We start from the raw sequence: 57,671 nt of genomic DNA, 5'->3' as shown, positions 1-57,671 counted from the left end.
CCATGTTGATCAGTCTGGTGAAAATTTCCACGATCAGGGAACTGCTGACTTTTTAACTGGACTCCTGGAACAGCATGAGCAGATAGCTTGGATGCTGCGTTCATTTATTGAAGGGGAAGCATTAGACCCAGATGGTAGAAAGCCAGCAGCAGATGCTAAGACACCTGTAGGTGTGTAGCTGATAACGTCTGACGTTGAGGATGGCTGACTGTGAAACCAGTTGAGGGAGGATTGATTCCTCCCTCAACTGGTGTCAAAGAATTAATCTGGCTGTATCTACCTATTCACCATATTTATTGCAAAAACAACATTATATAAGGAGTATTTAAGTGCCAGAAGTATATAAAGCAGAACGTACTATCTCTGCTGTATTCAAAGAACAGAAGCAAATTGATGATGTGATTCGACGTTTACTAGATAGGGGTGTGCCTAGAGATCATATTTCGGTCATGGGCAGAAACTTCCAGTCGGAAACGAGAATCGCTGGCTTTATTAGTAAAAAAGATGTGATTCTGGGAGGTTTGAGAACCGGGGCAGTTTTTGGTTCCTTGTTTGGTTCCTTTCTCAGCTTGCTCACGGGTGTAGGCGTACTGTTTATTCCTTTTGTTGGCTCAATTGTAGCAGCAGGGCCTATAGGTGCAGTGTTGCTGGGGGCTGCTAGTGGAGCGATCGCAGGTAGTGCAGGTGCCGGTCTAGTATCGGTTCTCACCACTTTGGGAATGCCAGAAGATAAAGCGACTATCTACCAAACCCGCTTACAAGCTGGCGAATTCTTATTGATGGCAGAAGTTCCGAGCGATCGCGCCGGCGAATTTCAATTGCTGCTCGAAAGTGCTGGTGCTGAAGAAATTAACACGATTGAGAAAACCTTTGCTCGTCCTTGTCCTGGACAGTGCAACAGTCCAGAGGACTTGTCTCCTGAAGTTCGCGCTCATCTTTCTAATGAAGCTCAGAGTACATTCATTGAGCGTTATAACACTGTCTTCAATGAGAAAAATGACGAGTTCACAGCTGAACAAGCCGCCTGGGAGTCTGTTCATCAGCAGTATGATGAAGACGAAAACGGCGTTTGGTCAAAAGCTAAAGTTAAAGCTTAAACTACTGCGCCTCAGCAACCATATAGCCCTACGGTGTACGCACAAGTTATAGAGTCCTATCCGACATCCCTCTCCTTACTAAGGAGAGGGACAGGTTTTGCGTAGCAAAACCAGGGTGAGGTTTCTTTGGGCTATGGCAATTTATAGCTAGCAACACGCAGATTTAACTGACCTTGGCGCGGGTTCCGACTGAATATAAATGCGCCTTCTTCACTTTCGCCACTAGATAAAAAGTCGATCTGTTGCTCTCCTGTTTCTGTAACTTTGCCATTAATCAGTAACTCCGCCATAACCTGAACTGACTCAGCTGTATCTCCTCCACTATTCACAACTTCAAAAGGAACATAAAATTGTCCCTTAATCTCTCGAATTGTTTGTTTTTTGGTGACAGAAAGCATGGGAGGTTGATTTTTTTCGTTCAGCCAAGTGTAGCCTACCAGACTTACAATGATTGCTAGGATGAATGAGGCGACGCTGAATGTTACCCACTCAGCCATTGAGCGCTTAGATTGTTCTGTTTTAGTCATATTGCTAACCTGCCAGCTGCACCGCCAATAGTTGCAGGTAAGCCCAGCATCAATGTGTGATCTAACCACATTGTCCAGGGGTCGCTAAAAGTTAATTTTTGAAAGAACCACAGCATAAAAGCGCCTGCTAGCAGTGACACTAGGTAAGACATAATGGTTTCGCTCGATGGTCGTTGGAAAATTCCCTTTTGCTGTTTACGCTTTTGCTGGTCAGAAAAGCCTGCCTGAAATACAATCCCATAAGAAATTAGCAAAGATGTAACGATCATTGCCAACTCCCAAGGTGGGGAGGCTGCGGCTGCTAACATCGTAATTTCATCTGTTGGAGCAATGTTAAATGCAATTACAATTGCACCAATCAGAGTTGCGCCCAAATCGGCGAAGCTAGCCTGTAACTCATCCCCTTTGTTATTGGTTGTGTTCTTTGCCTCGGTTGCTTCTCCTTCTGCATAGCTGTTTCTAGTATCTCCCAACAACTGGTTGGCTAATGCTACACCGATCGCGAAGGGTACACTTTCAAAGATGATTTTACCTAAAGATTCCTTTAGGGAAGTTTCTGGTGTCAATTCTCGCAATAGTAGCAGCACAAAGGTAGAGCAAGCTAGTCCGATCGCGATCGCTTCTACGGTATCCATTGCGGCTTGATCAGCTAGCCAGGTATATCTGCGTTCCCGAAAGCCTTCTATCTGATTCAGAAAGTAAACCACAATAAACATCAATGCGATCGCCATGATCATCAGTTGTGGTTTTGCCAGTGATCCAATCCACCAAACCTCCATTGTGTATAGCAAAGGTATGCCAAATAAAAAACCTCCACAAGCACCCCGAATGATATCATTAATCTCACTCCTCCAGACATTTTTTTGACGTTTTGTTGGCACTCCTTTACTTTCCTTTAATTAAAAATTTGCTTTGACTTAGTAGTTCATTTATTTGCGAAAAAGTTATTTTCTTAATATATCTAAATCTTATTTATCATATATTCATATTTTACTTTTACATTGTATGATTCTGTGGTATCCCGCATCTATCTTAGGTTAATATAATTTACAAAATTATTCTATCGGTTGATGGAAGTAAAAAAGAATATACTATTGTTAGTTTATGTAATAGCTGAATCAACTACAACCTGGAAATAAAAACCATGACAGCCGAAAAAAGAGTAGAAGCTACTGCAAAAAATATTGAAGGAAAAATCCAAGAGGTTGTGGGTGAAATAACCGGTAATCCACAAGATAAAGCTGAAGGACAAGCAAAGCAAGCTGAAGCTCAAGTTAGTCACACTGTAGAAAATATTAAAGACGAACTCAAGAAAGCTTTAGACTAATTTAGCTTTTGCAGTACAAATAGCAATTTTAGCCATGATTCGTTACTGATAGTCTAACATTAAATACTCCACTAACTTTGAGGAAGTGGAGTTTTGGTATTGGCGTAAAATCTGAAAGGATTAATTACTAAAAACTTGCTTATAACCATGATTTTTATAGCAATTAAATTCAACTAATAACTGCTACGCCCAGCTAATAAGTTCCATAAAAAGATGGCAATTATTGCACCGATGACGGCAACAATTACACCAGGGATACTGAGGGTTGCAGCAGTTAATTGAAATCTTCCTGTCTCTAAAAGAGTAACTACAATTCCCCCGATTACAGCACCGACGATACCTAAAACCATAGTTGAAACAATTCCACCACCCTGACGACCGGGATAAATAGCTTTCGCTATAGCTCCAGCAATTAAACCCAGAACTATCCAAGCAATAATGTTGAGCATAATTTCATACCTCAGAAAAGTTAATAACTAGGTTAGAAATTACAATAGTGTTTTACTTCTACCCAAAGATATAAGTATTAAAGCTCAATAAAAATTAACAACTTTTATAAATCTCTGAGATGCAGACTGGTAAACGCTTTTACTGTTTGTTGGGCTGCTACGAGTGCCTAGCAATCCTTTGCGGTGTATAGATTACGAATTATGTCATATTTTACTAGTGCGATCGCATCAATCGTGTAACGAACAGTAACTATTCTTGGCGATAAACCTCTCTACAATGTTTCGCTTTCATCACGGTTACTAATAAAGCCTCATCTTGTATTTGTTAGATTTGCTATTTGTTAGTATATTTACTTGCTCAACTATTTATAATTTTCTGAATTTAATAAAATTATTTCACATATTCTTTTGAAGAACATCAAATTCCATGACTTTTACCAATTACCCAATTACGCCGGAAAAACCGGGCTAAAGCTGATTCTTCTAAGGATAGATATATTGGACGTCCGTGAGGACAAGTGCGGGGGTTGCGAGTGCCTTGCCAATCATCTAAAAGTGTCTGCATTTCTTGTTGATTCATCGGTGTACCATTACGAATGGCACTGCGACAGGCGACAGCTACTTGGGCTGTTTGTAAATCGCCTCCCCAACTAAGTTCTAAAATTGCTTCTGCACAATCGTCTCGCTGCTGCAAAGGTGCGGGGATGTTACGGACTGCCCAAAGTTGTTCGCCAAAGGGTTCTATTTCTAAACCGATGCGTTGCAGTTGTAATACTTGCGCTGGCGACAATTGATAAAGAATTATTGGCGGTTCCACGGAAACTAGTTGCCAATTATCACATAATTGCTCATACAAAACTCGCTCATGGGCAATGTGCTGTTCCACTAACCACATACCACCTGAATGTTCCGCCACAATATAGGTATTGCTAACTTGAGCGACAGCCTTTAAGGAATTAGGAGAGACGCGATTAATCGCGTCTGTACAAGGCTTGGCATTTTGAGGATTGAAATTGTAGCCGCCTTTGGCTTCTGCGGCTTTGAGTAATTTACTAACTCGTGTTGTGTGAACAGCTTCTTTGAGATTGGTAGAAGAGATGCTGAGTGCTTGGTTAATTGCTTGGGTAATTTGCTCTTGCCAATAAATGATTTCGTTGAGATAAATTTCTGTTTTTGCTGGATTGCGATTCCAGTTAATTTGATCGGGAGAAATGGCAAGATGTAAGAAACAAATTGGATAGCGATCGCGTGGTAATGTTCTATGAAATGCTGATAATATCGTTTGCTCTAGTTCCGGCATCTTAACCATCCGTCCGTTAATAGCTACACGTACCCAATCTGGACGATGACGATGACAGCGATCGGGTAATCCTACCACTAAATTTAGTGAGGAGTTTGGAGAGACGCGATTAATCGCGTCTGTACAAGAATTTGGAGGGTTGGGTATTTCGAGTTTCACTTCTTGCAAGTCACCTTGTCGCACTTGCGGTAAAATCTGCGGTAGCAGATGCCCAGTTGTGGGAGCAGGAGAGATGGTGAACCATTGACGGTCATTTTGCCAAATCTGCCAGGTGACATGGGGATGACATAGGGCAATTTGTTGAATTGTGGCTTGCACGGCTTTCATTTGCTGTGCTGCTGTGGGCAATCCTTGACGACGAGATGAGCAATTACCGAAAAGATGCGAAACTGTAACTACTGTACCAGGTGCGATCGCAGTTACTTCAACTTGCACAACTTCCCCACCGTCGCCATAGCTAATCCGCCATCCTAATTTTCCACCCACAGGACGACTCAAAATTTCCAAATCTGCCAGAGTCGTCAAACTGTGCAACGCCTCACCACGAAACCCTAAACTGTTTATTTTCCATAAATCGGCACTAGAGCGAATTTTACTGGTGCTGTGGGCTGTGGCTGCTTGTTGCAAATCATCTAGGTTCATTCCACAACCATTATCTGCCACACGAATTCGCCATTGCTGTGGCCATAGAGAAACCACAATTCGGGTTGCACCTGCGTCTAGGGAATTTTCTACCAATTCCCGCACCACAGAAGCTAAAGAGTCGATGACCTCTCCAGCTGTAATCAGATATACAACTTCTGTTGGTAGAGCTTGAATAGTAGATGCCATAAATTTCAGTGAAAAAGGAACCACAGATAAACACCGATGAATTATCTGCGTGCATCTGTGGTTTAATTACTCAAACATTGATTTTTTCAAGATATCTATTGTGCATTAGAACTTTCTCTACGCCATCAAAAAAAATCACTGATTGCAACATTAATTAACATTAAATCATCTTACTTTCTACTTCTCTCTAGGTGGTCGTTAATTAGTATCCCTTATTGCCAAAACTTTCGGTGGTTCAGGTTTCAGCAAACCGTTCAACAGGGATGCGGGAGGTTGACTGTAAGGCCAAGCAAAAGCATGACGGAAAGCGGCGTCTTGACAAGCTTGTAGTTGTTCAAAACTAATTATGTTGTAAGTCAGGAGATTTTCATACTCAAACGGTAGACGCACATTATGCAATCCAGCATTATCAGTACAAATAGCGATATCTACCCCAGCATCAAAACAACGATCAAAAACTAATTTGAGTTGACGTATATCTTGCAAAGTACCAGTTTTTAGGTAAGTTGTCGGACAAACCTCTAAACATTGTCCGCGTTTAGCCACATCATTAAGTAACTCTGGATACAGTAGGGGAATTTGAATGCCGTGACCAATCCGCATCAAATAGGGTAACAGTTCTGGATAACAACCAGCAGTGGTTTCATATAGATGTCCCGTGGTGTTAATGCCCAGCGATCGCGCATAATCATATAGGCTGATCCATTCTTCCATGCGATCGGCATAATAGCTATCACCCCCCGCTACATCTACTGCACAGACATACTGCTTATTTTGCGCCGCCAAATCAACAATCGCCTTGTTCACCTCATAGGGTAGGCGCGTGTGCATACAGAGAATTTGGCTACTAACAATCGGATATTCTGGCTGGTGGCTAGCAAGTCCGACTACTTGCACAATTTCTGCCATCTTGTCAATTCTCTGTGATTGATTCAGATGCTCAGGTGTCCGTAAATAGGGGGTGTAGCGCAGTTCCAGATAAGCCAAATTTTCAAATATGTAAGCACCCCGTACCAAGCGATAGATAAAGTAAGGCAAAGTCTCCACAGTTTGCACACTTTCTACCAAGGTGTGTAATTCTAGATACTCATCTAGGGTGTTGCGTGGGCGGGTATAAAAATCTTCAAATTCTGAATAGTCAGCAAATCGGGAAATTAACTCTGAAGAATGTCGCTCAAAATATCGCCATAAAACTCGCGGTACGACCGAGCCGCCCAGGTGTCTATGTAATTCAGCATATAAAGCCATAGTGGTATTTTTAACTAAAAATTTCAATAATTGTAACAAAAACATCAGAATAAAAAATCTGTAGTCGAAAAATTTAAGTCCAGAGGAGTTGGAGCAGAGGTTTCCCCCATCTGGATTTTTCAACAGAGGCTCTGACCTAGAAGCTGCACGAAGGTCGAGATTTTAGCCTTATTTTCTGAAAATCCAGCATTTAATAGTGTTTTGAGCATACATAAATAAACTTGACATCATCAAGATGAAATTGATAATATTAATAACCTTAATTTTTGTGTTACACTGAAAAAATATTGCTATTGTTGAGCAAGTAAAATATAGCAATATATTTTTCCTTTAACTAAGCAAATTCCTGGCAAGGTTGGTATTAATTGAAAATTCAAGCGTTGGATGTCAAGGCTGGCGATCGCATTATTGCTTACTGCAACAACAAAATGCAAACCTGCAAGGTAAAACGCATTTTAGATCCTGGTCAAGCTAATATCACACTATCAGTCTTCACCTCTGAGAATTATCGCGGCTGCTCAGTTTCATCTATAGTCCGTTTTCGGAGCAACGCGTTGGTTGATTTGGTAAGTTAAAAATCAAGGAAACATTCAATCTCAAAAATCTCTCTAACTCTTGTCCAGCCTCAAACTGGATCTAATTTTTATTAAAGATGCGATGTCTGCGGTGGGCTACGCCTACGCACATCCAAATCCGTTAATTGTGGCTGGATGATTTTTCAAGAAAAGCGCCCTTACACTACACCAGTGCAGGCGACAGCAATTTTTGAACAAACTGATACTATGCTCATGACCACCAATAAATGCAAGAGCTATGCACAAAGTAACTAGAATTGTGCTTAGTTTCTAGAGAATATATAAAATTCTGAGAGGAAAAATTGGACTGCGATCGTGCAAAGCCTCCACCGTAGGATGTCCGTACCCCTAAGGGGAAGCAAGCTACGCGTAGCGTCTCCTTTAGGAGAAGGGCTATAGGGAGAAGATCGCGCTGCTTCACCGCTTTGCATCTACGCATTACTAAGATCAACCTGTAATTGATGGCTTTTGTTAGTTCTTTTTCACATCACGAGCCATGTTGAGGTAATAGTCGTCAATTTTGGCATTAGAACGACGGCGGTTAGTGGCAGGAATTTTAGCAGTGTTATCCTGAGCCTTTTCTATTGGCTGTTTGGCTGAAGCTTGTTTTATAGCTTGCGCCTGATCAGATTCCAAGAAATAACCAGAGCTAGTAAATCCGAAAAGCTTGGCAAAAAAACCAAAAAAATTTCCGACAAGATTAGAAATAGTTTGGAATAAAACACCAAACAAGCCTTCCAAACGAAGGAACAAGTTCCGAATAATTTGAGGTAGACGAAGCATGACAGCACCTTCAATGATTACCTATTATCATTGTGACTCAATTTGGATTCGGGGATTGGTGCTATGGCAAAAATCTACCAGTGGGTAGGCGTAGCTCAAACAAAGCCCAATCGCTGCAATGATACTGTTCAATACTAGTTTTCCTGAACCAGCAAAACCGACTTCACCCGACGCTTGATAGAATTTCCCTCCAAATCAACCTTCCCGTAAAAGGTTTTGCCCTTGTAATACAGCGAAGACGAACTCCCTCCATCCAGATTCATCGCTTGATCGACACCAAGAGTTTTCATCAAATCAGCTAATGCTGGCAAGGACACCCCAGAGTTAGCGGGAGCCGAGGATTTTTGAGCCACCATAACTAAAACAAGGCTGCCATCACGGGTGATACCGACAGCAGTTCTGGCGTTGGGTTGGTTGCTGCCAAGTGCATCTCGTTTATTGGTATTATCCACAAAGCCCTCTTGTACTGACGTGAGTTCTGGTAACAGCCGTGGGCCTGCACCTACAGCATCGACTAACTTACAACCTGCTGGTGGTGGCTGGCTGTGTAGAGCAATATCATAGCGAACGGTTTGCCCACATAAGTAGCGGCGGAATTCTGTGCGATTGAATATTTGACTCAGGTAAGGTTTTAAGTTGGGATTGTTCACCAGGCGATCGTTTTGCTTGGGGTCAGCTACCAACTTCCCTTGTACGACAATATATGATGTAGATTTTTGGTTAACTGGGTCAAAAAAGCCTGCATTCAAGATAGCTACGGCTCGATCCTTCTGGGCAAATTCCTCTATGGTGGCTACCTTCTCTGATAATGTAGGAGTTACCAAAAATTTGCTATTAGCTGGAATTAACAGGATATGAGCTATGCTTTGGGGCAAAGTGCGATCGAAGTAGCGGATAGTTTTTGGTGGTGAAGATGCAACAGTCGGTATTGACGGTGTTGAGGAACGCAAATTAAACCACAACACCATTGCCAAACTAATTAATATCAAACTCAGTAGTTTAATTTTTCTCACATTTAAACTCACTAGCAGTTAGCTCCAATAAAGTTGATTTAATAGTACTTTGACAACATCTGTAAAATATTAGCAGAAAAATACCTTCACAGTTTTGCGCGTTGGTTATACCAATTCGCATCGCTAATTTTTGGCTGATGGGAAAAATGCTCTCAAAAACCCTACTCAATGGAATCCACTTGTTACAATTAAGAGATAAACATTGCAAAATACCTTATCCCTGATAGGGATTGAAACTCTTGAAACTTACTAAAATCTCTATTAGGGATTGAAATTAAGACCATGTTAGAAACCACAAACCTGAAAAATATCTCCAAAAATTTCGCTCTAGCCAGAAATTGTACTTCTTTCAAAGAAAATGAGGCAATGAGAGCTATTGCATATAGCATGGATTTACTACTACCTGGTTTGTATATATGGCTACTTGGCTTTAGTTTTCGCATTGGTGGGAGCGTACCAGATGATATTCCCTATAAATATCCCGGTAAAATTCACCCTACGGGTTCGGCAGTCCCTCTTTGTTGGAACAACAAGACCGGGCTACCTCACAGTTACACTGGAATTGCTTTAGTATTACCAAGATATAGAATTTTTACGACTTACCAGGGTATTTATGACCCTAAACAGACATCAAATACAGAGGCTAACAGCTTTTAATTCTACGGTTATCGACTCAAATACTTTTGAAACTTTATTTTTAAAATTTAAATGACTATTCAAGAAATTTATTGTGATGAGTCTGGATTCACAGGCAATAATCTTTTAGATAAAGATAATCCTTATTTTGCATATACTACTGTTGCTATTAGTCATGAAGAAGCTAAAGATTTTGTAGCAAAAATAATTAAAGATAATAAGATTCAAAATGAATTAAAATTTAGCAGTCTTATTAAACATAGTAAAGGTAAACAAATAATCACACAAATTCTCTCTACATTTCATGAAAATACTAAAATTAGTATATATCATAAAAAATATAGTTTAGCCTGTAAGTTTTTTGAATATGTTTTTGAGCCTACCATATCAAGTAACAATAAGTTATTTTATGAGCTTAATTTCCACAAATTTATTAGCAATATTTTATACTTTGAATTTGAGCATTACAATAAATATGCAGAGGAAATTTTTGAAGACTTTTATAAATTTATACTCAATAAAACTGATGATGATTTATTTTATAGTTTTAGTTCTATAGAGGTAGATGGAATTTCACCATCTCTTAAAGCAATTAGAGATTTTTGTCTTTTTAATAGAGATATAGTTAAAAAAGAATTAGAATCTTTAAAAGGTTCTGGAATAGAAAAATGGGTTTTAGATGCTAGTAACAGTGCGCTTCATCTTCTTTTAGCTCAATGGGGACTTAAATATAAACAGTTAAAAGTTTTTTGCGATAGGTCTAAACCTTTACAAGAACAATCTATTTTTTTTAATCCGATGATTAATAATGAAAACCAAGTATTATTGGAGCTTAATAATCAAGCAACTCCCATAACTTATAATCTAGCAGATAACATTGAATTTGTTGATTCTCGGCAATATCACGGAATACAATTAGCAGATATATTTTCAGGAGCTTCTACATTTATACTAAAAGAGAATCAAAAAGGTGCAAATTACCCAAAAGAATGGAGCAACTATTTATCTAAATCTGTAATAGCCACTATATCTGTATTCCCTGAAGTAGACTCTTTAGACCCAAAACAACTATCATTTAAAAGAAATGTTCTAATACTAGAAGAATTAGTTCGTCGAAGTGCTAAAAAAATCCCTTTATTAGAAAATATGTCATAATTTATAATATTAGTAGACCATTATTTACGCTTGAATTTGTTTGAACCAAAAAATATTTAGATTTATGTCTACCAGTAACTCATTAGTTTCTACAAAATTTCAGTAAATTAAAAACTTTTTTCAAAAGGGCGAACGTTAGGATTTTTTGTAGTCTGTGATACTTTCACCAGCAAAATCAATTAGCCATCTCCTGTAACTGATTCCAGTTCTGGAGACAGCGAATGTGTGTCTCTGGATGTTAAGGCAGGCAAGTAGACTGTAAATTGAGTACCTCTACCTACCTGACTGTAAACATTGACAAAACCACCGTGATTCTTAATGATGCCCAACGCCGTGGAAAGTCCTAAACCTGTACCTTTGCCTACGTCTTTAGTTGTGAAAAATGGTTCAAAAATCCGTTGCTGGATTTCCGACGACATCCCCATACCAGTATCCGTCACCACGATCGCAATATAAGAACCCACTTTCGCATTAATATTTATCTGGGCAGAATGTTCACCAATCACCAGATTTTCCGCCACAATCCTTAAAATCCCGCCATTGGGCATCGCGTCGCGGGCGTTGACTACTAAATTTATCAGCACCTGATGTAGTTGAGTTGTGTCTCCACGGACATACCACAGATTTTTGGGGATATCTATTTGGCAGATGATGGATTTGGGGAATGTTTGAGTGATAATTTGCTCAATTTCTGCCATCAATGGCTGAATTTGCACAATTGTCCGTTTACCTTCAATACCCCGTGCAAAAGACAAAACTTGCTTAAGCAAATTAGCGCCGCGTTTGACATTATTTTCTAAAGTTTGCAGTATTTGCTGACTCTGCTGGTCGGGCAATTTCTTTTGCAACAGTTGAACTGACATTAAAATTGGGGATAGTATATTGTTGAGATCATGGACGATACCGCCAGCTAGAGTACCAATACTTTCCAAACGTTGCGATCGCAGAAGTTGAGCTTCCAATTGTTTTTGCTGGGTTATATCTCGCATCAGTGCCAAATGCATGAACGTCCCATCAGATTCGTTACGCAGTGGTACGGCATGAGTTTCCATGTAGCGGCGGGTGCCCTTAAATCCCACAATTTCAAACTCTAAAGTCCCCTTGTTACCTTGGCAGACACTTTTATGCAAGTCGGCAAAGGCTGCTCTATACTCTGCTACAATTACGGCATCAACAGGTTTACCAATCAAAATATCAGCACTTTCTACTTCCATCATTGCCAGCCCATAGGCATTAATTTCTAAAAGGGTGCCATCCCTGGCAATTAACTTGATACATTCTGGTTCTGCATCTATCATGGCTTCTAAACGATTTTCGCTTTGGCATAAGGCCAGTTCCGTCTGCTGAAGTTGCCTGATATAACGCCACAACAAGTCATACAGCAGTGTCACCAGCACCAAATCTACAATAGCCGCGATAAAAAATATAACTATTGCCTTTTGGGAACTCGCTTGTGACTGCTGCACTCCCTGCTGTAATAAATTTTGTTCCGCCTTTAAAGAGTCGTGAATTAACTGTTGGATATCTTTGCCGATTTGCTTGTCTTTATCAGATAAGATTTGCTGCCGAACTGCTTCTAATCCCTGGTTTTGTCTGAGGTGAATTTCTTGTTGCAGGATGTTGAGCCTATTGGTAATTTTCGGCTCCAACAAAGAAATCCACTGCTGCTTTTGATGGTTATCAGCAGTTAAATTGCTGAGAATCTGAATATTGCTATTGGTTTGTTGATAGTCTGCAAGATAGGTTTGTAAATCATCTGCATCTGCTGTAATTAAATAATTACGTTGTGCAGTTTCAGTATCTTTGAATGTAGATTGGATATTTTCAAGTTGGGTAATAATTTCATAGGAGTATGTCACCTCTTGCTGGTTGTGAATCAGCTTAACAGTGTTGCCATAGGAGACTACAGCATTAGTAAATACAACTGCCAATGCTAGGACGAATATTGCTTTTAGCTTTTGGACTCGATACCATTTTTTGATCATGCGATCGCCCTTTCTGCCGCAGATGACCTCCATTAGTTAAGATTAAAGAATACAAACAAATATTGAGAATATTTTAAGGATTTTGATAACACGGGTAGCAAAATAGAATCTGTTATAGTTGTAAATATCTATATTTTTGGGGATGATAATTTATACATATTAGTTACAAATAAATCCGCTAATTTTTAATATAAATTCATTGAAAGCGGCGGGAAACTCCATCCCCAGGTGTCTGTAGAGGGATAGCCGCCCCGCCGCTTGGGGCATAGGGCATAGGGCATGGGCCAAACAGGTAACTTCTTCCCCATTCCCCATTCCCCATGCCCAAAAACTCCATCCCCCTTGTGGGTGGAGTTTTTTATTTTTAGCAATAACGTCGCCAATGGGCAGAGCCTTGTAACGAGATGTGACTCATATTTGGTTATGTCTGTCAATGCGTAAGTCCTAACCTATTAAAAAACGTTAAGCTACTCTTGAGATAGCCAAACTGCTGACTGAATATTAAATTTAGATTTTTTAAGAAAACTCAATGAAAGCTAGACAGATTGATACAGAAGTGGCGAGGTTAGAAGCCCTCCGCCGGTATCAAATTCTTGATACCGAACCCGAAGAAGCCTACGACAATCTTGCTCAATTAGCGGCATTTATTTGTGAGACTCCCATCTCATTGGTAAATTTCATTGATGAAAATCGTCAGTGGTTTAAGGCAAAAGTAGGTTTAGATATATCAGAAATGCCCCGGAGTGTTGGGTTATCTTACCTTTGCCAAGAACGGCGTAACGTTGTAGTGGTTCCTGATACCCTAGCTGATGAAGAGTTGGCAAATAATCTAGTAGTAACTGGCTATCCATATATACGCTTTTATGCAGGTGTACCCTTAATTAGCCCAAAGGGAGATATGCTGGGAACTCTGTGCGTAATTGACCAAGTTCCACGGCAATTGAGCCAAAAACAAGTGGAGGCGCTTATAGCCCTGAGTCGCTTGGTAATCGACCAACTAGAACTCAGGCGTCATGTAACTGAGGTATCTCAAATTACCGAGAAACTAAATTTTCCAGACATTACTGAACGGCAAAAAACAGCAGAAGCACTACGGGAAAGTGAAGAACGTTGGCAATTAGCATTACATGGTAATAATGATAGTATTTGGGATTGGAACCTCAAGACTAATGAAGTGTTCTTCTCAACTCGATGGAAGGAAATGCTCGGCTATAAAGACCACGAAGTTTCCAACGGTTGGGATGAATGGATACAACGAATCCATCCCGATGAGCGAGATTCTGTACTTCAAGCCTTCCAAGACCACTTTGCCAAGAAAACACCGTTTTACGTCTGTGAATATCGAGTCCAATGCCAAGACGGCAGCTATAAATGGATTCTAGATCGAGGACAGGCACTTTGGGACGCATTGGGTGATATAGTGCGGATGGTGGGTTCTTATACAGATATCACAGATCGCAAGCAGGTAGAAGAGGAATTAAAGCGACAGAATCTGCGATCGCAATTATTTGCCGAAATCACTTTAAAAATTCGAGAATCTTTACAAATAGACGAAATACTTCAAACCACGGTTATAGAGGTACAAAAATTACTACAAGCTGACCGAGTTTTGATTTTTCAACTGTGGCCTGATGGTTCGGGAACAGTAGTGCAAGAGGCGGTGTTGCCTGGTTGGCCGGTAATTCTCGGAAAAAATCTGCTCGACATCTGCTTTAAAGAAGAATACCTAGAAAGATATCGCCGAGGAAGAGTCAGTGCCATTAAAGACATTGAATCTGCTGATATTCACCCCTGCCATCGAGAATTCCTTGCTGAATTTGCTATCAGGGCTAACCTCGTAGTACCGATTCTTGTCAGGGAGAGCATTTGGGGCTTGTTACTGGCTCATCAGTGTGTCGCACCTCGACAGTGGAATAACTTTGAGACGGAGTTGTTACAGCAACTAGGTAATCAAATTGGGATTGCTTTATCTCAAGCCCAACTATTAGAAAAAGAAACCCAGCAAAGTCAGGAACTGGCTCGTTCCAATACAGAATTGGAACAGTTTGCCTATATCGCTTCCCATGACTTGCAAGAGCCGTTGCGGATGGTAACTAGTTATTTACAACTACTAGAGCGAAGATACAAAAATCAACTAGATGCCAATGCCGATCAGTTTATCACCTACGCAGTAGATGGGGCCAGCCGGATGCAGACCCTGATCAACGATTTGTTGAACTATTCCCGCGTCAGCAGCCGTGGACAGCCCTTTATACCAGTTGATTGTAGTGTTGTTTTAGAACAGGCGATCGCTAATCTTCAAATTGCGATCGCCGATAGTAGGGCAGTTGTCACTCATGATACTCTACCGTCAGTGATGGCTGATGCTACCCAACTGACACAAGTATTTCAAAACCTGATTGCCAACGCCATCAAATTTTGTCGTCATCAGCAGCCACGAGTTCATATTGGAGTGGGGAGTAGGGAGTGGGGAGTGGGGAGTGGGGAGTGGGGAGTAGGGGAGCAGAGGAGCAGGATAGCAAGGGAAGAAAAGACTACCACATCTCCCTCATCTCCCTCATCTCCCTCATCCCCCACATCCCCCTCATCCCCAACTCAAAACGAATATTTGTTCTGGGTGCGCGATAATGGTATTGGTTTGGAATCCCAGTATGCTGAACGTATATTTATAATTTTTCAGCGTTTACACGGTAGAGACAAGTATCCAGGTACTGGGATTGGTCTGGCAATTTGTAAGAAAATTATAGAACGCCACGGCGGCCGGATCTGGGTTGAGTCGAAACCGGGTCAAGGCTCGACTTTCTACTTCACAATTCCAGATAGAGCTCTTAAGCAATGGTGAGAACCATAACAGCAATTATGCCTATTGAGGTTTTGTTAGTAGAGGATAATCCTGGCGATGCTCAACTCACACGCATCGCCCTGGAAGATAGCAAAATCTCGATTCACTTGAACGTGGTCGAAGATGGTGTAGAGGCAATGGCATTCTTGCGAAAACAAGAAAAGTATGCTAAAGTAGCCCATCCACATATTGTACTACTCGATTTAAACCTGCCTAGAAAAGATGGGCGGGAGGTATTAGCAGAAATTAAAGGAGATAAAAACCTCAAACGAATTCCTGTAGTAATTTTGACGACTTCCCAAGCTGAAGAAGACATCCTCAAAGCTTATAACCTTTATGCCAACTGTTATATAACTAAGCCAGTAGATTTCGATCAATTCGTTAAAATTGTCCAATCAATAGAAAATTTTTGGTTTGCGATCGTAAAACTGCCGCCGGAGTAGGGAAAATGGCAGGTAAAAATATTAAAGTCTTGTTAGTAGAAGATAACTCTAGTGATGTCTTTTTATTACAGGAGTTTTTAAAGGAAGTTACGACAGTTGTAGTTAATTTGATGCCCGTTGAGCGGCTTTCGGAAGCACTCAACTACCTAGCAAACGAAATTTTTGACGTGATTTTGTTAGACCTCTCGCTACCAGATAGCCAGGGACTTGAAACCTTTGTCATCGCTCACCATCAGGCAAAAGCAACTCCGATAATTGTGCTGACGGGTTTAGACGATGAAACCCTGGCAATTAGGGCAATGCAGCAAGGAGCGCAGGATTATTTGGTGAAAGGGCAAGTAACTGGCGACTTGCTGGTGCGCTCAATGCGTTATGCCATCGAGCGTCAACGGGCAGACGACGCACTGCGTCATAGTGAGGAGCGATTTCGGGTTGCCCTGAAAAACTCTCCCATCTTTGTCTACAACCAGGATCGGGAGTTACGGTACACTTGGGTTTACAATCCCTCCGATGGATTGATGGTTGAGGAAATGTTGGGCAAAAAAGACTTGGATATCATTCCAGTTGAAGATGCTCAACGTCTCACCACAATTAAACGTGGGGTGCTAACCACGGGCATAGGAACACGAGAAGAAGTATCAATTAGAATCAAAGATACAACTCGATATTACGATTTAACTGTCGAGCCATTGCGGAATGAGTCGCAAGAAGTTGTCGGCGTGACTTGTGCCAGTATCGATATTAGCGAACAGCAAGCGGCGCTACGCGAACAGCAAGCTGCGCTACGCGAACGCAAATTAGCACAAGAAAAAATCCGCGAACAAGCAGCATTACTTGATGTCACCACAGATGCCATTTGCGTGCGAGATTTAAACAATCAAATTATCTTCTGGAACAAAGGCGCAGAAACACTTTACGGCTGGCAAGCTACAGAGGCTTGCGGCAAAAATGCTAGTGAGCTTTTGTTTGACGAACCTTCACCAGAAATCGAAGCAGCTCTATTGCAAGTTATTAGTAAAGGTAAGTGGCAGGGGGAGTTAACTAAACTTACCAAAACTGACAAAGAAATCCTTGTTGCTAGTCGCTGGAGTCTGGTATGCGATGAACAAGGCAAACCCAAATCAATTCTCACCGTTGACACAGATATTACCGACAAAAAACATTTAGAAGCCCAATTGTTTCGCGCTCAACGCTTGGAAAGTATTGGCACTCTAGCTAGTGGCATTGCTCACGACCTTAACAATATCCTCACACCGATTCTGGCAGGAGCGCAACTGTTACCACTGAAATTTCCTGATGCGGATAAACGCACCCACCATCTACTAGAGATTTTGGAAATCAACGCTAAACGCGGCGCTGATTTAGTCAAACAAGTGCTGTCCTTTGCGCGGGGTGTGGAAGGGAAGCGCATCACTTTGCAACTCAAGCATTTGATTGTGGAAGTTGCCAAGATTTTGAAAGAGACATTTCCTAAATCTATAGAAATCAGCACTGATGTACCGCAGGATTTGTGGATGGTTTCTGGAGATAGCACTCAACTGCATCAAGTGCTGATGAACCTCTGCGTTAACGCCCGCGATGCTATGGCCAATGGCGGTAGTTTGAGTATCTCTGCCGAAAATCTGTTGATTGACGAAAATGATGCTCGGATGAACCTGGAAGCCAAAGAAGGGTCTTATACAGTGATTACTATCTCCGATACCGGAGTTGGGATTCCTAGAGAAATCTTAGATAGAATTTTCGAGCCATTCTTTACCACAAAAGATGTCGGACAAGGCACAGGGTTAGGACTTTCCACCGTCCTGGGGATCATTAAAAGTCATGGAGGTTTTGTAAACGTGTATAGCGAACCGGGAAGTGGCACTAGTTTTAAAGTTTACTTGCCAGCAGTGGGGGGAATGGAAACATTCAGCCCAGAAGATTTGCCACCACAAACAGGAAAAGGAGAATTGATTTTGGTTGTGGATGATGAAACTGCCATTCAAGAGATTACGAGAACATCATTAGAAACTCACAACTACAAAACCCTAATTGCGAGTGATGGCATTGAGGCGATCGCGCTATACGCTAAAAATATGGACAAAATTAGTGTTGTACTAATGGATATTATGCTGCCCTCGCTGGATGGTTTAACTGCCATCCGTACCCTGCGAAAAATCAACCCCCAAGTCAGAATTATTGCCAGCAGTGGACTTATGTCTGACAATAAGCTCAGTGCAGTAGCTGCTATTGGTGTGAATACGTTTTTGTCGAAGCCCTATACTGTCAATGAATTATTGCTTTCTTTACAGAAAATCCTCTCGTGAGTCAATTCAGAAGGCTCAGTTGGAACCCACCTTAAAAACGTCGGACTTAGGCTGTGGACTAGGTTTGTATTGGTAATATTGTTTGAAACATCAATATACAGCAGATTTCAAGGAAGGTGAAGTACACAACGATTCGTGCCAAAGCCAGGTATAAACCCTGTTTTACTTCTGAATTCTGGATTCAGAATTCGGAATTCTGCTGTAATATAACGTAAGTTCGACGGGTTGAAAAAGGTACAAAAAAAGGCTGAGACTTGAATTAAAGGAAAAATACGCATGGTGTCTCAGCGATGGAATCTATTGTATCTCGGCTGGATGTAACGCAAATTTTTTGTGATGTCGATGATTTCTGCTCCTCATGGGAGAGGATGTGGCAACAAGTACCGCAGCTACCATCAATGACTGGAGAGCGTCGCAGCACTTCCCGGATGCATCTATCGGAAGTTATGACGATAGCGTTAGCGAAGCTTACCGAAGGAATCGCCTTTCATGGTTCGGGCTATCGTACATTTAAGGAGTTTTATACGCTGCATGTACTGCAAAGTTGGCGATTAGTTGATCTGATGTTGGAAGCCCCAACCAGAGCGTTGCAGGTTGGGGTACTTCATGTGTTAGTGATGCCAAAGTGGTGAGCCAGGCGCTAATAGCGGGTTCCCCGAAAAGAGAGAAGAGTGGTTTATTTGAGTAATCTTAGACCACTGAGGGTAACTAAGACTGTAGAACCTTCATGCCCAATAACGCCAATGGGTAGGTTAATATTTCCTAGAAAGTTGCCCACCAAAAGCAATATAATAAAAGCCAAGGCTACGACTATATTCTGTTTAATTATGGCTTGCGATCGCCTACCCAAATGTATCGCCACGGCAATTTTTTCTAACCTGTCTGCCATCAGTACTATATCTGCGGTTTCCAATGCCACATCACTCCCAGATATTCCCATCGCTATACCTACAGATGCTTGCGCTAAGGCTGGTGCATCATTGATCCCATCGCCTACCATTGCCACAGTTTGATATTCTTGCTGTAGACGGCGGATCACATCCAGCTTATCTTCTGGTAAAAGTTGAGCATATACCCGATCAATTCCGACTGCTTTGGCGACACTATGAGCAGTTTCCTGATTATCCCCGGTTAACATGACAATTTGCTCAATTCCCAGTTTCTTTAACCGAGTAATGGTTGCGGCTGCTTGCGATCTTACTTCATCTGCGATCGCAATTACACCCATCACCTCAAATCCGGCTCCCCTCTCGAAGAGCGGGGAGGGGTTGGGGGTGGGGTTCTTCGCTACCCAAACCACAGTTTTACCTTCTTGCTCTAAAGATTGAGCCATTTCTCGCAATACTTCAGGTAAATTTGTGACATACTGTTGCACAAAAACGGCATTCCCCACGATTACCTGTTGTTCTTGGGCGATTCCGACAATTCCCTGTCCTGGTATAGCTTGCACTTGGATTGCACCAACCCAATCCAAATCACCCTTCGGGTTCAACAGTTTCGACTCGACGGGAACCGCCAAGACTCGAACTGTTTCACCAGCCGCCTGGACAATTGCCTTGCCGATGGGATGTTCTGAAGAAGATTCTACACTAGCTGCGGCTTTTAATACATCTGCATGAGTGTATTCACTAGCTGAAATTACCTTGTATACCTGCACCTGTCCTGTTGTTAAAGTACCAGTTTTATCAAATGCGATCGCTCTAACTTTGCCAATCTTCTCCAACTGCGCCCCATTCTTAAACAAAATCCCCTGTCTTGCACCATTGGCGATTCCCGAAAGCAGCGTGGGCATAATTGCCGCCATCAGCGCACAGGGAGAAGCTACCACTAGGAAAGTAAGGGCGCGATAAATCGTCGTTTCCCAATCCCAACCCCAGAGAAATGGCGGTAAAGTTGCCAGTAATATCCCAGCTACTACAATAACTTTGGCATATCTCTTCTCAAAGCGATCGATAAACTCTTGCGAAGGAGGTGCTTCTGTCTGCGCTTGTTCTACTAAGCGAATCACACGCTGAATTAAACTGCTTTGGGCTGGTTTGTGTACCTTAACTTGCAATGCACCATAGCCGTTGAGTGTGCCAGCAAATACTTCTGCACCCACTGTTTTCTCTACAGGTAAAGACTCGCCTGTAATTGCAGCTTGATTCAGGGTGCTGTAACCAGATAAAATTATCCCATCAGTAGGAATTAGTTCTCCGGGTTTGACGACAATCTCATCACCCACTTTTAGCTGAGTGATGGAAACTTCCTCTTCTCTTCCCTGATGTAAAACCCTTGCTGTATCTGGTGTCAGGCTCATCAAACTCCGAATACTCTGCTCAGTTCGCTGCATAGCATAGCCTTCTAATGCGCCACTGATGGCAAAGATGAGAATCAAAATTGCCCCATCAATAATTAAATGATATTCTCTTCGCCATAAGCCAAGACTAGCAGCACCAATGGCCGCCACAATCATCAGCAAATCTACATCGAGTTCTTTTTCTTTGAAGAGGGTAGTCAATCCCTCCCGCGCACTTTCGTAACCACCAATCACGTAAGCAGCAGGTAGCAGCAAGAACGCCAATCCCAAAGCGCCAAGATGTAAGGCGAACCATCCGAGAAATAGCAGTAAGCCACACAAAAGGGCGGCTACTGTATCTGCGTGTTCTCTGGTGAATTGGGTGAAACGTTGGGGGTAGAGCATGAGAGGTGAATTAACAGGGACTCTTTCAGGCTAAACCTTGACATTGATGTTAATGTCAAGGTTTAGCCTGAAAAATGCTCTGACACCAATTGCCTCTGGCACGCTCCACGATCGCAAAAAATGCTAAATCTTGTTGATACCAGTGTTAAAGTTCAAGATATAAATAACTAATAAATATCTGCAATAGTCGGAGTTATCTTGCTCTTAGAGACTAAAAACCAGCCAAATTTAATTCTTTATATAACCAAGATTGATGACAATCCTCATCATTTTAATAAGTTATTCAAACTTAGGGATGAAATTGAGCAGTTACCCCAAGCTTGGTTTTCTTCATCTAACAGTCATCGACTTTGGTATTGGTATCCCTAGTAATGTTCGCTCTCTACCTCAGAACTCAGACAAGACTGCTAATGAGGCTCTACAGTGGGCGTTCGAGCCTGGAAATAGCACTAAGCAAGACAGTATCTCCGGTGGCGCAGGCTTAAATTTATTGCAGGACTTCATCGTAAAAAATCATGGAAACCTTACAATCTTTAGTAATGACGGATATGTCAATATAGACGATAATATTATAAACAAGAACAAATGTACTAATTTGAGAGGAACCCTGATTAATATTGCAATTCGGTGTGATGAATCTTGCTACTGCCTAGCAACTGAAGCTCATCAACTTAAGAAGCGGTTATTTTAAAGAGGGAGATAGAGGAATGGCATACAAAATTTTTGATGTTGTGGGGAAATACGCCATTAGCGCTGAGAGTGGACAGAAGGTATATGACCAGATTCATCCAGTTCTGCTTACTGGCAACCCTGTAGAATTGGATTTTACAGGAGTTCAGGTCTTTGCATCTCCCTTTTTCAACTTGGCGATCGGTCATCTCTTGAAGGATATTTCAGTAGATAACCTTAATCGACTGGTTGAGTTCACTGCTATAAGTTCTGAGGGGTGGAATGTTCTTGAGCGTGTGATTGCAAATGCGAAGCATTACTATTCCGATGAGCAATTTCGTAATGCGGTTGATGCAGCGATCGCAGAGCAGGCTGCAACTTTTTAAAGTATGGTGGTCAATCTTAACATCCAAGCTGATATCATTGACATCAAAACTGATAATCCCCAGCAGGGTGATATTTTTCTTGTAGATACCAACGTTTGGTTTTGGCAGACTTATACAAATGCTGGGTTTGGTACTAAAGTTTCCAAATTCAGCAATTATCTCAAATATATCAACCAAGCTCTTTTAAATGGAGCCACACTGACATATTCTGGGCTAATTTTGGCTGAACTTGCTCATATCATTGAGAAAACTGAATATAACATTTATATAAAATCCTATGGGTTTTTGCCACTTAAGGAATACCGCCATAATTATCCAAATGAACGAATGAATGTTGTTGCCGAAGTTCAGTCCGCTTGGAGTCAGGTTAAGGCGCTGGCTATTCCTGTTGATCTGACAGTAGATGACGCAACAACCGATGCAGCACTAAACAGATTCCAAACTCAAGCTGTTGATGGCTATGACTTACTACTTCTCGAAGCTATTAGCAGAGCAGGAGCAGGTAAAATTAAAATTATCACACATGACATGGATTATGCTGTTGTTCCAGAGATTCAGGTATTTACGAGCAACAACAACGTCATCCAAGCAGCTAATATACAGAAAAAATTATCGGCTAGCAGGTAGTTTAACTAAGCTAGGTTAAAAGCGATCGCCTTTCCTAAACGCCCCCTCGACAACAATTAACCTCTTTAATTAATAGCGTAATTCGTGGAAATCAAAAGTAGCGATCTGACAATTAAGCAGTTAACGCACTTGGTAGGCGGCGGTTTAACTCCGCGGATGGTCAGACATTACCATCAATTGGGACTGCTACCGCAACCAGTGCGATCGCGCAGCAATTACCGTCTCTACACCAAAAAAGATGTTCTTCGCTTGCAACGGATTGTCGCACTCAAGCAGCAAGGGTTTCAGCTAAACCATATCCGTCAGATTTTGGAGGTGGAACCAGAAGCCGAAACAACTGTTAACCTCATGGGACAACTTCAGCAGCAATATCGGGCGGTGATGCAACAAATTTCCCAATTGCGACAAACTGCATCAGCATTAGAAGGATTATTGGGGCGCGATCGCCATTGTCAAATTATCCAGGCGGAAGTTTTGGCACAACTCAAGTTACTCGATGTCGAAACTCAAGCCGGATTGGGGGGATTGGAAAATCTCTGGAGTGGCTTGGATGCCGAAATTCATACGCACTCGGAAGCTTTTACAGAATCGCTACAAGGCTTACTACCTGATTTGTCTAACCGTTCAGAAATTGAACAACATTTAATTTCTCAATTGGTTTTGGCTTGTGGCGATGTCAGTTTGGTATCCTTTATCAAATTGAGTCGAGATGCGATCGCCGCTAGTCGAGAAGCCCTATCTTCAAGTTGTCAAATTGTTGTCGATACCCAAACGGTTGCAGCTGCTTTAGATCAAACCCGATTATCTCATTTGGGATGCCACATTGAAACCTTAATTGATAACCCCCATATTACCACTGCTACAGAGGCGGAACTTGCATTTTGGCAACATCGAGAATGGCGAGAAAAATTGCAGCAAGTAAGTCAGGGTTGCGTGCTGGTAGTTGGTTATGCTCCCTCAGTACTTCTCGAAGCATCAATTGCGATCGCTAATCAGAAAATTCAGCCCGCATTAGTAATTGGAATGCCCATTGGCTTTAGCCATGCTCCCGCAGCCAAGCGACAACTGATGCAACAAGGGATACCTTTTATTACAGTTGAAGGGACTTTGGGAGGTGGCGCTTTAGCTGCAACTGCCCTAAATGCCTTGGTGGAGTCACTGATTGATAAGCCAGATTGTCATTGTTATCTCAAAGATGTAGAACCCTTGTAGAGACTTAGTACAGCATTTCATTACAGCAGAAATCATGTATTTGAACCACATCTGTCGTAGGGGCACAGCATTGCTGTGCCCTTACCCGCGTGGTCTATTTACCTGAAAATAGCTGTAATTCGTAGCAAATTAAATTTTGCAATACCCTGCAATGCCAATGTGTCGGCTGACAATGCCAATCTGTTCCCCTGCATTCAGAACGCTACGCTTTTACGCAAAACTGTACTTAGCACTGCTACGTCTCGGAAAATAATATTGTTAAATAATATTGAATTTGCTACACTTTACCAGTTTTAGTAATTCAATAATTCATAATTGTGGCCATAAGCAATTAACTTGGTATAAGTTGCAATATAAATTAGAAAAATTTATAGTAAACAGACTTTGTCAATTTAGAGTATAAATTATCATGCTATACAAGCTAAGGCGAAGTATAAATCAGTATAAGTGCGCTGAAAGAATTAGAAGTAAAGATAACTCAGATGTATAATTAGCGCGTCTCCTCCATAATCTTTAAAAAGAGAGCGATTTAGGATTGGCAGGCTTTCTATTTTTTACTTTAATCAAGGGCATATGTGGCAACAAGAAAAAAAAGATACTTCAATAGTCAGGCTGGTATTATGGGTTGCCTTAGCTACGACCCCGCTCGCAGCAACTCTGGTGGGATCTACACCGATGCTGGCACAATCTAAACCTGAAGCTCCCTCTTTTTCACTGCCGCAAACGGTGCAGAATGGGACGACAGTGCGGATTGACGGTTCAAGTAGCTTGGCTGCAATCAACCAAAGCCTGAAAGAAAGTTTTGAAAAACAGTTTTTCGGTACAAAAGTTGAAATTGCTGCTAACGGCACTGGTACAGCACTGAAAGATTTATTAGATGGCAAAATTGACATAGCAGCAATCGGGCGTGGATTGACACCAGCAGAAAAAGCCCAAGGACTAGAGCAAGTTCGCTTGCGCCGTGAGAAGATTGCGATCGTGGTTGGTGCAGATAATCCTTTCAAGCAAAGCTTAACCAGTAGGCAATTCGCCCGGATTTTCCGGGGAACAATTACAAATTGGTCACAACTGGGAGGGACTCCAGGGAAGATTCGGGTAATCGATCGCCCGAACACGAGCGATACTCGTGAGACTTTCCGTGCTTATCCAGCCTTCAAGGGTGCTAACTTTACTACAGGTTCCAATGCTACCCAACTAACTGAGGATAATACCGCAGAAATCGTCAAACAACTAGGCAAAGACGGCATCAGCTATGTGTTAGCTAATCAGGTGTCAAAGTTAAAAGATGTGCGAGTTCTGCAATTACATCAAACCTTGCCAAGTGATCCTAAATATCCTTTCTCCCAACCTTTAGTTTACGTTTACAAAAAAAATCCCAGCTTAACCACAGTAGATTTTCTCGGCTTTACCCTGGCACCCCCAGGACAGCAAGCTATAGAACAAGCTAGAACTACTGAAGCCGAGGCGATCGCCGCCAGCGTATTACAACCTGCTGTCACGGCTTCCCCGAATGCCCAGACAACACCTGCTGCTACGCCTTCCCCTAGTGCGAGTTCTTCTGTATTTGGCGAACAGCCCTTTGTAGCTGCTCCAGCACAAAAGAGTCCAATTGTAGACAAGAAAACACCATTGTGGTTGCTGCTACCTTTGTTTTTTATTCCTCTAGCTGGAGGCTTACTATGGTGGGTTGTGGTAAAACGCCCATTGCCTACTGATAAAACAGACAACTTACCAGAATCAAATCCTCATCCACCCAGTACAGAAGATGGAGAAACGGCGGCGTTAAATGCCAGCACAGCTCACTCTGGTAACGGAGCAATGCATGAGGAACAGCCAGTACCGCACTTTCAAGAGCAAGAAACCCCCGATCGCACTCCTTTCAACATCTATGCTCAAACACAATCTGACCTGACCGAGAACGCGACTCAGGGGACATCAAATTTCGTACAAGAGGCAACTAATGGCACCTCTAACCTCTATGAAGGCACAACATCAGGCGTAACTACTAATGGATCAGAAAATCACAACTTGGGAGCCGCAGCCTTAACGGGTGGTGCGGCTCTAGCAACGGGCATCGGGGCAACTACCTGGTCTGCTTTTAGCAACAAAGAAACAGAAATAGACGCGATTGATGATACAGTCGATCTAGATAATTATATGGAGACAAACCCTCCTGAGTCCGATCAAGTTGCATGGGAGATAGAAGCCCCAGCAGCTGTAGTAAATAATTCATATCCTCACCTGGCTAATCTTCCAGAAGAGACATCTGATGTGGAACTGCCTTCATCTGATGTGACAGCCCCACTCCCAGAATTACCAGATGTGTCAGAAATAACATCTGATTTTGGATATTGGGACACAGAAGTTAGTGAAGATCAGATAGATGAGGAACTTCAAGCCGAATTGAACTGGCTAGAGAGTATCACCTCAACTGATGATACAGCCTCACTAGATGAATTGTCTTTATCAGAGTCTGGCGAACTGGCAGCCGATGTAGAACCGTCAGAGGCAGAAACAGCCTCACTGCTAGATTTGCCAGAATTCCCAGAAGATGCCTTGAATGTGGTCGCGGACGAGGCCGAACCCACTGTCAATTTGCTAGAGGAGGAATCGCAAGCAGAACCGACTGTTGGGGAAGGTGCTGCTGAAGCTGACTCCACAGATTTTGCTGCTGCTGCGGCTTTAGCAGCAGGCGCAGGGATTGGAGCCTGGGCTACCACTTTGGCATCAGATGCCCAAGGACAACCTAATACTACAGTTGAGAATGTGCCGATTGCAGCCGAAACAGCTATTGGCTCGGTAGATGCAGAAGAAGAGAGCAGTATTGTGCTGACACCGCATAGTGAGACATCGGCTCATGTTTCTTGGGAGATTTCCGAAACTAAGAAAGCTGCGTTGCAACAACAGGGCGGCTCTCAATTAGTAGTGCGACTGTATGATGTGACTGGGATAGATTTGAGTTATCAAAGTCCCCAGATTGTGCAGCAGTATGAATCTGAGGAGACAGCACACGATCGCTTTGTGGAAATTCCGGTCAGCGATCGCGATTACATAGCTGAAATTGGCTATGTCGCTGATGGCGATGCCTACGGCGGTAAACTACGCTGGTTACTTATCGCCCGTTCCGCGATCGTTCGTGTCTTTAGTCCTGTTCATCCAGATCCCATCATTGATGATGTGGCGCTTGCGGATGAAACAGATATTGATTGGGGAGATGCAGAAGAAGAGAGCAGTATTGTGCTGACACCGCATACTGAGACATCGGCTCATGTCTCTTGGGAGATTTCCGAAACCAAGAAAGCATCGCTGCAACAACAGGGCGGCTCTCAATTAGTAGTGCGACTGTATGATGTGACTGGGATAGATTTGAGTTATCAAAGTCCCCAGATTGTGCAGCAGTATGAATCTGAAGAGACAGCACACGATCGCTTTGTAGAAATTCCGGTCAGCGATCGCGATTACATGGCTGAAATTGGCTATGTCGCTTATGGCGAACACTGGTTATTCATCGCCCGTTCTGCGATCGTTCGTGTCTTCAGTCATGTTCATCCAGATCCCACAGTTGAAGAAGAGAGCCGTATTGTGCTAACATCCCGCACTCCCCAGTGGGCTGATGTCTCTTGGGAGATTTCCGAAACTAAGAAGGCAGCACTGCAACAACAGGGCGGCTCTCAATTGGTAGTGCGGCTCTACGATGTGACTGGGATAGATTTAAGTTATCAAAATCCTCAGTTTGTCCAGCAGTATGAATGTGAAGAGACAGCACACGATCGCTTTGTGGCTATTCCCGTCAGCGATCGCGATTACATAGCTGAAATTGGCTATGTCGCTGATGGCGATGCCTACGGCGGTAAACTAGGCTGGTTACTAATCGCCCGTTCTGCGATCGTTCGTGTCTTCAGTCCTGTCCATCCAGATCCCACAACAGATCCCACAGTTGAAAATGTAGCGTTAACAAGCGAAACAGCTATTGGCTTGGTAGATGTAGAAGAAAAGAGCAGTGAAGAAGAGAGCCGTATTGTCCTTAGACAACGCACTCCCCAGTGGGCTTATGTTTCTTGGAAGATTTCCGAAACCAAGAAAGCAGCGCTGCGCCAAGAGGGCGGCTCTCAATTGGTAGTGCGCCTCTACGATGTAACTGGGATAGACCTGAGTTATCAAAGTCCTCAGTTTGTCGAGCAGTATGAATGTGAAGAGACAGCACACGATCGCTTTGTGGAAATTCCCGTCAGCGATCGCGACTACAGAGCTGAAATTGGCTATGTCGCTGATGGCGATGCCTACGGCGGTAAACTACGCTGGTTATTCATCGCTCATTCCGCGATCGTTCATGTCTTCGGTCCTGTCCATCCAGATCCCAGAGTCGAAAATGTAGCGTTAACAAGCGAAACAGCTATTGGCTTAGTAGATGCCCAAGAAAATAGCAGTGAAAAAGAGAGCAGTATTGTGGTGACACCCCGCACTCCCAAGTGGGCTTATGTCTCTTGGTACATTTCCAAGACTCAGAACCAAGCGCTGCAACAACAGGGCGGCTCCCAATTGGTAGTGCGGCTATACGATGTGACTGGGATTGACTTGAGTTATCAAAGTCCCCACCTTGTCCAGCAGTATGAATGTGAAGAGGTAGCACGCGATCGCTTCGTAGCTATTCCCGTCAGCGATCGCGATTACATGGTTGAAATTGGCTATATTGCTGATGGCGATCGTTGGTTACTCATCGCCCGTTCACCTCATGTTCGGGTTTTCAATCATGCTCAGGGAGATTTTTGGTTTGTGGCAGATGCTGAGTTGATTATTCACGGAGCAACCCAACCAAACACAACCGTAAACATTGGTGGTCATACCATCAAAATCAAACCCGATGGTACTTTCCACTTACGTCTGCCCTTTTCAGATGGTTTAATGGACTATTTGATAACGGTAGCTGCTGATGGGGAATCCACTAGAACTATCCATAAGAAGTTCTCCCAGGAAACTTCAGAAAGCTAGTAATTACCTTGATTTATCCCCTCTAACCCTATTCTCCCCTTTTAGGGGAAATGGGGAGAGGGGATTTTATTATATATAGCAGTTTTCAGATGGATGGAATACACTACTCTAATCCTTAATCCCCTAGTCCCTTTCCTTTACCAAAGTGTATTGTACACAACTGACAAGCGTTATATTTAGGTTATGCAATGCGACAGTTGTCTCTTTCTTTCGATTTGTCTAGCTCCAAGCCAATTAATACAACTTGGTTCCAAGATATTTTAGCCATTCTTAGAGTCACGCAAGAACCAGCATGGACTGATAATTTTGGTAAATCTCTCCGCCAATGGCTGATGCAACAAGGGCATACTCCCATTAAAACACTCAGCTTATTTTCTGGTGGTGGTGGATTAGACATTGCATTTCATGATGCTGGCTTTGAAATTATTCAAATGGTAGAGCTTGAAGCCAAGTATGTTCAGACTTTACAAAGGAATTCTTTACCAGAGAAATGGCTAGAAGGCTCTGAAGCTGTCTGCATTGATATTAGAGATTATTTACCTGAATCTCATCTGACAGTAGACTTTATTATTGGAGGTCCTCCTTGTCAAACTTTCTCTGCTGCCGGACGTAGAGCTGCTGGAGTGTCTGGAACAACTGATGCTAGAGGTACACTATTTCAAGAATATGTTCGTATTCTCAATGTACTTAAGCCGAAAGGATTCTTATTTGAAAATGTATATGGAATAACTGGTGCCAATGGAGGAAAAGCTTGGCAAGAAATTCAAAAAGCTTTTAGAGAAGTTGGCTACAATATTTATTTTCGGATTCTTGATGCAGCTGATTATGGAGTACCTCAACATCGAGAACGTTTATTTATTGTTGGATTAAAAGAAGGCGAATATTTATTTCCCTATCCTACTCATGGTCCAGATTCTCTGAATCAAAATCCTTATTATTCAGCAGGAGAAGCTGTAGAAGGCGCTGATATTTCAGAAATGGAAACAGGTATAGGCGGACGTTTTGGACATCTACTCGAACATATTCCACCTGGACTGAACTATAGTTTTTATACAAAAGAGATGGGTTATCCCAACCCAATATTTAGCTGGAGATCAAAATTTTCAGATTTCCTGTACAAAGCAGATCCAACAAATCCAGTACGAACAATTAAAGCACAGGGAGGACAATACACCGGGCCTTTCAGTTGGGAAAATCGAAAATTCTCGATTGCAGAGTTAAAGAGATTACAAACTATTCCTGATGACTATGAACTTATTGGTAATAGGCAGGTTTCTATTGAACAAATTGGAAATTCAGTGCCTCCTCAACTTGGGCGGATATTGGCTCTTAGTATTTTAGAACAAGTAATTAAATTTAAATTACCTTTCCCTATAAGTTACTTACCTGAAAATACAAAACTAGGTTTTCGCCAGCGCAAGAGAAAGTTAACGGAAATTTATTCTCAAAAGGCTAAATCTGCAATTACAGATTTACGTCAAGCAGGAAAAATTTTATCTATACCTCGTTTTCAATATGAAGAGAAGGGAAAAATGATCAGATTTTTATCTGCTGATTTTTCTTGGACAACAAAACAAACTTCTGAAGGTGTAAAAATTTATATATCCTACGATTTGAATGATTCATGCTGGCTGTTCACAGCAGATATCAATGATAATTGCGAAGAAGAATATCAATTCGTGATAGATGTTAATCCGTCTTGCGGTCATGATGAATGGGTTCTGGGAACGTGTTCAGTTAAGCTTTGTGCTAAGGCTCTTGATACACAGTTATATACATCTCTTTGGAAAGCTTTTGAAGAAAAGTTAACTGAAGCTACAGGAAAAGCGGATTTAGTTCAGTTGTCTGGATATTATCAATACAATGCCCGAATTAGTGGAATAATAACTTTTCATCCTCAGTTGAAAGTTAAACCACTTTGGCGTGTAGTCCAATGTGTAACGAGGTGTATTGGTACTGCTACTCAACTTTCAGCTACAGAGCTTGCAGACCGATGGGGTGTGAAAGCAGAAGATGTCTTCTCCTCTCTTCAGTCTTTGCGAGCTATGGGCTACGAAGTTAGAAATCACAACACAAACCCACAAATTCCCAAAGGTGAGTATTTGATTCCTTACGCCTTTCCTACACTAAACCCTAAAAGCGTACAACTTCGCAAAAGTCTATAAACAAATCATGAATGAGCTACACCTGAGAGTCTATACAAACAGAAGTGAGTTGGTTTTACCTGATGGAACAATTCAATACTTTCAAGAAGGAGGAATGAGTCAAGCTGCAAAGATACGGTACAAGAAAATAGCAGTAGAACTATCTACAGGTTACTTGGAAAGACAGATATTATTTTGCAGAGATTATTCATCGAATCTTGATTTCTTAGCCTTGAACCAAGCACATAAATATCTTTTAGATAGACTTGTACAGTCAGTGACTAGCGAAGTTGGTAGAGCATTAGTAGGTTTGTCAATTCTACAGTTGTGCGTTAAGGCAATTGAGCCAGAGCAGAGTATTAGGTTACACAAAGGGAGTACGGCTACAAGAGACTTTTCTTGGTGTGATGGTATCTCTATGCGTTCTCTCGATAAGCAATACATTACACCTGTGTTACGAAAATATGAACTACTAAGATTGAATGCGGATGGTTTCATGATGACACGCAGTTTAGCAGAAAATTACCCGTATTCATTTGTATATAAAGCCAACATGAGAGGCGCACGTTCTGAGTGGGTAAGTCTTGTTGAGGCAATTGAGAAAGACGAAGTAGTTTCTGAAGTAGGACTGCGCTATCTTCTTTCGCAACTACTCAATCAAGCAGATAACTTTAGAAGATTAGCTTTACAAACTATTGAAAATCTGACATTATTTCTCGGAGCAACAGTTGTTGATAAAGGCATTTCATTAAGTCTCATACTGCGTCACATTAATCAATCTGATTATGCGGCTCGTTTAATGGAGATAGCTATGCATAGCTTAATGCAGGCTATGCAAGAACACCAAGTTTTTCCCGACAGTTTGCTAAAACCACTTTCACAAATGCGTTCAGCCAATAAAAAGCATGGCAATGTTGGTGATATTGAACTTTTAGAGGATAGGCAAATTGTGGAAGCTTGGGATGCCAAGTATGGTAAGTCATACTTGCGAGATGAGATTGAGGAATTGTCAGAAAAACTGGAAGTACATCCTGCCGTTAGAAAGGCTGGTTTCGTTACAAGTCTTGAAGCTGAACGAATTGATGAACTGATGCCTAGATGTAATGAAATTGAAGAAATATTTGGGATATCCCTGGAAATAGTTACTTTTAAAAAATGGGTAGAGCTACAGTTTGCTCGTACATTGGCAGAAGAGGCCGCAACTGAGCAAGAACTTGCTTCTGCTTGGCTCATAGCTTACACAGAATCTTTAGCACAGCGACGTAGGGACATTGCCCCAATTGATGAGCCATGTTATCAATGGCTACTTAAACTAAACGAGACTTTGACAATTGAATAGCTGAATGCTACTCATCGCTGCAACAACAGGGCGGCTCCCAATTGGTAGTGCGGCTATACGATGTGACTGGGATTGACTTGAGTTATCAATATCCATAAGAAGTTCTCCCAGGAAACTTCAGAAAGCTAGTAATTACCTTGATTTATCCCCTCTAACCTTATTCTCCCCTTTTAGGGGAATGGGGAGAGGGTTATTCAAAGTCTCTCTCCTAAAAGGAGAGAGATTTAGAGAGAGGTTTTCCAGATTATGCTTAATTGCCCGGACATGATATGACTTGGGCCAACTTTGAGGAAAGTATTAGAAGTTCCTGTAAAGACAAAGGTTGGAATTTTGGGAATCGCCATAATAATTAACTCTATAGATTATTAATAATTTAGAAACTTCAAACCTAAGAATAGAGCCGCTACAGTTCCCGCAACAGAAATTTCTCCCTGAATAATTTTATCTAAAACTGATTCTACGGAAATTAATATAACTTCAATCTCTTCGGTAATATCTAGTTTTTGCTCTCCTACTTGGCTCACATTTTCTGCTAAAAATAAATGTATTTGATTGGTATCTTTACTCGGCTTATCGTATAGAGTTGCAATTTTTCTAAATTCTTGGGGAATATAACCAGTTTCTTCTGTCAGTTCTCTAATTGCTGCTACTTCTGCACTCTCTTTTGTGGGATCGAAATTCCCTGCTGGCAATTCTAATAAAAATTCATTTACGGCGTGTCTATATTGCCGGACAAAAATTATTTCTCTACTACTAGTTATAGGTAAAATCATCGCAACATCAGGCTTAATATTGACAAAATAATCATCGATAATTTGACCATTGGACAATTCTATTTCATCTTGCCTGACCTTACACCAGTAATGATCTAAGACCATTTTTGATTTTAAAGTTTTCCATTTTTTTAAGTTGATCATAAATTAAGTAACAAATAAAACAGGAGTCAGAATTCAGAATTCAGAATACTCTAACCATAAAGGGATAGAGTTTTAAGGCGATTGGATAAAAACTCTGTAATGAATGTAAAAAAGTATAACAGACACGTCCGATAATCTAAACTTTGAACTTACACTGACTTTTGATATAGGAATCATATTTGATTTCTGAAAAAATATCGGTAGTCTTGTAGTGGACTGTCATGGCTTTAATGTTGCAAAAAAATTGTCGGTTGGGGAGCCACTGCGTTGCGCGGGTTTCCCGCGTTGTAGCAAGTGGCGTTGGAGGCTTTGCGTAACCCAACATCCTGATATATGTTGGGTTGCGCTCCGCTCCACCCAACCTACGTCTACTTACACTGACTTTTGTCCTAGCATAATATACGGAATAAGTATGCAAATAAATGTAAATTTATTTACAGTCAACAAGAGATTTCCGTTGACCATTAGTCGAGGCACAACAGCACAAACAACGAATGTATGGGTGCGGATCTCACATGATGGCATCGAAGGCTGGGGGGAAGCATCGCCATTCGGTGTAGGTAATCATCGGCAATCAACTGATACGATCAAAGATGCTTTACAGCAAGTTGTGCCACTCTTGCAAACATTCAGCCCCTTACAGAGACAGCAAATTGAGCAAATTTTAACACAAACTCAGGTTCCTTCTGCTGCAAGAGCTGCCTTAGATATGGCAATGCACGACTGGCTCGGTAAGCGCGTCGGATTACCCTTGTGGCAAATTTGGGGACTAGATCGCAATCAAATAGTCCCGACTTCTGTCACAATTGGGATTAATTCGCCTGAAGGTGCCAGGGCGAGAGCGCGAGACTGGTTACAATTTACCGATGTCCGGCTTTTCAAAGTCAAGCTAGGTAGTCCAGATGGCATAGATGCAGATAAAAAAATGCTCTTAGCAGTGCGAGAAGAAGCACCATTACCAGAATTATTTGTTGATGCCAACGGGGGTTGGAGTTTATCAGATGCGATCGCGATGTGCAATTGGCTCGCTGATTTAGGTATAAAGTATGTAGAACAGCCATTACCACGGGGGCAGGAACCAAGTTTAGCAAAACTCAAACAACATTCTCCCCTGCCTATCTTTGTCGATGAAAGTTGCTTCATAAGTTCCGATATTCCCCATTTGGCAAATTACGTGGATGGCATTAATATCAAACTGATGAAATCAGGCGGACTAACCGAGGCAATGCGAATGGTACATACAGCGCGAGCGTATGGATTGCAAGTAATGTTCGGTTGCTATTCTGACAGTTCGCTAGCTAATACAGCAGCATTACAGCTAGCACCACTAGCTGATTATTTAGATTTAGACAGTCACCTGAATTTAATCGATGATCCCTTTACGGGTGCATTGCTAAAAGAAGGGAGAGTTTTGCCAAACGATTTACCAGGTTTGGGGGTACAACACGGTGCGTCTGCCACTTAATCAACGAGTAGCTATCTTGCTGCATGAAGGAATTAGCGGGCCTCACGGCAAAACAGGGCTAGCAATTTTACGTTATAGTGAAGCCCCAATCGTAGCAGTAATCGATCGCGAGTCTGCTGGCAAATCCCTACCAGAATTAACAGGCATCAAGCGTGATGTGCCAATTATGGCATCGGTAGCCGCAGCACTGGAGTACAAGCCGGAAGTTTTGGTAATTGGCATTGCTCCAGGAGGTGGCGCTATACCAGATGATTACTGGCATGAAATCAAAGACGCTCTAGAAGCTGGGATGTCGCTGGTGAATGGTTTACATACACCAATGGCAAACATACCAGAGTTAAATGCACTGCTAAAACCAGGACAATTAATTTGGGATGTACGGAAAGAGCCAGCTAATATAAGTATTGCTAGTGGAATAGCACGCACCCTTCCTTGTCGGCGGGTGTTGACAGTGGGAACCGACATGGCGATCGGTAAAATGTCAACTAGCCTAGAGTTACATTGGGCATCAAAACTACGGGGTTGGCGTTCAAAATTTCTGGCCACAGGTCAAACTGGAGTGATGTTAGAAGGGGACGGTGTGGCTTTAGATGCCGTGCGGGTAGACTTTGCCGCCGGTGCCGTGGAACAAATAATCATGCGCTATGGCAAAAACTACGACATCTTACACATTGAAGGACAAGGTTCACTGCTACACCCTGGTTCAACAGCAACTTTACCTCTGATTCGTGGTTCGCAACCAACCCAACTGGTGTTGGTACATCGGGCGGGACAAGTTCATGTACGTAATCATCCCCATGTACTAATTCCACCTTTACCAGAAGTGATTCGGCTTTATGAAACTGTCGCTAGTGCCGGTGGTGCCTTTGCAAGTGTTCCTGTAGTGGGTATAGCACTTAACACAGCCCATCTAGATGAATCTGCGGCTGAAGAAGCGATCGCTCAAACCATAGCAGAAACTGGGCTACCTTGCACCGATGTCGTGCGCTTTGATGCCAATGTGCTATTGGATGCAGTGATGAACAATTAGTTGCTTCTTTGCCTTACCACACTCCAGCCAAGCTTTAGTTATTCATCGCAGTGGCAACAATTCCTCTTCCCTGGTTAATTGGGCTGCATAAGCGATCGCTGCTCTGATATCTTCTAAAGTCAGTGGTGGATACTCGTGAATAATTTCCTCAAATGTCAGTCCCTCGGCAAGGTTATCAAGGATGACTGATACCATAATGCGTGTTCCTTTGATGCACGGTTTGCCGTGACATACATTCGGGTTTTGAGTAATGCGTTCTTGCCAGTTTCTCATGATTTTGAGTGCTTGTAATTAAGTTTAATTTTAGGCGTAGGCGTAGCCCGCACTTCGGCAAGCTCAGTGAACATCGTAGACATCGCTTTCTTTTTAGATAGGTTCTCCATCTTTTAGTGAGTATATATCTGGTTCATCGTTAAGAAACTGAAAGACTCCACCAGTTTGAGCAAGTTGCATTAAGTCACGGGTTGAAGGCTCTGATGAATTTAAAATTAATCTTTCTTCCAATAGCGATCGCTCCTCATCAGAGAGAGATAGGATAACTTGCAAGAGTGATTCAACAAGTTTAGTGTTCATCTTGAGTTATAGGATATTATGCCAGTCTGTCATAATTAGGACTGCTCACAACTAAGATTTATTTTAGGCGATCGCAGTCTACCTTTTGTGTTTAAACAGAAAGCTCAAAAATTCTTCTACTACTGCTCTTGGTTGGTTGTAGCATTTCTCCGCAGGGTAGTGTTCAACACAGAGAATTCCTGATTTTTTAAACCAAGCATCCTTTTCCTTATCCTTCTCATACCTGTCTGGGTGAAAAGAAATCTCTAATATTCCGAATGTCCCGTCTAAACACACTAAAAAATCTACTTCTCGGTGGTCTTCATAAATATTACCTGTTTCATGCCTGACAGCTAGAGGTAGTGGAAAGAACAATACACCTTTCACTTCTAACTCTTGTGCAATTCTAATTTCAGACTGCGACGCAAACTTCATCTCATTGTAAATGATAGGCTCTCTACCTTTTCGGGCAAAAGCTTTCTCTGTAATAAGTCCTTGATTCAACTCTTTTGATTTGGCTATTAGAAATTTAATAGTCTTCTGCCAATTCTCTTCTATCTCTAGTAACTTAACTCTATAGTGGATGGGAAAATTAGTCATATCAACCCAAATGTGACCGTGAGCAATGTTCACAAAATGATCTCTGAGAACTTCCTGTGTTTTTTCTTCCTTTGTGACTAGTGAGTAGAGATTAAGTGGTAGATAGACTAAAAGTGCTGAAGTAAAATCATTTTGATATTCATCCCATGCAGTATCAAATTCTAATTCAGCATCAACAATAATTGCTGCATAGTCGTTCCAGGAATCATTAATTAAAGCTTGAACCCAAGTTCGATGTAATTTTTCTAAAAATTCTGAATCTGGCATCTAAAAATACTTCAAAACATACGAATTAATACATACTATATCCCTAACCTCATCCAGTTACAAAACTAATTTCACAAAAAATCCCCCACCTTGCGGCAGGGGATTTTTATTAATTATCTACAAAACTAGCAGCCGAATTAACCGAACTTACCAGCAGTAGAAGCAATCAAGAATGCGGCGTAAGTCACGATGTAGCCAACAGTGAAGTGAGCTAGACCAACTACACGAGCTTGAACAATCGACAGAGCCACGGGCTTGTCTTTCCAGCGAACCAAGTTAGCTAGAGGAGTGCGTTCGTGTGCCCAAACAAGGGTTTCAATCAACTCTTGCCAGTAACCTCTCCAGGAGATTAAGAACATGAAGCCAGTAGCCCAAACTAGGTGTCCAAATAAGAACATCCAAGCCCAGACAGACAGGTTATTCACGCCGTAAGGGTTGTAACCGTTAATCAACTGAGCAGAGTTAGCCCAGAGGTAATCGCGGAACCAGCCCATGAGATATGTAGAGTTCTCATTGAACTGAGCTACGTTGCCTTGCCAAATACCTAGATGTTTCCAATGCCAGTAGAACGTAACCCAACCAAGGGTGTTCAGCATCCAGAATGTAGCGAGGTAGAAGGAATCCCATGCTGAGATGTCGCAAGTACCGCCACGACCGGGGCCGTCGCAAGGGAAGGCATAGCCGAAGTCCTTTTTATCGGGCATCAGCTTAGAACCACGGGCATCCAAAGCACCTTTGACCAAGATCAAGGTGGTGGTGTGCAGACCTAAAGCGATCGCATGGTGTACCAAGAAGTCGCCAGGGCCAATTGTCAAGAACAGGGAGTTAGTACCAGCATTGATGGCATCTAACCAACCTGGCAACCAAACGTTAGCGTAGTTTGGCCATGCTGTGTAAGCAATACTATCTGGGTTAGATAGCAAAGTGTCTAAACCGTACAGTACCTTACCGTTAGCAGCTTGGACGAATTGAGCAAATACTGGCTCAATCAAGATTTGCTTTTCAGGAGTACCGAAAGCAACTACTACGTCGTTGTGTACGTACAGACCAAGGGTGTGGAAGCCCAAGAAAAGGGATACCCAGCTGAGGTGGGAAATAATCGCTTCTTTGTGCTGAAGTACGCGCTCAAGCACGTTACCCTTGTTTTGCTCTGGGTCGTAATCACGTACCCAGAAAATTGCTCCGTGAGCAAAAGCACCAAGCATCAGGAATCCAGCAATATACTGGTGATGCGTGTACAACGCTGCCTGAGTTGTGTAGTCCTTCGCAATAAATGCGTAGGAAGGCATGGAGTACATGTGCTGCGCTACCCAGGAAGTGACAACACCTAACGCTGCTAAGTGCCATCCCAACTGGAAGTGCAGGGAGTTGTTGTAGGTGTCGTAGATACCTTGGTGAGGTAGGTTGAACGGACCTTCAACAGGAATGCCAAAGAAACTCTTAGCATTTAAGGCTTCCTTGAGACTGTGACCAATCCCAAAGTTTGTCCGGTACATGTGACCAGCAACGATGAATAAAACTGCGATCGCTAGGTGGTGGTGAGCTATGTCAGTCAGCCACAAAGCTTCTGTCTGAGGATGGAAGCCACCCAAGAAAGTCAGAATTGCAGTTCCTGCACCTTCGGATGTGCTGAACACATGACTAGGAGTGTCAGGGTTTTGAGCGTAAACAGCCCAGTTGCCTGTAAAGAATGGTGTCAAACCGGCTGGGTGGGGTGGGGTACTCAAGAAGTTATCCCAACCTACGTGCTGACCGCGAGCTTCGGGGACAGCAACGTGAATTAAGTGACCAGCCCACGCCAAAGAACTAACACCAAACAAACCTGCTAAGTGGTGGTTTAGACGATGTTCAGCACTCTTAAACCAGGCCAAGCTAGGACGGTACTTGGGTTGCAAGTGCAGCCAACCAGCGAACAAGAAGATCGCCGCGAATAACAGCAAGAACACTGAACCGTTGTACAGTTCGCCGTTCGTCCGCATTCCGATGGTATACCACCAATGGTATAGACCAGAGTAGGTAATGTTTACCGGATTGCTAGCGCCAGCTTGGGTAAAAGCTTCGATCGCTGGTTTACCGAAGTGGGGGTCCCAAATCGCGTGGGCGATGGGACGGATGTGAAGGGGATCTTTAATCCACTGTTCAAAGTTACCTTGCCAGGCTACGTGGAACAGGAGGCTGGATGCCCACAGGAAGATGATTGCCAAGTGACCGAAGTGAGTTGCGAAAATCTTTTGGTAAAGATTTTCTTCCGTCATGCCATCATGGGTTTCAAAATCGTTGCCTGTAGCGATCGCATACCATATCCGACGAGTCGTCGGGTCCTGTGCGAGATCCTGGCTAAATTTTGGAAATTTTGTCGCCATAGGTTAAACAAATCCTCTGACCTTTAGCCATCAAATACCAGCTTTACAAGAGTTAGGAGTAGAGACGCGATTAATCGCGTCCGTACTGGAGTTAGGAGTTTTGAATCTAAAAATTACTTCTTAAACTCAGCACTCAGCACTCATAACTCATAACTCAATTCTGCTGATTTCTACCCTACTGAAAGGATGTGTGCATGGAAGAACGCCCAAGTTGTGGCAATTCCTCCCAAGAGGTAGTGAGCTACCCCGACAGCCCGTCCCTGAATAATGCTCAGAGCGCGAGGTTGAATTGCTGGTGCTACCTTCAGTTTGTTATGCGCCCAAACAATGGACTCAATCAGTTCTTGCCAGTAGCCGCGACCACTGAACAGGAACATCAAGCTGAATGCCCAGACAAAGTGAGCGCCTAAGAAGAGTAGACCATAGGCAGATAGCGCACTGCCATAGGAATTGATGACTTGGGTAGCTTGTGCCCACAAGAAGTCACGCAACCAACCGTTGATGGTGATGGCGCTTTGGGCAAAGTTACCACCAGTGATGTGAGTCACATTCCCGGCTGCATCTACGGTTCCCCAGACATCTGATTGCATCTTCCAACTGAAGTGGAAAATTACAATCGATATGGAGTTGTACATCCAGAAAAGTCCGAGGAATACGTGATCCCAACCAGAGACTTGACAGGTACCGCCACGACCAGGACCGTCGCAGGGGAAGCGGAAGCCCAGGTTAGCTTTGTCTGGAATCAGACGAGAGCTACGGGCGTATAGCACACCTTTGAGCAGAATTAGGACGGTGACGTGAATGGTGAAAGCGTGAATGTGGTGAATTAGGAAGTCCGCTGTACCCAAAACAATGGGTGCAGCTGCCACTTTTCCGCCTACAGCCAAAATACCGCCGCCAAAGACATAGCTAACTGGTTCTAGGGCATTAGGTGCAGTTGTACCAGGAGCCAAGGCATGGATATTTTGTATCCACTGGGCAAAAACTGGCTGCAATTGAATCCCTGTATCAGAGAACAAGTCTTGAGGACGACCCAATGCGCGCATTGTGTCGTTGTGGATGTAAAGTCCAAAGCTATGGAAGCCGAGGAAAATAGACACCCAGTTTAGATGGGAAATAATCGCATCCCGGTGACGAATTACCCGATCCAGCAGGTTGTTTTGGTTCACAACTGGATCGTAATCCCGCACCATGAAGATAGCAGCGTGAGCCGCTCCACCAACAATTAAGAAGCCACCGATCCACATATGGTGAGTGAATATGCACAACTGCGTAGCGTAGTCAGTTGCCAAGTATGGATAGGGGGGCATCGCGTACATGTGATGCGCGATGATGATGGTCAGCGAACCCAAGAAGGCTAGGTTAGTAGCTAACTGAGCGTGCCAAGATGTGGTCAGGTTTTCGTAGAGACCTTTGTGACCTTCACCGGTGAAAGGACCTTTATGGTTTTCTAGGATCTCTTTAATGCTGTGACCAATACCCCAGTTGGTACGGTACTGATGACCAGCAATGATGAACAGGACCGCGATCGCTAAATGGTGATGGGAAATATCAGTCAACCACAAGCCGCCTGTTACCGGGTTCAGACCGCCCTTGAAGGTGAGGAAGTCAGCATACTGACCCCAGTTCAAGGTGAAGAAAGGTGCTAAACCAGCAGCAAAGCCAGGGTACAGTTCGGTCAACAAGTCTTTGTTCAAGATGAACTCGTGGGGCAAGGGTATGTCTTTGAGAGCAACGCCTGCATCCAAAAGCTTGTTGGTCGGTGCGGATACGTGGATTAAGTGACCTGCCCATCCCAAGGAACCACAACCTAGCAATACTTGCAAGTGGTGATTCAGCATCGACTCCACATTCTGGAACCATTCCAGTTTGGGAGCGCGTTTGTGGTAGTGGAACCAGCCGGCAAATAGGAATAAGCCTGCTAATACCAACCCACCGATCGCAGTTACGTAAAGCTGGAAGGAGTTTGTAATCCCCCAGCCACGCCATACTTGGAATAAACCGGAGGTGATTTGAATACCGTGGAAACCACCGCCAACATCACCGTTTAAAATGTCTTGTCCAACAATAGGCCAAACGACCTGGGCACTTGGCTTAACGTTCAACGGGTCAGTTAGCCAAGCTTCGTAGTTAGAAAACTTCGCGCCGTGAAAAATCATCCCGCTCAACCAGATTGTCACTACGGCTAAGTGTCCGAAGTGGGCTGAGAATATCTTGCGGGAGATGTCTTCTAAATCGCTTGTATGTGTATCAAAATCATGGGCGAGTGCATGCAGGTTCCAAATCCATGTGGTGGTTTTTGGACCTCTGGCTAAGGATCTGTCAAAGTGCCCAGGTTGTGCCCATCTCTCGAATGAGGTTGGAACCGGGTCATTATCGACGATTACTCTTGCCTTCTTTTCCTCTCGCTCCGGAGGACTTATTGTCATTCGACCTCCTCTCTTGATCAGGAATGAGGAATCATGAATACCACAAAGTAAAGTTTAGTCGCATACTCCAGAATTTTTTTACTGAAGCCGCGATCAAGACCTGATGTGGATTGTTGTTTCTCGTTGAATTATAGAGTCTTAACTTGTACTTTGTTGGAGATATTTTAACAATAATTCAAACTTGCTCGAATATTGCTGAAATTCCTGCGTAATCTGGCTTTTAACTTCAAACTCTTTGTCCAAAAGTCAATAGATTCTCCATTTAATTTACAAACTATAACAATTCGTAAAATTTATGCTTTGGCTGTATGTAGCCAATGTTCCAGCTTTTGCTACTGTTGTTCGTGAATATTTGTATCATATTTCAATTGTCATAAGTAAAAAGCTGTAAATAATATGATTTTTTTTAAATTTCCTCAGATCCACAGCAAAACTTCTGGGATCTGAGGCAGATTTCACCTTTTGGGCTATGTTCCCTATGGACAGTTTGAGCCAAAATAATCTAGTCAATTGTCGAAGACTATCACTGGGTGCAACGCATGAACTCGTGGCAGAAAAGGGTATTAGAGAAGCTCCTCCCTGAGAGGTTCCCGATTCTCAGGTGGGTAATGACATTGGTACTGGTATTAAGCTTGGCTAGTTGTGGCGAGAAAGCTGGCAGCCAGGAAGTATCTACTGGCTATAAAGAAAATCCCCCACAGATTTCTCAAATTTCAAAGCAATTTTCGGAAATTTCCCCACCATCTGTGATCCAAGAACTGCGTCCAATCTTGGAAGCTTATCAGCCACAAGTGACAATTGTGACTCCACTACCTGATGAAGTTTTCCCAGATAACAAAGTCACAGCCAGTTTTCAGGTTAAGGATCTACCAATATTTAAAGACCCACAATTACAACTTGGGCCTCATCTCCACGTAATTCTGGATAATCAACCTTATATACCGGTTTACGACCTGAATCAGCCTTTGGCTTTGCCAGACTTATCCCCAGGTACTCATACCCTGCGCGTCTTTGCCTCCCGTCCTTGGCATGAAAGCTTTAAGAATGAAGGCGCTTATGCCCAGACAACATTTCATGTCTTTACCAAAACCGACGACAACAACCCAGATCCCAAATTACCTCTGCTAACTTATAGCCGTCCTCAAAGCAGCTATGGAGCAGAACCAATCTTACTGGACTTTTACCTAACTAACGCTCCCCTGCACCTCGTTGGGAAGGACAATCCTAACGACGAATTCAGTGATTGGCGCATCCGCTCCACAATTAATGGTGAAAGCTTTATTTTCGATCGCTGGCAAGCAGTTTATCTCAAAGGCTTCCGTCCTGGTAAAAATTGGGTAAAACTGGAATTTCTCGATAACCAGGGAAATCCTCTCAAAAATGCCTTTAATACTACAGTTAGATTGATTGACTACCAGCCAAAGGGTAAAGATACTCTGTCGAAAATTACCAGAGGAGAACTTACAGCAGATGAGGTGCGCGGCATTGTAGACCCGAATTATAGGCTTGCACCTAAACCTACACCCACGCCATCGGTTGAAAAAACACCCCAAATACAACCGAAGGTAGAAAAACAGCCTATTCCTGAAACTGAAGTTCCAAAAGAATCCAAAACACAGCCAGAACAACCAAAATTAGAAGTTCCAACGGCTGTACCATCTCCCAGCTTGTCCCCGACACCACCAGAAATAATTACGCCAACGCCAGAACCACAGCCAGAGGTAACGCCAACCCCTGAATCAACGCCGTTACCGGAAAAAGCTATACCTCAGCCAACAAAACCTAGATTTGGCGGATTTTTTAACCGTGGGGCGGGTAAAGTCCCTACTCCACAAGCACCAATTGCACCATCTCCTAGTTTGCCACCGACGCTGCCAGAGATTATTGAGTCTCCAGCACTCGAACCACAGCCAAACGTAACGCCAACTCCTGAATCAACGCCGTTACCTGAAAAAGTTGCGCCTCAGCCAACAAAATCTAGATTTGGCGGATTTTTCAACCGTGGGGCAGGCAAGACACCTACTCCACAAGCACCAATTGCACCATCTCCTAGTTTGCCACCGACGCTGCCAGAGATTATTGAGTCTCCAGCACCAGAACCACAGCCAACGGTAACGCCAACTCCTGAATCAACGCCGTTACCTGAAAAAGTTGCGCCTCAGCCAACAAAATCTAGATTTGGCGGATTTTTTAACCGTCGAACGGGCAAGACACCTACTCCACAAGTAACAATTGCACCATCTCCGAGTTTGCCACCCACGCTGCCAGAGATTATTGAGTCTCCAGCACCAGAAATAATTACGCCGTTACCTAAAACAACAGATTCCGATCCAGAAAAACCAGAATTAACCAAAAACACTCAACTGCAACTCTTGCGCTAAAGTCTCAACAAATGCGATCGCTCCTACAGGATTTCCGATATTATCCAAGGCTGGACTGTAACAAGCGATCGCTCCCTCACTTGGTACTATTGCTACAAGTCCGCCACCAATCCCTGATTTCATCGGTAGACCAACTCTGACCGCAAACTGGGCAGAAGCTTCGTACAATCCACAAGTTAACATCACAGCGTTGACAATCCGGCGATTTTGTGCAGATATACAGCCATTTTCACAAGCTAGGAGTTTTCCCAACAGAGCTAAATCTTCAACTCGCCCAGATAGACAGCATATTTGCTCGTAGGTGTCAAGTGCTGTTTCAAGATTTTCGAGATGACCGGCTTCGGCGAGATAATTAGCGAATGCTTGATTAGCTGTTGAGCGTGTTAATCGCACTGAAGCCAGCATTACCTGATCTAACCTTAGTTGGCAACCCGCTAATTGGTTGAGCCATTGACAAAATAAAAAAGTGCGTTGATTAGCGTCCTTTCCTGGTAATTTATCAGACAGGGTAATTGCTCCACTATTAATCATCGGGTTGCGGGGGCGTCCGCGATCGCTAACTAATTGTTCTAAAGAATTGAAGGGTGCATCCGATGGTTCCACCCCAACCCACTCAAAAACTGTTTCTGCGCCAAAATGTTCTAGCAGATAAAGTAGAGAAAATGGCTTAATCACGCTCATTAGCGAGAAAATACAAGCTGTATCCCCAAAACTGATAGTTTTCCCCGATTCACAGCAGATGTGAACTGCAAAGCAACCAGGATAAGCTTTAGCTAATTGGGGAATGCGATGGGTAACTCGTCCTCGTTCAGCTTGGATTTTGGCTTGTTGTACCCAAGCTGATAACTCTGTGGTAGTTAATCTATCAAGTCTTTTCAAAAGTAATATCCGCTAAAACCATTTCTAGTTTAGTAAAGCGGTTACTGTTGAGCGGATTGATAGCGAACTTGCAACGTTACAAAAGCTTCTATTCTTTGTTCTCCAGCAACAACAGGCGTGCTGGCTAAATTCATTAGAGCCGATTTCTGTATTAAGTCAGTCATTTCTGGTATAGGTGGACGAGCGCCGTTAATTTGAATGCTAACAATTTGCTGTTGCTTGAGTTGCAAAGCACTAAGAGCTGCATCGGCTTGAGAGCGAGCATCTTTTGAGGCTGCATCAATCGCTTGTTTTTGTGCAGCAGCGATCGCCTCATCGGATGCTACTACTGTTACACCATCAATTCGTGTAGCTCCTGTTTTAATCGCTTCATCCAACAACGTACCAATTTTTTCTGGGGAAATTTGGAAGCGGACAAGATTAGTTGCATAATAGCCAATTATTTGGTTACCATCTTTTTGGCTGTAGCGGGGATTTAGACTGATACTGGTGGTTTCTAATTTACTGACATCTTGACGCGTTTTTAACAAGTTAACAACTGCTTGCGATCGTTTAGCAAGTTCCTGTTGGACAAATCCAGAAGTTTCACCCTGCACCTGAACGCCTAAACTGACTCGCGCATTTGTTTTGGGAATATCCACCATCCCTCGCCCAGAAACCACAAGTGTTTGAGATTGAAATGATGTATTTGGCTCAACTCTGCTTTGAGCCGCTTGACAACCTACCAAACTCAACAAACATAAAGCAGATAGCATCTGTGGTAAAGTTTTACCAAAATTAACTTTCAAACTTGCCAAATAATAGTAAGACATAACTGGAGCAAAAATTTTTGGGCATTTACAATATGACACTTAGGCAATTGATAACTGCTAACGTTACAGTTTTGGAAACTGAAAAAATCCCCTTATTTGGATCATTTAAATCAATCAGCCTTGAAGGTAAGCGATAGAAAAGCGCCCATATCAAAGCTTCTTTTGTGCGTCTTAATTACGAATTACGAATTACGAATTACGAATTACGAATTATCTATGATTCCCCGTGTTAGAGCGCCAGAATTACCGCAAAAGTACTCTTGGTTCAATACCGACAAACCTTTGTTTCTTAAACAACTCAAGGGTAGAGTCGTAATTTTAGACTTTTGGACATACTGCTGTATCAATTGTCTGCATATTCTGCCAAACCTGAAATATTTAGAACAAAAATATAAAGATAGTCTTACCGTTATTGGCGTTCACTCCGCCAAATTTGACAACGAAAAAGAAACAGAAAATATCCGCCAAGCTATTCTGCGCTACGACATTGAACATCCAGTTGTAGTTGATAGCGGTTTTCGGATTTGGGAAGAGTATGCTGTGCGTGCTTGGCCGACGTTAATAATTATTGATCCAGAAGGTTACGTGATTGGCCAGATTTCTGGTGAAGGAAACCGTGACACTCTAGACGAGTTGATTCAAAAGTTAATTCAGCAACACCGAGAGAAAGGCACAATTAATTTTCAAGAAATCAGCTTGACTTTAGAAAAACAGCGCCAACCATTAATTTCACCCCTAGCTTTTCCTGGTAAAGTTTTAGCTACTCCAACGGGTTTATTCATCGCTGACTCTGGACATCACCGCCTGGTTATGAGTAGCTTCGACGGAGAAATTCTACATTTGATTGGTACTGGAAAATCAGGTTTAATCGATGGTGCTTTTAACGAAGCGCAATTTTTTGCACCGCAGGGAATGGCTTATGATGCCGAAAATCAGATTCTTTATGTTGCTGATACAGACAATCATACCCTGCGGCGAGTTGATTTAAAGCGTCAAGTAGTGGAAGCGATCGCGGGAACTGGTGAACAAAGTCGCAATATCCGTCCTCATGGCGGTGCTGGTTTAGAAACCGCGCTGAATTCCCCTTGGGATTTAGTGAAAGTGGAAAATACCCTGTTTATTGCAATGGCTGGGTCGCATCAAATTTGGCAAATGGATTTGGAAACAGGCATTATCAAAACTTATGCTGGTAGTGGTGCAGAAGCGTGTATTGATGGTTCACTCAGCGAATCTGCCTTTGCTCAACCTAGTGGTATTACTAATAATGGGCAAGAATTATATATTGCTGACAGTGAAGTTAGTTCAATTCGCGGTGTGGGAATTGTAGAACCGTACCAAGTGCGAACCGTTTGCGGTAGTGGGAATTTATTTGGTTTTGGCGATGTAGATGGACAAGGTGAAGATGTCCGTTTGCAACACTGTTTAGGAGTGGAATACGCTCAGAATTTTCTATGGGTGGCAGATACGTATAACCATAAAATTAAATTAGTTAGTTCCAGTGGAAATTGTCAAACAGTTTTGGGAGATGGTTCTGCTGGTTTACAAAATGGTCAAGGTAAAAATACTCGTTTTTTTGAACCTTCGGGATTGAGTGCTATGAGTTCATATTTATATATTGCTGATACCAATAACCACGCCATCCGCCGCGTAGATTTGAATACTTTTGAGGTGACAACGCTAGAGTTTCTTGGGTTATGTGCGCCGGATGTTTGTATTCCGCCGAATTTATAAAATGATAACCTCACGTAAAGGTGCTGAGAAAAACTCTGCGTCTCTGCATGAGATTGAAAAGAGAACTAATTAAATAGTGCTACTGCTGGTTAAAGTTTTAAAGGGATGAATTCCAAATTTTTATTCGGAATTATAAATTTATCTGCCTTGATACCTTTAGGTGTGTCAAACAGTAAATCTATAGAACGAGCTTCACCTGGAGAAAAGGGTTTACTTAGCAAATGAACATCATATTTGAACTCCGTCTCTTTAACATCGTATTTGTTGCCTTTTGAGTCAACTAATTTTGATAATGGAAGAATGAACCATGCATCATCCTCTCGTTGTCTTTTACCACTTGTGTTTTTAACGTTTACAGAAACCACTGTCCAAACTTCAGCTGCTTCATATGTTCTGTACTTTCCTTGAATTTTCTGTCCTGCATATTTAATACCTGTTGCGCTAACTCCCCAATCTTTGCGATTAACTTTGCCGTTGACTGCTTTTGAAACTGGTTCAATGTTAGTAGTATCGGCGGCATTTGGTTGAGATGACGAAGGCTCTAATTTGGCTTGTTGCGAAGGTGTACAGGCAGAAATGATAAGTAACAATGCTGCAATAGATAAGTATTCAAATTTATTCATGGTTGGACTCTGGTTGTATATCCAAACCTCTTTAAGCCTTTTGAGAGCTTTGTTATTATAGTTCCCAAAAATTAACCAACATTAACAAATTATAAAATCACGCAAAGGCACTGAGAAAAACTCTGCGTATCTACGTAATTATTTCAATAATAATGTTGTAAAGTGATTGTCTTTAGCGGAGCTTGCATCAGTATTTTTACTGTAACACTGTTAATAATTGCCGATTAAAATAGGACTTACGCAAGAAACCTCTCAAACTCTTATTCCTCCGTGTCCTCTGCGTCCTCTGTGGTTCGATTTTCCGTTGCTTGTGCGTAAGTCCTGTAAAATAGTTAATTAGTTTAAACTATCATGCAGACACTTACTAAATTACATTAACTACTAGGATTAGCATGAACAAGATATGCCAACCATTAGACTTTGATGCTGATGTTTTATTATTTCGTAAAGATACATATACCGTTAGCAGATTCAAAGAATTGATATCTGAAAATTTTAGGGAGAAATTTCGTACATGATTAGATAATACTCAGGTCACTGTTTCACAAAGTTTGCAAAAGCTATGTATAAACGAAGTCTATTTTCAAGCTGAAGATATCACATAGCAATCTTCTAGTGAAGGCATAAATTGTCAACTTTTCAAAGTGGGCTCTACAGACTGGGAAGCAGGGAAACTCAGAGTAAAAGTATCTACATAAATTATTTTTCCATTGATTTCTAAGCAAGGTGTGAAATGGAACATTACTGTAGTGTTAGAATTTTATCCTGAGAATCCTAATGAATCTGAATCACCTTTAGATGATCTTCGTAAAATTATACAAGGAACATGAATACTATCTTCCATATTACCAAACGCCAACAATGGGAACAAGCAAAAGATTTGGGCAGCTATTGCGCTGATTCACTCGATTCTGAAGGCTTTATCCACTGTTCAAAATCAACGCAAATTGTCAAAGTTGCAAATACGTTTTTTTCTAATCAAAAAGAATTGGTGCTGCTTTTTATTGATTCTGATAAAATTCAACCTGAAATTCGTTATGAAGAAGCTGAAATAGGCGAATTATTTCCTCACATTTATGGTGAGTTAAATATTGATACTGTGTATCAGGTGATTGATTTTGAAGCTGGGGAAGATGGCTTTTTTGAGTTGCCGCAAGAAGTTATAAATTTAGAATAACGAACCACAGAGGCGCAGAGGACACGGAGGAGGAGAGATGAGAAGTCAAGAATTTGCAGGTAAGAGATGAGTATAGAGATGGTGTGGTGGGAAATTTTGAGAGAATTAATGCGATCGCTCATCTCAAATTTGAGTAAAAATGAAATTATTTAACAACTAACATTCTATGGTTACTCTTCAACTTAGACAAATTCAAGTTCCACCAGGGCAAAGAATAATACTGGAAGATGTCAGTTGGCAAGTATTTGAAGCAATTCTCAAGGAGTTAGGGGAACATCGCGGGAGTCGAGTAGCATACAGCCAAGGAACGTTAGAAATTATGGCTCCATTATCAGAACATGAGCGATCTAAGGTAATTATCGGAGACTTGGTGAAAGCTTTGCTAGATGAACTCGATCTCAATTGGGAGTCTTTAGGTTCAACTACCTTTAAGCGAAAAGATATCAGTGCAGGTATTGAACCCGATGATTGTTTTTATATTCAAAACTATAAGCTAATGATTGGGAAAGACAGGATCGACCTAACTGTTGACCCTCCTCCTGATTTGGCGATTGAAATTGATGTCACCTCTAAAACCCAAATTAGTGCCTACGAAGCCTTGAAAGTACTTGAAATTTGGCGATATGAAAGCAAAAACCTAGAAATTAGCTTGCTGCAAGGTGAGCAATATGTGAAGTCTCTCATCAGCCCCACATTTCCTAGTTTTTCGATCACTGATCTTATTCCCCGATTTGTGGAAATGGCGCGAACCACAGGAATGAGTTCAGCCCTCAGAACGTTTCGACAATCGGTAAGAGAACAAATACAAGACAACCAAGGCGAATAGAATAGAGCCTCCGGCACGCTGACGCGAACGCGGCTACACAAACTCTCGTCCGCCTCCGTGGACTAAGACCAAATCAAGGTTTCGCCTGGGTATACGCGGTTTATAACTGCCCTTTTAAATCATTCCGCGCTTTACTTAAAGAACGGGGAATTAATCTAGAGCAATTGTGACTGAATTTAATTTACAAATCCCAGAAAATAGCGATGGCTTCGCCAACGCCAAGGGCGAACGCTTATCAACTCCACTGGAAGATGCTGCACCTAGCTTGCTTCCCCTTGGGAGTATGATACACTGCGTCAACACTTCATGCGATCGCCTTGACCGTTACCTTTCCCAAGAATTAGCAGATTTATCCCGTTCCCGCATCCAACACTTAATCGAACAGGGTAATGTCCAACTTAACGATAAAGTTTGCACATCTAAGAAGATCAATGTCAAGGTAGGCGATCGCATCACTCTTAAAATACCAGAAGTCCAACCTTTAGAACTGCTTGCAGAAGATATCCCCTTAGATATCCTCTACGAAGACGACCAGTTACTTATTCTCAACAAACCCGCAGGCTTAGTTGTTCATCCTGCGCCCGGTCATCCAGATGGCACTTTGGTAAATGCCCTGTTAGCACATTGTCCCAATTTACCAGGAATTGGCGGAGTTCAGCGTCCGGGAATCGTCCATCGATTGGATAAGGATACTACGGGGGCGATCGCGATCGCTAAAACAGATATTGCCCATCATCATCTACAAGCGCAACTCAAAGCAAAAACTGCACGGCGAGACTACTTAGGCGTAGTTTACGGTGCGCCAAAAACTGAAAGTGGCACTATAGATTTGCCTATTGGTCGCCATCCTCAAGACCGCAAGAAAATGGCGATTATACCCGTTGAAGAAGGCGGACGATCTGCCGTCACTCATTGGCAAGTATTAGAACGTCTTGGTAACTTCACCTTAATTCACTTTCAATTAGAAACTGGACGCACCCATCAAATTCGCGTCCACAGCGCCAAAATGGGTCATCCCATTGTCGGCGACCGAGTTTATAGTTCTGGTCATTCAGTGGGGGTAAATTTGCCCGGTCAAGCACTCCACGCTTGGCGGCTCAAATTGCAGCATCCCCTATCTGGGGAGTTGATTGAGGTGACAGCTACTCCTCCCACCCACTTTACAAAACTTTTGGAGATGTTAAAAAGACGAACTACTTTATAAAACTAACAACTAGCGTGCATCAGATATGGTAAGTAGGTAGACAAAATTAATTGCACAATGTCATTGCGAATGAAGCGAAGCGTAATGAAGCAATCGCAGGGGTTTGGGATTGCGTCGGAAGCCTCGCAATGACTTTATAATATGTAATTAATTCTGCACAGGTATTTATAGAGTTTTTCATTGCTACATCTTACCGTACTCGTACACCCAATTTTGTATGCCAATGGAGGGGTTTATCTGCTTTTTGCAGGGGAGATTCTGGAATTTGACCTACTGACACGCCGTATTTCCAGTCTGGCGGACAGATAGCAATGTAACGTGCATAACCTCCCAAGCCACCTTTGAATTTGGGATACCCAATAGCGACCAACGCGCCTGTTTCTGGCACCTGATCTAGATTTGCAACACCCTCTGCTTGGGTATATCCATTTTTTAACAGCCAAGCTTCTCCTTCAAATGTTGGGGTGCTGTCTGTATCCAGGGGTTCATGTCCGTGGAAAAGAATTTTGCGGTTAAGGTGCAGAAATTGCAAAGCTTCTAGCTTCACCCCAGGAAACTTAGTTCTTGTGGGTAGTTCGGGGTTTGGCCATTCTTTAGACCAATCAGAGCGAACAAACACAACTGACTCTTGGGGAATCCTACCATGCTGACGTTCCCAATTCTGAATATCTTTGACATTTAGGTGGTAATTGGGGTCTTTGGCAACTTGATCTTGGATCGGAATTACTACTAGAGGACGAACAGCAAAGGTCGCTGGCAACTCATCGATAGCTGGATAATCAGGGTTCCAGTGAGCAGGTGGATCTAGTTGGGTTCCTAGCTGGTCGGTGGATAAATCATAATGAGTTGCTTCAAACCCATCCTTTTGGTAAGTGTATGGCTGATCTGTTTTTGGGTTGATAGCAGGCGCAAACTTTGATGAACCAAAACCTGACCATACAGGAATTCCCGGATCAATCGCATGAGTCAAATCAACATATTTGGCTGACTTGAGCGACTGCTGATAAACTTGCCACAGCGAAGGCTTACGTAATGGCTGTACCGCGTTTACAGACACCAAACCAGCACCAAACAGAACTATTAAACAAACAATTGGCCAGAAAGTTTTTTTAAATAGTTGACGCAAAAATCTATCTAAAATTCTGACTACAAAAGAGCTAACACTAAGGATAACTTGGCTCATACATATAAAATAACCAATTCCCAATGCCCAATGCCCCTTAACAACTAGCGTGCATCAGACATGGGATAGAGTCTGTTTCACTAGTTATATCTAAATGAAACTCCCACATAACCCAGGACTCATGCACGCTATAAAATGATCAAATGGATGTACTAGCCAGCCGCCGACCAAAAATCGTTATTTAATTCCTGCCAGTTGCCGATAAGGTACAGACTTTTCGATATCGATGTTGAATGACGAGATCCTTTGTGGCGCATTGCCAGTTGCATTGACACTTTGTGCCATAGACAAGAATAGAGCTGGATCGCCAGCCTTGGGCTTTTGCTCTTGGGGAAGGAATCTGCGTACTTCTACCTGCCAAATGATTTGAGGGAAACCCAGTTTGGTACGGTGGTAATCTTCGTATCGCGGAGATTTGATGTTGAATGGCAACTCACCCTCAGATTGGGATGGCAGTATCCGACGGCGCTGATATGGCACTGTGGAGTATCCAAAATTGCTCAGGTACTCTTCAGTGTTGAGTACTTCATCAACCAAGCCGACAATCCCCTTGGTAGCAACTACAATTGACCAAGCGATTTTTTCCCGCTCGTTGTATGGGTCGCGTCCTAGAACACGCTGGATTACTTGCTCAACAAAGCGATAATTATTGTTGAGGTCGTAGAAGCTTCTCTTAAAGGTATTGGAAAGCAGCAACCCGCGAATAAAGTCCCGCACTGTAATTTGTCCATTACGGAGTTGAGACTCTAAATATGTTTCGCGATCGGCAGCAAAGGCATAAAAGAAAATTTGACGATATGCTGCTTCGATCAGATCACCTAAATCTGACGGGGACAGTATATTGTCTGTATTAAAAATCCTGGGCTGTTCATCACCCGGCACTTCATATCCAGCTACACGCTGGTTTTGACTTGAAGGTTCATATTCTAACAGAGGAATTGCCACTCTAAAGCCTCCACGTTCTTAACTAAAGTTAACAAGTTTAAATCACATATTAAGGGAGTAGTTGGATCAGAATTTCAGATTCTGATAAAATTTCACGAAACTTAACTAAGGGGAATTTTAAGTATTTCGTCGGAAAAACGATTAGCCTGCTGGATTGAACCCATAGTTAATCAATAAAGGGAGTGGAATTTCCAACTTAATGACTAATGTAAATGGCTAAAAATTTTGTTCACATATTTCAGATTAGGAGATTCAGTTTCACCTTTTTGAATTGAAGCAATAAATTTTAACATTTAGCAAAAGAAATTAATGGAATATGGGGCATTGGGGATTAGGTATTGCATTAGTTATTTTATTCTACCTCCTGCCCCTTGCCTCCTTCAGTGACCGAAGAATAAAAGGATACAGAGCAAATAAATTTATTTATGGGGATTGTAATTTTGAATTTTGAATTTTGAATTTTGAATTCCCCGAAGGGGCTGACCTATCCAAAATTCTAAGGGATCTATGGTTGATTTACAGTAAGGCCAGCTACGCAAAGTTGCTTCCATCCCTGCCTTCCAGAAGGGTGGTTCCAATCCCAGTCCTAAGCATAGATGAGATAGAATGCTAGCAAATTGCTCATTGTGACCAAAGTCTCCTAGATGGGCATGGGCGTATTCATGGATGACTACACCAAACCAGTCTCTAGGTGCAACTCGACCGACATCTACCAAAATGGTGATTGGGTTTGTGAGAATGTTGCATACCCCATCAATGCCGAAGGATTGAGCTATGGGTACTGCAAAAATTTGGATGTGGCGACGCTCTTGGGGATGAAAGCACTCATGACAAACTTCTAGATAGGTGTTGATCTGAGCGTTTACGGTGTTAATATTCTCGCCGATCCAAGTGCAAATGGGGATGCGATCGCGCTTATTTTCAAACACATCCACCATCCCCGGTTCTAGGGCTAGCCCCTGTACTAGATGCAGATAATCTCGCCCACGAGTAAAAGCATCGGTTTGCTTAAGATCATTCACCAGCCCAAAACAGAATAAAACTGTGTTTTTTTCCGAACATCCTCCCCAAGTCTTTCTGTTACTTCTGCTGTGCTGGCAACCTCAACAGAAGTTTCAATGCGGCTTTCTGTACAAAATGATGCCGTGCTGAAGCCGCCAAACCGTTTGACTGTACTGGTTCGCATTCGCATATTTGGGCTGGCAAACCAGAATCGCTCAATGGAACTCATTGTTTCGTATTCGGTTGTCAACACTAGTCCATCTTCATCATCCATGTGAAAAAGACCGACTACAGGCATAATTTCGGCGTAGCCTCTTTCGCGGAGTAATTTGCCAGCCCTGGGGTTATCGCCATCAGGCACGATCGCAAATATGGTTTTCCCCTCATGGTTATCCTCACCCTCTCGATCCCAAGCCATTGTGCCTAGCCAACGCACACGCGACCCTCCGACTGAAAGGCTGGGGTCAATCTGATGATACTGGCATAGTTCAATGATTTCTGGATGATCGGCATCCAGAGTTTCTACCTGTATATCCGATTCTCCCGTCTCTGAGCGCTTGAACGCCAGATGATGAGTTGCACGTTGCGATCGCCACTTACCTGCACTTAGCTGAAAAAATTTCATTGCGTCTATCAATCTTCTGACTCCTACTTATTACTCCTGCGGATGATCTTTACCTTGTTTTTTCTTTTTAGAGTTATTGGTATCTAAACATTCTAAACATTACAGCCATTCGCGGCCAGCTTCAATAAATTCCCGACAAAGGCAGAAGCAGATGTGTTTTTCGGAAATTGTAAACTTTCATTATGAGGTTCTTATATAGCTTGACAATGTAGACAGTTTAATATCTCAGTGTTATGCTGATAAAAAGCGATGTATATCACAGACTACGCCTTCGCAGTAGCAGTAACAATAAATACCCTTCGATTCAGTCAATCCGAGGAGTGAATAATGGACTTCCCAATCGAACTAACCTTAGAGCAACAGTTTCGCTTAAAAAATTTGAAAGACCAGGTAAAAAACTTGAGTCAAGAAGAGGCTCAGGAATTTTTGTTAGAAGTTTTACGCCAGATGATGGTGAAAGATAATTTGGTCAAACATCTGCTCAAACAAGCTTGAGCAAATAAAACACAATATTTTTTCCTTAAGACTTACGCTGTGGCAGAGTTCCATTGAAACGCGTAAGTCTTAATTTTTTGGGCATAGAAATATTACAGATTATTACTTTGTCTCTCATAGTAAAGACTAGGGTACTATTGATCCCCTATGTTTTTGTTTGGCTACTCACAGTTAATCTGATCGAGAGACGCCAGAAATAATATCCGCCATTTGTGAATATTAAGGAGAACTCATGGTTCTTGATGCTTTTTCCAGAGCTGTAATTACGGCTGATGCCAAAACCGCTCCTATCGGTGGTACTGACTTGGCAGCCCTTAAGTCTTTCATTGCTGAAGGCAACAAGCGCCTTGATGCAGTGAATGCGATCGCCAGCAACGCTAGCTGTGCAGTTTCTGATGCGATCGCTGGTATTGCTGCTGAAAACACAGGTTTGCTGCAAGCTGGTGGTAACTTGTATCCCACTCGCCGGACTGCTGCTTGTCTACGTGATGCCGAAATTATCCTGCGCTATGTTACCTATGCGCTGTTGGCTGGTGATGCTTCCGTATTGGACGATCGGGCTTTGAACGGTCTGAAAGAAACCTACACAGCTTTGGGCGTACCTACTGGCTCATCTGTACGGGCTTTCCAAATCCTCAAGGCGATCAGCGTTGCTCATATCACCAATACCAACACTGAAGCTAACGGTGGTAAAAAGTTCCGCAAACTGGAAGTTGTTCAAGGCGACTGCTCTGCTCTAGCTGCTGAAGCTGCTAGCTACTTCGATCGCGTTATTTCTGCTCTGAGCTAATTGCTCATGGCTAAAGGCTATTAGCCAAGCAAACTGAAATTAAAACTCGATCAAATCTAATCTGGAGTATAAAAAGCAATGAAATCAGTTATCACTACGGTTATTGGATCTGCCGATGCAGCAGGTCGTTTTCCAAGCACCTCTGATTTAGAATCCGTTCAAGGTAGCATTCAGCGTGCTACTGCTCGTCTAGAAGCTGCTGAAAAGTTGGCTTCTGGTATCGATGCTGTAGCTAAAGAAGCTTATGATGCTGCCTTCAAGAAATATCCTTACCTGAGCCAAGAAGGTGAAGCTGGCGACACTCAAGTTAAGAAAGACAAGTGTTTCCGCGACATCAAGCACTACCTACGCTTGATCAATTACAGCTTAGTTGTGGGCGGTACTGGCCCTCTGGATGAGTGGGGTATTGCAGGCGCTCGTGAAGTTTATCGCTCTTTGGGTCTGCCCACAGCTCCTTATGTTACCGCGTTGACTTTCACTCGCGATCGCGCTTGCTCTCCTCGTGACTTGTCTCCTCAAGCCTTGGTTGAGTTTCGCTCTCTTCTCGACTATGTAATCAACTCCCTTTCATAATAATAGGGATTGACTAAATGTAGACGAGCGCTCGTCATACTCTGAAACTCAGGGACTCTCAGTTTGTTGCTTGACCTATATCTGGTTGAGTGACTTACTAAGAGTCCCTCAGTTGTAATTAACTGTGAACAGTTATATAGCAATCTGACTTTTCCCGTTAAGTCTGTTTTGCAAGTTGCCAACCTTCACACAGGTCATGCAATTTTAACCAACCTCGCCACAGAACTTGGATACCA

At 42.6% G+C, this 57,671-nt stretch carries 50 protein-coding genes and 2 pseudogenes (1 of these 52 running past the window's edge); 29 read left to right on the top strand and 23 right to left on the bottom strand.

What is annotated here, in order from left to right; translation table 11 throughout:
• Both V7L05_RS26915 and V7L05_RS26910 read left to right on the top strand, forming a co-directional pair.
• Positions 1-178: the final stretch of a Dps family protein gene (locus V7L05_RS26915; protein ID WP_335168700.1), read on the top strand. 362 nt of this gene lie to the left of the window's left edge; 178 of the gene's 540 nt are visible here — the last part of the coding sequence; the start codon falls outside the window, past its left edge; the stop codon is at positions 176-178.
• A gap of 151 nt (positions 179-329) precedes the next feature.
• A complete protein-coding gene (locus tag V7L05_RS26910) occupies positions 330-1,097 on the top strand; it encodes a ChaB family protein (protein WP_335168698.1) in 768 nt (255 codons plus the stop codon).
• 131 nt (positions 1,098-1,228) lie between these two features.
• On the opposite strand, the gene V7L05_RS26905 is transcribed toward V7L05_RS26910, so the two are convergent.
• Entirely contained in the window at positions 1,229-1,624 is a 396-nt protein-coding gene (locus tag V7L05_RS26905) for a TIGR02588 family protein (protein ID WP_335168696.1), read from the bottom strand.
• Complete coding sequence (locus V7L05_RS26900; protein WP_335168695.1) at positions 1,621-2,505, bottom strand: TIGR02587 family membrane protein; 885 nt, start codon at positions 2,503-2,505, stop codon at positions 1,621-1,623. Before V7L05_RS26900 ends, V7L05_RS26905 begins: the two co-directional genes overlap by 4 nt.
• 263 nt (positions 2,506-2,768) lie before the next feature.
• Between V7L05_RS26900 and V7L05_RS26895 the strand changes: the two genes are divergently transcribed.
• Positions 2,769-2,951, top strand: coding sequence for a CsbD family protein (locus V7L05_RS26895; RefSeq protein ID WP_334945279.1), 183 nt, complete (start codon positions 2,769-2,771; stop codon positions 2,949-2,951).
• 173 nt (positions 2,952-3,124) lie between these two features.
• Here V7L05_RS26895 and V7L05_RS26890 read toward each other — a convergent pair whose 3' ends face one another.
• From V7L05_RS26890 to V7L05_RS26880, 3 genes are all read right to left on the bottom strand, one after another.
• Positions 3,125-3,400, bottom strand: coding sequence for a GlsB/YeaQ/YmgE family stress response membrane protein (locus V7L05_RS26890; protein ID WP_334950031.1), 276 nt, complete (start codon positions 3,398-3,400; stop codon positions 3,125-3,127).
• A gap of 418 nt (positions 3,401-3,818) precedes the next feature.
• Complete coding sequence (gene mutL / locus V7L05_RS26885; protein ID WP_335168694.1) at positions 3,819-5,531, bottom strand: DNA mismatch repair endonuclease MutL; 1,713 nt, start codon at positions 5,529-5,531, stop codon at positions 3,819-3,821.
• A 198-nt stretch (positions 5,532-5,729) separates the two neighbouring features.
• Entirely contained in the window at positions 5,730-6,779 is a 1,050-nt protein-coding gene (locus V7L05_RS26880; protein WP_335168692.1) for an adenosine deaminase, read from the bottom strand.
• A gap of 365 nt (positions 6,780-7,144) precedes the next feature.
• Here V7L05_RS26880 and V7L05_RS26875 point away from each other — a divergent pair, with 365 nt between their 5' ends.
• Positions 7,145-7,354, top strand: a complete 210-nt coding sequence (locus V7L05_RS26875) for a hypothetical protein (RefSeq protein WP_292834571.1) — start codon at positions 7,145-7,147, stop codon at positions 7,352-7,354.
• A 471-nt stretch (positions 7,355-7,825) separates the two neighbouring features.
• Here V7L05_RS26875 and V7L05_RS26870 read toward each other — a convergent pair whose 3' ends face one another.
• Positions 7,826-8,137 carry a threonine dehydratase gene (locus tag V7L05_RS26870; RefSeq protein ID WP_335168690.1) on the bottom strand — a complete coding sequence of 104 codons (312 nt, stop codon included), beginning with the start codon at positions 8,135-8,137 and terminating at the stop codon, positions 7,826-7,828.
• A 134-nt stretch (positions 8,138-8,271) separates the two neighbouring features.
• The gene (locus tag V7L05_RS26865; protein WP_335168688.1) at positions 8,272-9,150 is read right to left on the bottom strand and encodes a phosphodiester glycosidase family protein; all 879 of its coding nucleotides are present in this window, start codon (positions 9,148-9,150) and stop codon (positions 8,272-8,274) included.
• 282 nt (positions 9,151-9,432) lie between these two features.
• On the opposite strand from V7L05_RS26865, the gene V7L05_RS26860 reads away from it, so the two are divergent.
• Both V7L05_RS26860 and V7L05_RS26855 read left to right on the top strand, forming a co-directional pair.
• Positions 9,433-9,807: a hypothetical protein gene (locus tag V7L05_RS26860; RefSeq protein ID WP_335168686.1), complete on the top strand. Its 375-nt coding sequence runs from the start codon at positions 9,433-9,435 to the stop codon at positions 9,805-9,807.
• A gap of 51 nt (positions 9,808-9,858) precedes the next feature.
• Complete coding sequence (locus tag V7L05_RS26855; RefSeq protein ID WP_335168684.1) at positions 9,859-10,941, top strand: DUF3800 domain-containing protein; 1,083 nt, start codon at positions 9,859-9,861, stop codon at positions 10,939-10,941.
• A gap of 179 nt (positions 10,942-11,120) precedes the next feature.
• On the opposite strand, the gene V7L05_RS26850 is transcribed toward V7L05_RS26855, so the two are convergent.
• A complete protein-coding gene (locus V7L05_RS26850; protein WP_335168683.1) occupies positions 11,121-12,959 on the bottom strand; it encodes a CHASE3 domain-containing protein in 1,839 nt (612 codons plus the stop codon).
• Positions 12,960-13,122: 163 nt separating this feature from the next.
• A complete protein-coding gene (locus V7L05_RS26845; protein ID WP_335168681.1) occupies positions 13,123-13,248 on the bottom strand; it encodes a hypothetical protein in 126 nt (41 codons plus the stop codon).
• Between the two features lie 207 nt (positions 13,249-13,455).
• On the opposite strand from V7L05_RS26845, the gene V7L05_RS26840 reads away from it, so the two are divergent.
• From V7L05_RS26840 to V7L05_RS26825, 4 genes and pseudogenes are all read left to right on the top strand, one after another.
• The gene (locus V7L05_RS26840) at positions 13,456-15,768 is read left to right on the top strand and encodes a GAF domain-containing protein (protein ID WP_335168679.1); all 2,313 of its coding nucleotides are present in this window, start codon (positions 13,456-13,458) and stop codon (positions 15,766-15,768) included.
• Positions 15,762-16,211: a response regulator gene (locus tag V7L05_RS26835; RefSeq protein WP_442937029.1), complete on the top strand. Its 450-nt coding sequence runs from the start codon at positions 15,762-15,764 to the stop codon at positions 16,209-16,211. The genes V7L05_RS26840 and V7L05_RS26835 overlap by 7 nt, the downstream gene beginning before the upstream one ends.
• A gap of 5 nt (positions 16,212-16,216) precedes the next feature.
• Positions 16,217-18,517 (top strand): hybrid sensor histidine kinase/response regulator, encoded by a 2,301-nt coding sequence (locus tag V7L05_RS26830; RefSeq protein WP_335168677.1) that lies wholly within the window; start codon positions 16,217-16,219, stop codon positions 18,515-18,517.
• Between the two features lie 290 nt (positions 18,518-18,807).
• A pseudogene (locus V7L05_RS26825) lies at positions 18,808-19,068 on the top strand (IS982 family transposase); the annotation flags it as partial.
• A 125-nt stretch (positions 19,069-19,193) separates the two neighbouring features.
• Here the strand turns inward: V7L05_RS26825 and V7L05_RS26820 are convergent.
• Positions 19,194-21,200, bottom strand: a complete 2,007-nt coding sequence (locus V7L05_RS26820) for a heavy metal translocating P-type ATPase (protein WP_335168673.1) — start codon at positions 21,198-21,200, stop codon at positions 19,194-19,196.
• Between the two features lie 301 nt (positions 21,201-21,501).
• Between V7L05_RS26820 and V7L05_RS26815 the strand changes: the two genes are divergently transcribed.
• The 7 genes from V7L05_RS26815 to V7L05_RS26785 all read left to right on the top strand — a co-directional run bounded on the left by V7L05_RS26815 (position 21,502) and on the right by V7L05_RS26785 (position 32,566).
• Positions 21,502-21,891 (top strand): hypothetical protein, encoded by a 390-nt coding sequence (locus V7L05_RS26815; RefSeq protein ID WP_335168671.1) that lies wholly within the window; start codon positions 21,502-21,504, stop codon positions 21,889-21,891.
• 16 nt (positions 21,892-21,907) lie between these two features.
• Positions 21,908-22,255, top strand: coding sequence for an STAS-like domain-containing protein (locus V7L05_RS26810; RefSeq protein ID WP_335168670.1), 348 nt, complete (start codon positions 21,908-21,910; stop codon positions 22,253-22,255).
• 3 nt (positions 22,256-22,258) lie between these two features.
• The gene (locus V7L05_RS26805) at positions 22,259-22,882 is read left to right on the top strand and encodes a hypothetical protein (RefSeq protein WP_335168668.1); all 624 of its coding nucleotides are present in this window, start codon (positions 22,259-22,261) and stop codon (positions 22,880-22,882) included.
• A gap of 90 nt (positions 22,883-22,972) precedes the next feature.
• Positions 22,973-24,094 (top strand): precorrin-8X methylmutase, encoded by a 1,122-nt coding sequence (locus V7L05_RS26800; RefSeq protein WP_335168756.1) that lies wholly within the window; start codon positions 22,973-22,975, stop codon positions 24,092-24,094.
• Positions 24,095-24,667: 573 nt separating this feature from the next.
• The gene (locus tag V7L05_RS26795) at positions 24,668-29,083 is read left to right on the top strand and encodes a DUF4912 domain-containing protein (RefSeq protein ID WP_335168666.1); all 4,416 of its coding nucleotides are present in this window, start codon (positions 24,668-24,670) and stop codon (positions 29,081-29,083) included.
• A 188-nt stretch (positions 29,084-29,271) separates the two neighbouring features.
• Positions 29,272-31,248, top strand: coding sequence for a DNA cytosine methyltransferase (locus V7L05_RS26790; RefSeq protein ID WP_335168664.1), 1,977 nt, complete (start codon positions 29,272-29,274; stop codon positions 31,246-31,248).
• Between the two features lie 7 nt (positions 31,249-31,255).
• Positions 31,256-32,566: a hypothetical protein gene (locus V7L05_RS26785; protein ID WP_335168663.1), complete on the top strand. Its 1,311-nt coding sequence runs from the start codon at positions 31,256-31,258 to the stop codon at positions 32,564-32,566.
• A 365-nt stretch (positions 32,567-32,931) separates the two neighbouring features.
• On the opposite strand, the gene V7L05_RS26780 is transcribed toward V7L05_RS26785, so the two are convergent.
• Entirely contained in the window at positions 32,932-33,483 is a 552-nt protein-coding gene (locus V7L05_RS26780) for an NUDIX hydrolase (protein ID WP_335168661.1), read from the bottom strand.
• Between the two features lie 412 nt (positions 33,484-33,895).
• Here V7L05_RS26780 and V7L05_RS26775 point away from each other — a divergent pair, with 412 nt between their 5' ends.
• On the top strand, positions 33,896-34,948 hold the full coding sequence (locus V7L05_RS26775) for a dipeptide epimerase (RefSeq protein ID WP_335168660.1): 1,053 nt from the start codon (positions 33,896-33,898) through the stop codon (positions 34,946-34,948).
• Positions 34,932-35,978: a DUF1611 domain-containing protein gene (locus tag V7L05_RS26770; RefSeq protein ID WP_335168658.1), complete on the top strand. Its 1,047-nt coding sequence runs from the start codon at positions 34,932-34,934 to the stop codon at positions 35,976-35,978. Before V7L05_RS26775 ends, V7L05_RS26770 begins: the two co-directional genes overlap by 17 nt.
• A 42-nt stretch (positions 35,979-36,020) precedes the next feature.
• Here V7L05_RS26770 and V7L05_RS26765 read toward each other — a convergent pair whose 3' ends face one another.
• The 5 genes from V7L05_RS26765 to psaA form a co-directional block, all read right to left on the bottom strand.
• Positions 36,021-36,251, bottom strand: coding sequence for a DUF433 domain-containing protein (locus V7L05_RS26765; protein ID WP_335168656.1), 231 nt, complete (start codon positions 36,249-36,251; stop codon positions 36,021-36,023).
• 93 nt (positions 36,252-36,344) lie between these two features.
• Positions 36,345-36,551, bottom strand: coding sequence for a hypothetical protein (locus tag V7L05_RS26760; RefSeq protein ID WP_335168654.1), 207 nt, complete (start codon positions 36,549-36,551; stop codon positions 36,345-36,347).
• Between the two features lie 78 nt (positions 36,552-36,629).
• Positions 36,630-37,397 carry a hypothetical protein gene (locus tag V7L05_RS26755; protein ID WP_335168653.1) on the bottom strand — a complete coding sequence of 256 codons (768 nt, stop codon included), beginning with the start codon at positions 37,395-37,397 and terminating at the stop codon, positions 36,630-36,632.
• A 137-nt stretch (positions 37,398-37,534) separates the two neighbouring features.
• Positions 37,535-39,760: a photosystem I core protein PsaB gene (psaB, locus tag V7L05_RS26750; protein ID WP_335168652.1), complete on the bottom strand. Its 2,226-nt coding sequence runs from the start codon at positions 39,758-39,760 to the stop codon at positions 37,535-37,537.
• Positions 39,761-39,930: 170 nt separating this feature from the next.
• Entirely contained in the window at positions 39,931-42,189 is a 2,259-nt protein-coding gene (psaA, locus tag V7L05_RS26745) for a photosystem I core protein PsaA (protein ID WP_335168650.1), read from the bottom strand.
• A 608-nt stretch (positions 42,190-42,797) separates the two neighbouring features.
• Here psaA and V7L05_RS26740 point away from each other — a divergent pair.
• Positions 42,798-44,570 (top strand): hypothetical protein, encoded by a 1,773-nt coding sequence (locus V7L05_RS26740; protein ID WP_442937884.1) that lies wholly within the window; start codon positions 42,798-42,800, stop codon positions 44,568-44,570.
• Here V7L05_RS26740 and glsA read toward each other — a convergent pair.
• The gene (gene glsA / locus V7L05_RS26735) at positions 44,535-45,449 is read right to left on the bottom strand and encodes a glutaminase A (RefSeq protein WP_335168646.1); all 915 of its coding nucleotides are present in this window, start codon (positions 45,447-45,449) and stop codon (positions 44,535-44,537) included. The genes V7L05_RS26740 and glsA overlap by 36 nt on opposite strands.
• A gap of 41 nt (positions 45,450-45,490) precedes the next feature.
• Complete coding sequence (locus tag V7L05_RS26730) at positions 45,491-46,261, bottom strand: SIMPL domain-containing protein (protein ID WP_335168644.1); 771 nt, start codon at positions 46,259-46,261, stop codon at positions 45,491-45,493.
• A 216-nt stretch (positions 46,262-46,477) separates the two neighbouring features.
• Between V7L05_RS26730 and V7L05_RS26725 the strand changes: the two genes are divergently transcribed.
• Entirely contained in the window at positions 46,478-47,992 is a 1,515-nt protein-coding gene (locus V7L05_RS26725; protein WP_335168642.1) for a thioredoxin-like domain-containing protein, read from the top strand.
• 89 nt (positions 47,993-48,081) lie between these two features.
• On the opposite strand, the gene V7L05_RS26720 is transcribed toward V7L05_RS26725, so the two are convergent.
• Positions 48,082-48,615: a DUF4352 domain-containing protein gene (locus V7L05_RS26720; protein WP_335168640.1), complete on the bottom strand. Its 534-nt coding sequence runs from the start codon at positions 48,613-48,615 to the stop codon at positions 48,082-48,084.
• A gap of 623 nt (positions 48,616-49,238) precedes the next feature.
• On the opposite strand from V7L05_RS26720, the pseudogene V7L05_RS34870 reads away from it, so the two are divergent.
• From V7L05_RS34870 to V7L05_RS26705, 5 genes and pseudogenes are all read left to right on the top strand, one after another.
• Positions 49,239-49,445, top strand: a pseudogene (locus V7L05_RS34870) (KGK domain-containing protein).
• The gene (locus tag V7L05_RS26715) at positions 49,442-49,792 is read left to right on the top strand and encodes a DUF952 domain-containing protein (RefSeq protein WP_335168638.1); all 351 of its coding nucleotides are present in this window, start codon (positions 49,442-49,444) and stop codon (positions 49,790-49,792) included. The pseudogene V7L05_RS34870 and the gene V7L05_RS26715 overlap by 4 nt, the downstream one beginning before the upstream one ends.
• Positions 49,793-49,845: 53 nt before the next feature.
• Positions 49,846-49,929, top strand: a complete 84-nt coding sequence (locus tag V7L05_RS34865; RefSeq protein WP_335173435.1) for an AtzG-like protein — start codon at positions 49,846-49,848, stop codon at positions 49,927-49,929.
• Positions 49,930-49,958: 29 nt separating this feature from the next.
• Positions 49,959-50,618, top strand: coding sequence for a Uma2 family endonuclease (locus V7L05_RS26710; protein ID WP_335168637.1), 660 nt, complete (start codon positions 49,959-49,961; stop codon positions 50,616-50,618).
• Positions 50,619-50,901: 283 nt separating this feature from the next.
• A complete protein-coding gene (locus V7L05_RS26705) occupies positions 50,902-51,822 on the top strand; it encodes an RluA family pseudouridine synthase (RefSeq protein ID WP_335168754.1) in 921 nt (306 codons plus the stop codon).
• Positions 51,823-52,012: 190 nt separating this feature from the next.
• On the opposite strand, the gene V7L05_RS26700 is transcribed toward V7L05_RS26705, so the two are convergent.
• From V7L05_RS26700 to V7L05_RS26685, 4 genes are all read right to left on the bottom strand, one after another.
• The gene (locus tag V7L05_RS26700; protein WP_335168635.1) at positions 52,013-53,005 is read right to left on the bottom strand and encodes a cyclase family protein; all 993 of its coding nucleotides are present in this window, start codon (positions 53,003-53,005) and stop codon (positions 52,013-52,015) included.
• A gap of 177 nt (positions 53,006-53,182) precedes the next feature.
• On the bottom strand, positions 53,183-53,950 hold the full coding sequence (locus V7L05_RS26695) for a phycobilisome rod-core linker polypeptide (RefSeq protein WP_335168633.1): 768 nt from the start codon (positions 53,948-53,950) through the stop codon (positions 53,183-53,185).
• A 419-nt stretch (positions 53,951-54,369) separates the two neighbouring features.
• The gene (locus V7L05_RS26690) at positions 54,370-54,972 is read right to left on the bottom strand and encodes a hypothetical protein (RefSeq protein WP_335168632.1); all 603 of its coding nucleotides are present in this window, start codon (positions 54,970-54,972) and stop codon (positions 54,370-54,372) included.
• A complete protein-coding gene (locus V7L05_RS26685) occupies positions 54,969-55,586 on the bottom strand; it encodes a phycobiliprotein lyase (RefSeq protein WP_335168752.1) in 618 nt (205 codons plus the stop codon). Before V7L05_RS26685 ends, V7L05_RS26690 begins: the two co-directional genes overlap by 4 nt.
• A 318-nt stretch (positions 55,587-55,904) precedes the next feature.
• Between V7L05_RS26685 and V7L05_RS26680 the strand changes: the two genes are divergently transcribed.
• The 3 genes from V7L05_RS26680 to V7L05_RS26670 all read left to right on the top strand — a co-directional run bounded on the left by V7L05_RS26680 (position 55,905) and on the right by V7L05_RS26670 (position 57,435).
• On the top strand, positions 55,905-56,072 hold the full coding sequence (locus tag V7L05_RS26680; protein ID WP_073643977.1) for an NblA/ycf18 family protein: 168 nt from the start codon (positions 55,905-55,907) through the stop codon (positions 56,070-56,072).
• A 232-nt stretch (positions 56,073-56,304) separates the two neighbouring features.
• Entirely contained in the window at positions 56,305-56,862 is a 558-nt protein-coding gene (locus V7L05_RS26675) for a bleomycin hydrolase (protein WP_335168627.1), read from the top strand.
• Between the two features lie 78 nt (positions 56,863-56,940).
• Positions 56,941-57,435, top strand: coding sequence for a bleomycin hydrolase (locus V7L05_RS26670; RefSeq protein ID WP_335168625.1), 495 nt, complete (start codon positions 56,941-56,943; stop codon positions 57,433-57,435).
• Positions 57,436-57,671: the final 236 nt, after the last annotated feature.

Source organism: Nostoc sp. (genome assembly GCF_036917755.1).
In the GTDB taxonomy this organism is placed as follows: Bacteria; Cyanobacteriota; Cyanobacteriia; order Cyanobacteriales; family Nostocaceae; genus Nostoc.
The sequence above is the reverse complement of the archived record's forward strand: the minus strand, read 5'-3'. Positions and strand labels throughout refer to the sequence as shown.

Excerpts from the sequence above, each read along its gene's own strand:
- V7L05_RS26905 (WP_335168696.1), bottom strand. The coding sequence starts at position 1,624 with ATGACTAAAACAGAACAATCTAAGCGCTCAATGGCTGAGTGGGTAACA.
- V7L05_RS26895 (WP_334945279.1), top strand. The coding sequence starts at position 2,769 with ATGACAGCCGAAAAAAGAGTAGAAGCTACTGCAAAAAATATTGAAGGA.
- V7L05_RS26890 (WP_334950031.1), bottom strand. The coding sequence starts at position 3,400 with ATGCTCAACATTATTGCTTGGATAGTTCTGGGTTTAATTGCTGGAGCT.
- mutL (WP_335168694.1), bottom strand. The coding sequence starts at position 5,531 with ATGGCATCTACTATTCAAGCTCTACCAACAGAAGTTGTATATCTGATT.
- V7L05_RS26880 (WP_335168692.1), bottom strand. The coding sequence starts at position 6,779 with ATGGCTTTATATGCTGAATTACATAGACACCTGGGCGGCTCGGTCGTA.
- V7L05_RS26870 (WP_335168690.1), bottom strand. The coding sequence starts at position 8,137 with ATGCTTCGTCTACCTCAAATTATTCGGAACTTGTTCCTTCGTTTGGAA.
- V7L05_RS26860 (WP_335168686.1), top strand. The coding sequence starts at position 9,433 with ATGTTAGAAACCACAAACCTGAAAAATATCTCCAAAAATTTCGCTCTA.
- V7L05_RS26855 (WP_335168684.1), top strand. The coding sequence starts at position 9,859 with ATGACTATTCAAGAAATTTATTGTGATGAGTCTGGATTCACAGGCAAT.
- V7L05_RS26850 (WP_335168683.1), bottom strand. The coding sequence starts at position 12,959 with ATGGAGGTCATCTGCGGCAGAAAGGGCGATCGCATGATCAAAAAATGG.
- V7L05_RS26845 (WP_335168681.1), bottom strand. The coding sequence starts at position 13,248 with ATGGGGAATGGGGAATGGGGAAGAAGTTACCTGTTTGGCCCATGCCCT.
- V7L05_RS26840 (WP_335168679.1), top strand. The coding sequence starts at position 13,456 with ATGAAAGCTAGACAGATTGATACAGAAGTGGCGAGGTTAGAAGCCCTC.
- V7L05_RS26835 (WP_442937029.1), top strand. The coding sequence starts at position 15,762 with ATGGTGAGAACCATAACAGCAATTATGCCTATTGAGGTTTTGTTAGTA.
- V7L05_RS26830 (WP_335168677.1), top strand. The coding sequence starts at position 16,217 with ATGGCAGGTAAAAATATTAAAGTCTTGTTAGTAGAAGATAACTCTAGT.
- V7L05_RS26820 (WP_335168673.1), bottom strand. The coding sequence starts at position 21,200 with ATGCTCTACCCCCAACGTTTCACCCAATTCACCAGAGAACACGCAGAT.
- V7L05_RS26810 (WP_335168670.1), top strand. The coding sequence starts at position 21,908 with ATGGCATACAAAATTTTTGATGTTGTGGGGAAATACGCCATTAGCGCT.
- V7L05_RS26805 (WP_335168668.1), top strand. The coding sequence starts at position 22,259 with ATGGTGGTCAATCTTAACATCCAAGCTGATATCATTGACATCAAAACT.
- V7L05_RS26795 (WP_335168666.1), top strand. The coding sequence starts at position 24,668 with ATGTGGCAACAAGAAAAAAAAGATACTTCAATAGTCAGGCTGGTATTA.
- V7L05_RS26790 (WP_335168664.1), top strand. The coding sequence starts at position 29,272 with ATGCGACAGTTGTCTCTTTCTTTCGATTTGTCTAGCTCCAAGCCAATT.
- V7L05_RS26785 (WP_335168663.1), top strand. The coding sequence starts at position 31,256 with ATGAATGAGCTACACCTGAGAGTCTATACAAACAGAAGTGAGTTGGTT.
- V7L05_RS26780 (WP_335168661.1), bottom strand. The coding sequence starts at position 33,483 with ATGATCAACTTAAAAAAATGGAAAACTTTAAAATCAAAAATGGTCTTA.
- V7L05_RS26775 (WP_335168660.1), top strand. The coding sequence starts at position 33,896 with ATGCAAATAAATGTAAATTTATTTACAGTCAACAAGAGATTTCCGTTG.
- V7L05_RS26765 (WP_335168656.1), bottom strand. The coding sequence starts at position 36,251 with ATGAGAAACTGGCAAGAACGCATTACTCAAAACCCGAATGTATGTCAC.
- V7L05_RS26760 (WP_335168654.1), bottom strand. The coding sequence starts at position 36,551 with ATGAACACTAAACTTGTTGAATCACTCTTGCAAGTTATCCTATCTCTC.
- V7L05_RS26755 (WP_335168653.1), bottom strand. The coding sequence starts at position 37,397 with ATGCCAGATTCAGAATTTTTAGAAAAATTACATCGAACTTGGGTTCAA.
- psaB (WP_335168652.1), bottom strand. The coding sequence starts at position 39,760 with ATGGCGACAAAATTTCCAAAATTTAGCCAGGATCTCGCACAGGACCCG.
- psaA (WP_335168650.1), bottom strand. The coding sequence starts at position 42,189 with ATGACAATAAGTCCTCCGGAGCGAGAGGAAAAGAAGGCAAGAGTAATC.
- V7L05_RS26740 (WP_442937884.1), top strand. The coding sequence starts at position 42,798 with ATGACATTGGTACTGGTATTAAGCTTGGCTAGTTGTGGCGAGAAAGCT.
- V7L05_RS26730 (WP_335168644.1), bottom strand. The coding sequence starts at position 46,261 with ATGTCTTACTATTATTTGGCAAGTTTGAAAGTTAATTTTGGTAAAACT.
- V7L05_RS26725 (WP_335168642.1), top strand. The coding sequence starts at position 46,478 with ATGATTCCCCGTGTTAGAGCGCCAGAATTACCGCAAAAGTACTCTTGG.
- V7L05_RS26720 (WP_335168640.1), bottom strand. The coding sequence starts at position 48,615 with ATGAATAAATTTGAATACTTATCTATTGCAGCATTGTTACTTATCATT.
- V7L05_RS26715 (WP_335168638.1), top strand. The coding sequence starts at position 49,442 with ATGAATACTATCTTCCATATTACCAAACGCCAACAATGGGAACAAGCA.
- V7L05_RS26710 (WP_335168637.1), top strand. The coding sequence starts at position 49,959 with ATGGTTACTCTTCAACTTAGACAAATTCAAGTTCCACCAGGGCAAAGA.
- V7L05_RS26705 (WP_335168754.1), top strand. The coding sequence starts at position 50,902 with ATGATACACTGCGTCAACACTTCATGCGATCGCCTTGACCGTTACCTT.
- V7L05_RS26700 (WP_335168635.1), bottom strand. The coding sequence starts at position 53,005 with ATGAGCCAAGTTATCCTTAGTGTTAGCTCTTTTGTAGTCAGAATTTTA.
- V7L05_RS26680 (WP_073643977.1), top strand. The coding sequence starts at position 55,905 with ATGGACTTCCCAATCGAACTAACCTTAGAGCAACAGTTTCGCTTAAAA.
- V7L05_RS26675 (WP_335168627.1), top strand. The coding sequence starts at position 56,305 with ATGGTTCTTGATGCTTTTTCCAGAGCTGTAATTACGGCTGATGCCAAA.
- V7L05_RS26670 (WP_335168625.1), top strand. The coding sequence starts at position 56,941 with ATGAAATCAGTTATCACTACGGTTATTGGATCTGCCGATGCAGCAGGT.